This is a genomic window from Hydrogenophaga sp. 2FB, assembly GCF_005503365.1.
In the GTDB taxonomy this organism is placed as follows: domain Bacteria; phylum Pseudomonadota; class Gammaproteobacteria; order Burkholderiales; family Burkholderiaceae_C; genus Hydrogenophaga.
The window spans coordinates 80,001-126,222 of the sequence record NZ_SCML01000010.1 but is presented as its reverse complement, the minus strand read 5'-3'; the positions used below and the strand labels follow the sequence as shown (position 1 = coordinate 126,222).

Here is a 46,222-nt window from a genome sequence, read left to right as displayed (position 1 = left end):
GGGCCCCACCCTGGCCACCCAACTGCGCCACACCGCCAGTTGCGTGCTGGCGGTCGAGCAAGGCCGTTCGCTCAGCGAAGTGCTGCCCGCGCTGCCGCCTGCGCTGCGCCCCGGCGTGCAGGCGCTGACCTTTCACGTCCTGCGCCACCTGGGCACCGCGCGCGCCCTGGTGAAGCTGCTCGCCCAACGCAAGCCCTCACCACCCGTGCAGGCCTTGTTGAACAGTGCGGTGGCGCTGTTGCTGGAGCCCGCCAACGAACAGGCGCCGCGGTACCCCGCCCACACGGTGGTGAACCAGGCGGTGGAAGCGGCCCGGCAGGACCGCCAGACCGAGCGCCAGGCCTCCTTTGTCAATGCCTGCCTGCGGCGCTTCCTGCGCGAAAGCGCCGACCTGCTCCTTGAAATCGAGGCCGATCTGGTCGCGCGCTGGAACCACCCGCTGTGGTGGATCGAGCGGTTGCAGCGCGACCACCCCGATCATTGGCAAGCCATTCTGGATGCCAACAACCAGCCGGGCCCGATGGCCTTGCGCGTGAACCGGCGCCGCGTGGACCGCGCCGCCTACCAGGAAGCCTTGCAGGCGATTGGCCTGGCGTCCACGCCCATCGGCCGTGATGGCCTGGTGATGGAAGCGCCCCAGCCGGTCGAGCGCCTGCCCGGTTTTGCCGACGGCCATTGTTCTGTGCAGGACGGCGCCGCCCAGATGGCCGCCGAGCTGTTGCTCGAGGACCGCGCCTGGACCGCCACCGACCGCGTGCTCGACGCCTGCGCCGCCCCCGGCGGCAAGACCGCGCATCTGCTCGAGCGCGCCGACCTCAACCTGCTGGCCATTGATGTCGACCCAAGCCGCTGCGAGCGCATTGAAGACACCTTGCGGCGCCTGGGCCTGCGCGCCGACGTGCGCAGCGCCGATGCGGCAAAACCCGCTGCCTGGTGGGATGGCGAACCGTTCGACGCCATCCTGCTCGACGCCCCCTGCACCGCCTCGGGCATCGTGCGCCGCCACCCGGACGTGCGCTGGTTGCGCCGCGCCAGCGACGTGGATGCGCTCGTGGCCACCCAGCGCGCCTTGCTCGAAGCGCTGTGGCCGCTGCTCAAACCCGGCGGACGTTTGTTGTACGCCACCTGCTCGGTGTTCCGGGCCGAGGGGGCCGGACAGGTCCAGGCGTTCCTTGGGCGCCACAGTGATGCGCTCCATTGGCTGTCACCAGGGCATTTGCTGCCCGGTTTGGCCGCCCCGCCAGGGCAGTTCAACGACAATCGATCGGGTGGACACGACGGTTTTTTCTATGCCCGCATCGACAAGGCCCAACCTTGATCCGACGCCCCACGCCCACCGCAGGGCCCGCGCCATGACCTGGTGGCGCGCACTCTGCGTGGCGTTGATGTGGTCATTGCTGGCCTTCTGGCCCGCCCATGCGCAGGCGCCCCAGGTGCAACAGCTGACGCTGCTGCGCACGCCCGAAGCCCTGTTCCTCTCCGCCCGCATGGAGCTGCAACCCGCCACCGAGGTAGAAGACGCCTTGTACAAGGCCGTTCCCCTCTATTTCGTGTGGCATGCCGACATTTACCGCTCCCGCTGGTACTGGGCCGACAAACGCGTGGCCAGCGCCACGCGCACGCTGCGCCTGGCCTACCAGCCGCTCACCCGGCGCTGGCGCGTGAGCTTGTCCAACGACGCCGCGGCCGGCTCGGGTGGCGCCGGTCTGCAATATGCCCTGCACCAGAACTTCGATTCGTTGAACGAAGCCTTGGCCGGGGTGGGGCGGGTCGTGCGCTGGAAGCTGGCCGATGCGAACCGGCTCGAGCCCGGCGCCGACCACGAAGTCGAATTCTCCTTCCGCCTGGATCTCTCCCTGCTGCCGCGCCCGTTCCAGATCGGCATGGGCAACCAGCCCGAATGGACCGTCGAGTCCCGGCACACGCTGCCGGTGCCCCAACGCGCCGAGCCCGACAAAACCCCGGACCCCCCAGGCGTTCACGCCGCCGAGGTCACCGGGGAGGGTCCCGCGCGTGAGCCCACACGCTGATCGGTGACCATGGCTAGCGCACACGACCGATCCGGCCAGGACCCCATCGTGATCCCGGTCCACACCACCGCGCCCAAGTCGAAACCCGCCGCCGTGCGCTGGGCCATTGGCGCCGGCCTGGTGTTCATGACCGGCGTGGGCATGGTGCTGCTGTTCCTGCTCACGCTGGCCACCAACAACCGCGCGCTCTACGAACAGAACTTCACCTGGCTCGTGGTGATCAACGTGGCCGTGGCCGCCTTCCTGCTGCTCGTCATCCTGTGGCTGGCGATGCGCCTGACCCTGCGCCTCAAACGCGGCAAGTTCGGCAGCCGGCTGCTGATCAAGCTCGCCGCCATCATTGGCCTGGTCGGCATCCTGCCCGGTCTGCTGATCTACACCGTGTCCTACCAGTTCGTCTCGCGTTCGATCGAAAGCTGGTTCGATGTGCGCGTGGAGTCCGCGCTGGCCGCGGGCCTGAACCTCGGGCGCACCACGCTCGACACGCTCGCTGCCGATCTCAGCAGCAAGACCCGCATCGCCGCCGATGGCCTCTCGCGCCTGCCCAACTCGGCGGCCGTGCTGTCCCTGGAGCGCGTGCGCGAACAACTCGGTGTGACCGACCTCGTGCTCTGGAGTGGCAGCGGCCAGGCCCTCGGCAGCTCAGGCGCTTCCCGCTTCGACATCAACCCCGAGCGCCCCACCGCCGCGCAACTGCGCAATGTCCGCAGCGCGCGCGTGGTCGCGCAGATCGAAGGGCTGGAGGAAGACAGCGGCGGCGGCGAGATCGCGGCGCAGATCGCCGCCAGCCAGCCGCGCATCAAGGTGCTGGCCTTGGTCAGCCCGCCCAGCTTCGGATTCAACGCCGAGTCGCGTTACCTGCAGGTGGTAGGGCCGTTGCCCGAAGCGCTCGTGACCGACGCCCTCGCGGTGCAGGTGGCCAACCGCGAATACCAGGAGCGTGCGCTCACCCGCGAAGGCCTGCGCCGCATGTACATCGGCACGCTCACGCTCGCGTTGTTCCTGGCCGTGTTCGGCGCGGTGCTGCTCGCCGTGCTGCTGGGCAACCAGCTGGTGCGCCCGCTGCTGGTGCTGGCCGAGGGCATGCGCGAGGTGGCGGCGGGCAACCTGTCGCCCAAAACCGCGCTGACCTCGCGCGACGAACTCGCCAGCCTCACCCGCACCTTCGCGCACATGACGCAAGACCTGGCGGACGCGCGCGCCGCCGTGCAGCAGAGCATGGAGCAGGTCGACGCCGCGCGCGACAACCTGCAAACCATCCTCGACAACCTGACCGCCGGCGTCGTCGTGCTCAGCGAGGACGGCAGCGTGCAAAGCGTGAACCCCGGTGCCGCGCGCATTCTGCACACGCCGCTCGCGCTGCACCTGGGCAAGCCCCTCGCGCTGGTGCCCGGCCTCGAGGCCTTTGCCGCTGGCGTGCTGCAGCAGTTCGAGCGCTTCCTGTCGGACCAGGCGCAACACGAAGGCGGGTATTGGCAACAGTCGTTCGAACTCAACGCCGACGGCAACACCCCCTTCGAACAAGGCATCACCCTGATCGCGCGCGGCGCGCTGCTGCCCAACAACGAACGCCTGCTGGTGTTCGACGATGTGTCCGAAATGGTCTCGGCCCAGCGCGCCAAGGCCTGGGGTGAAGTGGCGCGCCGCCTTGCGCACGAAATCAAGAACCCGCTCACGCCCATCCAGCTCTCGGCCGAGCGCCTCGCGATGAAACTCGACGGCAAGGTCCAGCCACCCGAGCAAGCCATCCTCAACAAATCGGTGCGTACCATCGTGGACCAGGTCGACGCCATGAAGCGCCTGGTCAACGAGTTCCGGGACTACGCGCGCCTACCCGCTGCACGGCTCGCCCCGACAGACCTCAACGCCGTGGTGCGCGACATCGTCGGGCTCTACGACAACGCCACGGTGCCGGTGCAACTCGATCTCGCCGACAACCTGCCCAAGGCCCAGGCCGACGTGCAGCAGGTGCGCCAGACGTTGCACAACCTGGTGCAGAACGCGCAAGACGCCATGGCCGGCATACCCGGCGCGCAGGTGGTTCTGCGCACAAGGCGCTCCGACTCCGGCCAGTGGGTGCGCCTGTCCGTGCTTGACGAAGGCCCGGGTTTTGCGGAGCACATCCTCAAGCGCGCCTTCGAGCCATACGTCACTACCAAGGTCAAAGGCACGGGCCTCGGCTTGGCGGTGGTCAAGAAAATCATGGACGAACACGGCGGTCGGGTCGACCTGAGCAACCGCTTGACCGAAGGCAAAGTGATTGGCGCCCAAGTGTCGCTATCATTCGCAGTTGCTAATTGACAACACGTTCCGAGAGAGAAGCATTCCGCGCCATGGCAACTATTCTGGTCGTAGACGATGAACTGGGGATTCGGGACTTGCTCTCCGAGATCCTCAACGACGAAGGCCACACGGTCGAGCTCGCTGAAAACGCCGCGCAGGCACGCGCCGTGCGCGCCCAGTTGCGCCCCGACCTCGTGTTGCTCGACATCTGGATGCCCGACACCGACGGTGTGACCCTGCTCAAGGAGTGGGCCAGCGGCGGACTGCTGTCGATGCCTGTGATCATGATGAGCGGCCACGCCACGATCGACACGGCGGTGGAAGCCACGCGCATCGGTGCCGCTGCCTTCCTGGAAAAGCCCATCACCATGGCCAAGCTGCTCAAGGCGGTGGACCAGGGGCTCAACAAGACGCCCGCCAAGACCCATCAAACCGCGCCGACCTTGCTGCGCGTGGGGAGTGCGTTGTCGACCGAACTCACGGTTGAACACGCCATGACCGGCGGTGTGCTGCCCGAGCCGGTGATCGACCTGGGCCCGCAGAACCTGCAGTCGTTCAATCTCGAGGGCCCGCTGCGCGAAGCGCGCGACGAATTCGAGAAGGCGTACTTCGAATACCACCTTGCCAAGGAGTCGGGTTCCATGACCCGCGTGGCCGAAAAGACGGGCCTTGAGCGCACCCATCTGTACCGCAAACTCAAGCAACTCGGCGTGGATCTGGCGCGCAGCAAACGCAACGCAGTCTGAGCGACGGTGTCCCGAAAAGTGGGGCGTTGGAAGCTGCTACAATCTCGCTTCTCTCAAACGGCCCGGTAGCTCAGTTGGTAGAGCAGCGGATTGAAAATCCGCGTGTCGGTGGTTCGATTCCGCCCCAGGCCACCAAGTTTCGCAAAAGCCCATCCATCGCGATGGGCTTTTTCGTTTCCAGGCTTGCCATTCCACGCGAATGACGCGAAGCCCCAATCCTTTCTGGAGGTCCCATGGCTATTGAGAATATGGCGTTCTCGCTCGACACCGAGCGGTTGAAACCGTTCACCCAAGGTCTCGTGACCCGCACGATGGCTCACGTGGCCGAGGAGGCCCGGCTGGATGGCGAGAGCCTGAAGGATGCCGTGGAGCGGTACGAGATCGACTACGCCTGGCACGTGCTGGGGTGCGAGCGCACGCGGGAAGCGGCGCTGTTGCTGCTGGAAGCGCGGCTCGGGCGCCCGGTGGATGACGCGCAACGCGCGTGGGTGCGTGGCATGTTGGAAGCGGCGGCCGTCGATCAGCCCTCCGATGCGCTGATGAGCTTCGACAACGATGTGCCGGAGCAGTTGTGCAGCCTGTGGATCTCGGGGTTCGGCAACAAGCAGATGAGTTCGGTGGCGAACGCCGCCTGAGGACACCGGCGGGACGGGCCTCCCGCCTGCGTCCACCGCAATACCGCACCCCTCGCGTGCGACATTCATGCGCCGCTACCATCCCCGCGTTGACAACCAACCGGGCGATGTGTTTCTTTCATGCAAGGTGTGCCATTCAGGATGAACCCGCGCCATCGACATGATGGTGCCGGGCTGCGCGCGCCCGTTCATACCGATGGTCACCAGCCGCCCCGCCATGCCCACGGGCTCCTGGCCGCACATTCGTTTTGCGTTGACCTGAGCGTGACAGGTCAACGCAGCCGGCGCACCGGGTTCCGCGCCTAGCCGCGACGACCCGCACCCACCACCTTCTCCACGCACCTGCCGCCAGGCCTTGCGGTGGTCCGTTCGTCGACGCGGGCATCACCGAGGCCTTTTCACGCCCGCCCTGCGGGCATGTGTTCGCTCGTCTGGAGCCGCCCGTGGTTCTCACCCTTGCTTCCTCGCCTCCCTTGTCTTTCGCGGCGCCCGCGTGGCTGCGCCGCTGGATGGAGTTGCGCATCGATGTCGAGCGCCCCAGCCAGCCGATGGAGGACGCGTTCGGTTCGATCTACGACCGCCTCCACCAGGCGGGAGACCGCCTGCATGGCATTCCCACCATTCCGTTGAACGACCCGGACCTGGTCATGCGCTACCGCGAAGCGGACGGCGAGTTCTATGTGTATGTGGAAGATGTGCGCCACCGCCGACTGGCGGGCTACACGGTGTTCAACCGGCTCATCGAAGTGGGACGCAGGGCCGACCGTCACGTGCGCGCCCCCCATTCCAGCTTTGGCGAGGCTTACCAGCGGCGCGGCCTCGCCAGTGCCATCTACCGCTGGGCGCTGAGCGCGGGCCTGTGTTTCGTCAGCGGTGCGCGCCAGTCACCGGGCGCGCATGCGCTGTGGCACTCGCTGGCGCGCGAGCACGAACTGGGCTGCGTTCGGCTGTGTGACAAGACACTGACCTACCTGGGGCCCGAGGTGCCGCCCGATGTCATGGACGACTTGCACACGCGCATGCTGTTGCTCGGGAAAGGCTGGACGTTGGCGCAATTCGCCGAGGCGACGGGCATGCGCTGACGAAAGGCGTCACCGCCGACCTGGACGCCCCACACGTGGGGCACGCAGCGAGTACCCGTGATCGCATCGATGGTCCGGTGGCTCACCGCCAGCCCGGGGCTTTCTTCAGCACGAAGTTCATCACCGCGTCGTTGGACACACGGCCTTCGGCCGGGCGGCGAATACCGCGCAGCTCCTGGCCACACAGACCGGGTGTCACGTTGCCTTCCCAGACCGCGTCCATCGTCACGCCATCGGCCGATTCGTCCAGATTGAACTCGTCGCCATTGGAGACGTCGCCGGACACGAGGGCCTGGCGATCGTTGCCGGGCGCGCTGCGCTTCAGGTTGCCCCGCACGCTGCCCGGGTGTTCTGGATGCCGTTCGAACAGCACCGCGCCGCTGGACGCCGGTTGTGCCTCGTGGCCACCTTCCACCGGCCACAGTTTGAGTTGCCACAGACCGTAAAGCTGGGTGACGCTCATCTCGTCGGCCGGTGAACACCCCGGCGCAGGCGGTGTCTGCGCACTGGCGTGCGGCGCGCCCAGGCACAACGCGAGTGCGGCCAGTGACGGGACGAGGGCTTGAAGGGGCGTTTTCATGGCGCGGTTTTCTCTGCGGCGGCCTTTTGATCGGTGGCGCGCTGGGCAAACTCCGCGCGCAGCGCACGCAGTTTCTCGCGCGGATCTTCCTTCACGGTGTTCTGGTCCAGCGCCATCTCCTTGATGAAGCGGCTGGCAATGCCGGGCACGCTTTCGCGGCCCTTTTTGCGGCGCTTGAGCCAGCTCACCGCCAGCGTGCGCTGCGCGCGCGTGATGCCCACGTACATCAGGCGGCGCTCTTCCTGCAGGCGCTGCGCCATGTCCTCGGCTTGCGCATCGCTCTGGCCGGGCTCCTCGTCCATCTTGAACGGCAACAGGCCTTCGTTCACGCCGACCAGCATCACGTGCGGCCACTCCAGGCCCTTGGAGGCGTGCAGCGTGGACAGCGTCACCATGTTCTCGTCCTTCTCGCGTTCGCTCAAGGTCGAGATGAGGGCGATGGTTTGCACCACCTCGAGCAAGGTCTTGCGTTCGCTCATGGTCTGCACACCGTCCTCCTCTTCGAGCTTGCCGCCGCAGCGCCCGGCCACCCAGTCGCAGAAGTCCATCACGTTGGTCCAGCGCGCGGCCGCAACCTTCTCGTTGTCTTCGCTGTCGTACAGGTGCTTCTCGTAGGCGATGTCCTTCATCCAGTCGGTGAGGAACGTGCGCGCCGCCTCGTGGCCGACGGTGTGGCGTGCGCGGTATTCCAGGTCGTTCACCGCGCGGCCGAACTCGTGCAGCGTGGCCACGGCGCGCGCGGGCAGGGCGGTGCTCAGCGAGTTGGCGAACAAGGCCTCGAACAGGCTGATCTTGTATTGCGTGGCAAAAGCGCCGAGCGCCTGCAGCGTGGTGTGGCCGATGCCGCGTTTGGGCGTGGTGGCCGAGCGCAGGAAGGCGGGGTCGTCGTTGTTGTTGACCAGCAGGCGCAGCCAGGCGCAGAGGTCGCGGATCTCGGCCTTGTCGAAGAAGCTCTGACCGCCCGAGACCTTGTAGGGAATTTGCGCGCGGCGCAGCGATTGTTCGAACGGGCGCGCCATGTGGTTGGCGCGGTAGAGGATGGCGAAGTCGCGCCATTCCTTGTGCGTCGAACTCGCGCGCAGGCTCTGGATGCGCGCTACCGCGCGCTCGGCTTCGTGCTCTTCGTTGTCGGCGTCGACCACGCGCACCGGCTCGCCTTCGCCGAGGTCGCTCCACAGCGTCTTCGGAAACAGCTTGGGGTTGGGCCCGATCACGTTGTTGGCCGCCCGCAGGATCGCGCTGGTGGAGCGGTAGTTCTGCTCCAGCTTGATGACTTTGAGTTCGGGGAAGTCCTGCGGCAGCTTCTTCAGGTTGTCCAGCGTGGCGCCGCGCCAGCCGTAGATGGACTGGTCGTCGTCGCCCACGGCGGTGAAGCGCGCGCGCTCGCCCACCAGCAGCTTGAGCAGTTCGTACTGCGTGGCGTTGGTGTCCTGGTACTCGTCCACCAGCACATGGCCCATCTTCTTTTGCCAGCGCAGGCGCACGTCTTCGTGATCCTTCAACAGCTTGAGCGGCAGGCTGATGAGGTCGTCGAAGTCGACGCTCTGGTACGCGGTGAGGCGCTCTTCGTAGCGCGCCATGATGGTCGCCGTCACGCGCTCGTTCTCGTCTTTCGCTTGCGCCAGCGCCTGCGCCGAATTCAGGCCCGCGCTCTTCAAGGCGCTGATGGCCCATTGCCAGCCGCGCGCGGTGTTCGTGTCGGAGGTGCCGCCGCAATCCTTGAGCAGGCTGGTGATGTCGTCGGTGTCGAGGATGGAGAACTGCTTCTTCAGGCCCAGCACCTCGCCGTCGTCGCGCAGCAGGCGCACGCCGAGTGCGTGGAAGGTGCAGATCAGCACCTTCTTCGCGTCGCGCCCCACGAGCTGGGCCGCGCGCTCGCGCATTTCGGCGGCGGCCTTGTTGGTGAAGGTGATGGCCGCGATGCGATCGGCCGCGAGGCCGGCCTGGATGAGGCGGCCGATCTTGTGCGTGATCACACGCGTCTTGCCCGACCCCGCGCCCGCGAGCACCAGGCAGGGCCCGCCCAGGTGGTTCACGGCGTCGAGTTGGGCAATGTTCAGGCCGTGGGACATGGGGGCGGAAAGGCTTCGGGCGAAAGCGTTGAATCATACCGGCAGGGGGTCTTGGGCAGACCCGTGCGCCGCCTGACACAATCGCCCCCGTGCTCACCATCCTCCTGGTCACCTTCCCGTTTTTCGCGCTCGTGCTGGCCGGGTATGTGGCCGCGCGCCGGCGCATGCTGCCGCTGGACGCGATCCCGGGGCTCAACGGTTTTGTGCTGTTCTTCGCGCTGCCCTGCATGCTCTACCGCTTCGGCTCGACCACGCCGATCGCGCAACTGCTCGACTTCCGGGTGGCCGGCCTGTATCTGTTGTGTGGGCTGGTGGTGGTGGGCGCCACCATCGCCCTCACGCTGAACACGCGCATTCGCTGGAACGACGCATCCCTGGGCGCGCTGGTGGCCGCGTTTCCCAACTCGGGCTTCATGGGCGTGCCGCTCATCGTGGCCTTGCTCGGCGCGTCGGCGGCGGGCACGGTCATCCTCACCATGGTGGTGGACATGGTGGTCACGAGCTCGCTGTGCATCGCGCTCTCGCGGCTGGACGGCGCGCAGGGCAGCGGCCGCTCGGCCGTGTTCGATGCGGCGCGCAAGGCGCTGCGGGGCGTGCTCGCCAATCCCATGCCATGGGCCATCGTGCTGGGCGGCGTGGCCTCGGCCTGGGCGTTCCGCTTGCCCAAGCCGGTGGAGCAGACCGTGTGGCTGCTGGCCGATGCGGCCTCGCCGGTGGCGCTGTTCACCATCGGCGCGGTGCTGGCGCGCGCGCAGATGACGGCCAACCACCCGATGCCCCTGTCGGACTATGTGCCCGCCGCGCTGATGAAGCTGTTCGTGCACCCGTTGCTGGTGCTCGCGGTGGGCTGGCTCGCCCTGCGCGTGGGCATGCCGCTGTCGCCTGCCGCGCTGACCGTGATGGTGCTGGTGGCCGCGTTGCCCAGCGCGAGCAACGTCTCGCTGCTGGCCGAACGCTTTGGGGCGGACAACGGGCGCATTGCCCGCATCATCCTGCTGACCACCGCAGCCGCGTTCCTGACGTTCTCGGGCGCGGTGGCGCTGCTCACCTAGCGTTTCAAGGCCGCTGCTCCCGCAGCAGGATGGTGGTCGCGGGCAGGCCGCTATCGATATCAAGTTGATATGGCAGCGGGGGAATTCAGTATTGGACGCTCCTGTTCCGCCTTCCTAGAATTCCTCGCAAGCAGCTTGAAGAGCTTCTACCCAGAGCAAATCGCTATGGGTGGTGAGATCCCGGGCCTCACCTGAACGGCCATGGGGTCATCCAATTGCCCGCTTCGCCCTGTCCAGAGATTCGACCCGCGAATACATCAAAAAACCAGGAGACAACGATGAACAGACGAACAGGCATGAAATGTGCGGCGGCCACGGTATTGGCCATGGCCTCTTTCTTTGCGGCCGCAGACAACTACCCGAGCAAGCCGATACGCTTGCTCGTCCCTGCCGCCCCCGGCGGCGCTGCAGACTTCCTCGCGCGCATCGTGGGGCCCAAGCTGTCCGAGGCCATGGGGCAGAGCGTCGTCATCGACAACCGCGCGGGCGCCTCCGGCACGATCGCGGCCGACATGACGGCCAAGGCACCTGGCGACGGCTATACCGTGTTGATTGGCCAATCGACGAGCATGGCGGTGGCCCCGCACATGTACGAGAGGCTGCCGTACGACACGCTGAAAGACCTGAAGCCGGTGACGTTGGTGGCCGAGCTGCCCAACATCATCGTGATCAATCCGAAGCTGGCTGCCAAGGACATTCGCGAGCTGGTCGCGCTGGCGAAAGCGACGGGCACGGGCCTGAACTATGGGTCGGCCGGGCGGGGCGCCCCCAGCCACCTCGCTGGCGAACTGTTTGAACAGGCCACCGGCGCAAAGCTGGTGCATGTTCCCTACAAAGGGGCGGGGCCGGCCGCGAACGCATTGATCTCCGGCGAGATCGACATGATGTTCGCGCCCTTGGTGGCGGTGTTGCCGCAGATCAAGGCGGGCCGCATGCGCGCCATCGCCGTGACCTCGGTGGTGCGATCGCCCGCCATGCCGGAACTGCCCACTGTTGCCGAGTCCGGCTTCAAGGGCTACGCGATCAATTCCTGGTTCGGCCTGTTCGTGCCGGCCAGCACACCGGACGCCATCGTCGACACACTCTACAAAGAGACCGCAAAGCTGCTGAAGCAGCCGGCCATCATCGAGCGCCTCGCCAAAGAAGGTGCGGAGCCCTCCGGAAGCTCGCCAGCCGACTTCAGCAAGTTCGTCCGCGTCGAGTACGAGCGGTTCGGGAAGCTGGTCAAGGAACGCGACATCAAGTCGGAATGAGATCCGCGCAGACAACCAAGCCCACCGAGAAACAACCCCAGATGAAAATTTCAGACTTTGCCGCGGGACGCGCACGTTCAGACCAGCACATGGCGCACAACATGCGCCTGCTGGCTCACCACGAGATGAATGGATTTGGTGGCATGGGCGAAGGCATCGCCATGCAACTGACGAACGACGGACGTCGAATCCTGTGGATGGCCCATGAAGCGGCCCCCAAGGACTTCACCGCCGTCGATGTGACGGACCCGCGGAATCTGAAGGTGGTCGTGCAGACAGAGCTGCCGCATATGAAGATGCGCTCGAACTCGCTGGACGTGGCAGGCAACACCTTGGTCGTGGCCCGGCAGACGAAAGAAGTCAACATGCAGCCGGCCGGCATCGACATCTTCGACATCACGGTTCCCGAGAAGCCGGTGCTCGTCTCGCACTTCGACTGTTCCGGGCCGTATTCCCGAGGCGTCCATGCGGTGTGGTTTGTGGACGGCAAGACGGTGCACATGGCATCGGGTGCGCACGACTTCCAGCCCCACAACCCCAAGGACGATCAGATCTACAGAATCATCGACGTGTCCGACCCGAGCCACCCGAGCGAGAAGGGCCGCTGGTGGTATCCCGGAACGCGCGTGGGGGACACGCAACCTCAGCCACAGCGCCTGCCCGCCCAGTTCGACACCGGTTTTCGGGCGCACAACACCAACGTGTTTCCAGACAAACCCGATCGGGCCTACGTGGGCTACATCGATGGCGGGGCGATTGTTCTCGACATTTCCAACCCGGCCGACATTCAGATGGTGTCGCACTGGAACCACTCGCCACCCTTCAACGGCTTCACGCACACGGTGCTCCCGCTGTTCAGCCGAGGGCTTTGGGTGGTGAGCGATGAATGCGTGCAACCGGACGGCAACGATTGGCCCAAACTGGTCTGGATGGTCGATGCCCGCTCGGACGCCAACCCCGTGCCCATCGGGACGTTCCCTCAGCCACCCTATGACACCTTCGCGAAGCGAGGCGGGCGGTTCGGCGCACACAACCTGCACGAGAACATGCCCGTGCCGACATCGTTCAGGTCCGATCACTTGATCATCGGCACCTTCTTCAACGCGGGGGTGCGGGTGTACGACACGAGCAATCCGTACCAGGTGGAAGAGGTCGCGTACTTCGTTCCCGCGACCCCGGCCCTCGCGCCGTCTGGTGCCATCCAGTTGAACGACGTGTATGTGGACGATCGGAAATATGTGTACACGATGGACCGCACCGGCGGCGGACTCTACGTGCTCGAGATGACCGTCTAGCCATGGAGCGAGACACGGTTGCCAGCAAAATTCCGGTGACATTGATCACCGGCTTCCTGGGGGCCGGGAAGACCACGTTGATCAGCCACTTGCTGCGGCACCCGGACATGGATCGCGTGGCGGTCGTGATCAATGAACTCGGCGAGGTGGGCATTGACGACGATCTGGTTCGGATGTCGAGCGAGAACGTCAGCCTTCTGGAGAACGGCTGTCTTTGCTGCGCCGTGAGGACCGACCTTCAGGAAACGCTGCGGGAGCTTTTTGGTGACATGCGCGCCGGAAGAATCCCGGACTTTGACCGCGTTATCGTGGAGACGACGGGCATGGCGGACCCCGGGCCGGTCATACAAACGCTCGCGAACGACTCCATGCTCGGCGCCAGATACCGGCTTGATGGTGTGGTGACACTGGTCGACACGGTCAACGCGCCAGATCAACTCGAGGCGCACACGGAGGCCACGCAACAAGTGGCGCTGGCCGATCGCATCCTGCTGACAAAAACCGACCTTGCTGACGCGGCTTCGGTGCAGTTCGTGCGCAACCTCCTGCGGGAGATCAACCCACGCACGGACATCGTTGAATGCCACAACGGCATGGTGCACCCGCAAGAACTCAAAGGGCTGGGTCTCGACAGTGCGCGTGCAGGGCCGCAGACTCTGCACTTTTTGGGGGAGCTGGCGGACGGTGCGCCTCGCGCCGACGAGACCGACTACCTGGGAAGCCGTCTAACGGGGCGTCACACGCGCGGCGTGAAGTCGTTCGTGCTTCGATTCGACCGCGCGTTTTCCTGGAGCTCGTTCACGTCGGCGATGGAACTGCTGGTGGGGCTTCGCGGGAAGGACATGCTGCGGGTCAAGGGGATTGTGAACGTGGAGGGAGCCCCGGTCGTCGTGCAAGGGGTGGGACACGTTTTTCATCCTCCCGTCAGGTTGGACCGCTGGCCGAGCGCCGACACCCACTCGCGCATGGTCTTCATCACGCGCAACATCGAGAAAGCCCACGTCACCACTCTTTTCGAATCGGTGCGTCTGCTGAGCGCCGATGCGTCGGGCGTGCAGAGTCCCTAAGGTTTCTTCAACGCCTCCTGCTCCAGCAGCAGGTAGGTGTTGTACGCATTCATGCGGTTGGCGGGACCGAACATGGGGACGGCCGAGAAGACGGACCAATCGGTCTTGTCATAGGCTTCGTCGAACGGCACGAAATCGCTCACCGCGTCGCCCATGGTTTTGCGCAGGTGCTTGAGGTAGTCGCGCGTCATGCCGATGTCCTTCTTGGGCTGGGTGGATGCCGCGCCGTGGCCCGGCACCACCGCGCGCGCATCGAAGGTCAGCAAGCGGTCCAGCGACTCGATCCACTGCCGGCTGTTGGCCTGGCCCACGAAGGGCAGGCGGCCGTTGAAGAACAGGTCGCCGGCGAACAGCACTTTCTCGGATGACACGAACACGGCGATGTCTTCCGGCGTGTGTGACGGCCCGACCGGCACGAGCTCGAACACCACGCCGCCTACCTTGATCGAGGTCGGGCCGTCGATCCAGACATCGGCCGGCACGATGCGTGTGTCCGCGTCGATCCACGGCGCGAGGTCGGTGCGCGAGGCTTCCAGGCGCAGGCGCGCGGTGTCGGACTGGATGTATTCGCGCGACGCGCCGTGCGCAATGATCTGCGCGCCGAGCTGCTTGAAGTGCTGCAGGCCGTAGATGTGGTCCGCGTGGTAGTGCGTCAGGATCACGTGCGTCACCGGCTTGTCCGTCAGCTGGCGGATCGCCTGCGTGAGCCGCTCGGCCAGGCGCGGCGAGCCCAGCGCGTCGATCACCACCACACCGGCGGGCGTGATCACGAACCCCGCGTTGCTGATGAAGTTCTGGTTCTTCGGTGAACCCAGTTGCGTGAGGCCTTCCACGTAATGGCTGTGCGGACCCACGGCCTGCGCGCGCATGGCCGGGCCGGCATCCGGGGCTTGGGCCAGCGCGGTGGCGGCGAGGGCGATCAGGGGCGCGAACAGGCAGCGGCCAAGGGCGGATCGGGGCACAGGTGTCTCCAGTGAAAGTCGTGTTCGACCTTATATCGTAGTTTGCTTATATTTGCGCGGGCCTTGGGCAGGACTCAATATTTTTCGATAGCAACCGATGTAGTAGCGACGCCAATATATTGCTATCTTGGCAGGAGCATCCATGATCAAAGCACCGCTGCCCCACAACGAAGCGAAGCGCCTGCGGGCGCTGCGCGACCTCGTGATCCTCGACACGCCGCCCGAAGAGCGCTTCGACCGCATCTCGGCCTTCGCGGCCAAGGAGTTCAACGTGCCCATCGCGCTGGTGTCGCTGGTGGACCAGGACCGGCAGTGGTTCAAGTCGTCCTTCGGCATGGAAGACATGCACGAGACGCCGCGCGACATTTCCTTCTGCGGTCACGCCGTGGCCATGGCCAGGACGCTGGTGGTGCCCGACGCGCTGATGGACCCGCGATTTGCCGACAACCCGATGGTGGTGGGCCAGCCCTACATCCGTTTTTACGCTGGGGCTTTGCTGCGTCTGCCGTACGGCCAGGTCGTGGGCACGCTGTGCATCATGGACCGCCGCCCCCGCGAGTTCGACCGTCTCGACGAGGCGATCCTCAACGGCCTGCGCGATCTGGTGGTGGAAGAACTGTTCCGCCGTGAGGAGGCGGTTTCATGAGCGCCGCGCTGGCTTCGCGCCCGCAGGTGCTGCTGATCGAGCCCGACGGGCTGGTGCGCGGTTCCGTGTCCTCGATCTGCCGCGAGTTGCAACTGGTGCGTCTGCAGCAGACGACCAGCATCGTGCTGGGCGAACGCTGGATGAAGACCAACGCCGACCAGGGCTTGCTGATGTCGCTGGCCGAAGGCCCGGTGGCGCTGGACCTCCTGGCCCGCGTGCGCGAAGGCAAGTACCGCTGCGCACCCGACATTCCGGTCGCCGTGATGGCGGCGACCTGCGACGCCGCGCTGGCCAGGCGCCTGAAGGAACTGGACGTGCGCCGCCTGCTGCTGCAGCCGTTTCGCTTGCGCGACGTGGTGCACACGCTGGAACAGCTGTGGCCTGTGCAGGAAGAACTCGCGGCGTAAGCAAAGACAGCAACGTTTCCGGCTTTGCCGGTTCCAGGTGTTGCCCCCTCGAAGGGGAGGCGCGATGCGCCGCGGGGGTGTTTTCTAGATCACCAGCGGGTCCACATCCACCGCAAAGCGCACCAGCCCACGCGCCTCGGGCAGGCTGCGGCAGGCCAGCAGCACCGGTTGCCAGGCGTTGAGGAAGCGCTGCAGCGCGCCGCGCGAGACCGCTTCCACCAGCAGCTGCGCGCGCTCCACATTGGCCACGCGCTGGATCGTGAGCGGCACGGCGGGGTAGAGCGTGATCTCGTCGCGGTGTGGCAGGCCATCGGCGGCCTGCGCGGCGGCGTTCAGGTAGGCCTGCGCGGCCTGCTGGGTGCGTGCGTCGGCGCGCAACAAGGCCTGGTGACCGTAGGGCGGCATGCCCGCACCCTCGCGCTCCGCGAGCTGCTGCGCGGCGAAGGCGGGGAAGTCGTGTTGGCGCAGCGCGGCGAACAGCGGGTGCGTGGGCGTCCAGGTCTGCACCCAGAGTTCGCTCGCGCTGCCTTGTTCGGTGACGAAGGCGGCGTCGCGCCCGGCCCGGCCACCGGCCTGCATCAGCAGCGCGAACAGGCGCTCGGGCGCGCGGTAGTCGCTGGCGAACAGGCCCGAGTCGGCGTTGATGCCGGCCACCAGCGTGATGCGGCGGAAATCGTGGCCCTTGGCGATCATCTGCGTGCCGACCAGCACGTCCACCTCGCCGCTGTGCATGGTGGCGAGCTGCTGTTCCAGGCTGCCCTTGAGGCGGGTCGAGTCGGCGTCCATGCGCGCCACGCGCGCCGGCCCGCCGTCGGGGCGTTTCACGTCGACCAGCAGGCTGGCGAGGTGCTCTTCCAGTTGTTCGGTGCCGCGGCCCACGGGCGCGATGTCCAGGTTGCCGCACTCCGGGCAGGCGCGCGGCACGCGCTCGGTGAAGCCGCAGTGGTGGCAGCGCAGCGTGCGGTCGAGCTTGTGGAACACGCGAAAGGCGCTGCAATGCGGGCAGGCGCTCTTCCAGCCGCAGTCGTGGCACGCCAGCACCGGGGCGTAGCCGCGCCGGTTGAGCAACACCATGCACTGCTCTCCGCGCGCGATGCGCTCGGCCATGGCCGCGACCAGCGGCGGCGCGAGCACCGCGCCTTTGGGCTGGTGGTTCATGTCGACCAGGCGCAGGCGCGGCAAGGCGCCGCCGCCAATGCGCGCGGGCATCGACAGGCGCAGGTAGCGGCCCTGGTCCGCTGCGTGCCAGGTTTCCAGCGAGGGCGTGGCCGAACCCAATACGACGCGGCAGCGAGGTGCGCCCACGCCCTCGCCGTCCGGGAGAGGGTCGGGGAGAGCGCCCGCCCGGAGCAACGCCGCTTGCGCCACCAGCGCCTCCGTCTCCACCTTCGCCCGGTACACCGCCAGATCGCGTGCCGAATACCGCGCCCCTTCCTGGCTCTTGTAGCTCGGGTCGTGTTCCTCATCCACCACGATCAGCCGCAACCCCGGCAAACTCGCCAGCACCGCCATGCGCGTGCCCAGCACGATGCGCGCCTGGCCGGTGTGCGCCGCGAGCCAACCCGCCAGGCGCTGCGCGGGCGTCATGCCGCTGTGCAGGCACACCAGCGCGCCCGCGCCAAACAGCGGCTCGAAGCGCTCGCGAAAGCGCGCCTCCAGCTGCGGCGTGAGGTTGATCTCGGGCACCATCACCAGCACCTGCGCCTCGGTGTGCGCCTGCAGCACGTGCTGGGTGGCTTGCAGGTAGACCTCGGTCTTGCCGCTGCCGGTGGCGCCGTACAGCAGCACCGGGGTCTGTGCCGCTTCGAGCGCGCGCAAGGCCTCGTGCTGCTCGTCGCTCAGGTCGTGGCCCAAGGCCGTGGTGTCGACCGGCGCGGCTTTGGCGGCCTGCTGTTTCTGCTGCTTCTTCAGCCGGCGCGCCAGTTGCACCGCGTCCAGGTCGCGCAGCTGGGGCGGCAGCGCGGCCAGCGCCACCTCGCCCAGGCCGCGCTGGTAGTACTGCGCCGCGAAACGCACCAGTTGCCGCCAGCGCGCATTCAGGGGGGGCAGGCCGTCGAGCACGCCCGCCACTGTTTTGGTCTGCGCTTCGGTCAGGCCTTGGGGTGGTTCGGTGGGGCAGTCCCACACCACGCCCAAGACCTCTCGCGCACCCAGCGGCACCCGCACCAGTGTGCCCGACGCGAGCAACAACTCACTTCGGTAGGTGAGGGTCGCACCCACCCCGCTGTGGGCCGGGGTGGCCACGACGACGCTGGGCCAGAAAGCCATGTTTAGCGCCCAATCCTCAGCTGGACTGTCGGAAATCGCGCTAAGTCGTTGATTTGACGGGGCATCGGAACATATCCAGACTTTCTGTGGATAACTTTGTTGATAGTTTGCTCCGGCGGGGTCGGAAGCCTTGCAAATCAAGGGTTTGCTTAAACTGCCTGCTAAAAAAGCACAAACCAAAATCCATATGAATCAACAACTTACGGCGTTGATGGTGGAATCATCCGGCTTTGGTCTGAAGCGCACCCAATGGCGCACCGCAACACAAGATTTGTGCATAAGTAAGCCGTGTCAAGTGACTTTTTATGCGAATTTTGTGCTATGGCCCCTGCCGTCGACCGCGCCGAGGGCCGCATCTGCTGCAAAAAAAGGAGCGTTTCAGGCCGCCGCACGCAGCCGGCGGGAATGCGAATGCACCGCATCCACGAGCACCGACACGTGTTCGGGCGGCGTGAACTGGCTGATGCCGTGGCCCAGATTGAAGATGTGGGTCGGTCCCACGCCGGGGCCTTGGTGCGGCGCACCAAAACTCTCGAGCACGGCGGCCACCTCGGCCTCGATGCGCTCGGGCGGCGCGAACAGCACGTTGGGGTCGATGTTGCCCTGCAGCGCCTTGCCGTTCGGGCCTTCGCCCACCAGGGCGCGCGCGCGAGCAAGGTTCACCGTCCAGTCCAGGCCGAGCGCGTGGCAGTCCAGGGTCCTCATGTCGTCGAGCCACAGGCCGCCGCCCTTGGTGAAGACGATGCGCGGAATGGTCACGCCTTCGTGCTCGCGCTTGAGCTGCGCCAGCACGCGCCGGGTGTAGGCCAGGCTGAAGTCCTGGAACTTGCCGTCGGCGAGCACGCCGCCCCAGCTGTCGAACACCATCACGGCCTGCGCGCCGGCGTCGATCTGAGCGTTCAGGTAGGCGGCCACGGCGTCGGCGTTGATCGCCAGGATGCGGTGCATCAGGTCGGGCCGCGCGTACATCAGCGACTTCACGGCGCGGTAGTCGTCGCTGCCGCCGCCTTCGACCATGTAGCAGGCCAACGTCCAGGGGCTGCCCGAGAAGCCGATCAGCGGCACGCGGCCGTTGAGCGCCTTGCGGATCGAGGTGACTGCGTTGAACACGTAGCGCAGCTTCTCCATGTCGGGCACGGCGAGCTTCTCCACGTCGGACTCGGTGCGCACGGTCTTGGCGAATTTCGGACCTTCACCGATGGCGAACGACAGGCCCAGGCCCATGGCATCGGGCACGGTGAGGATGTCGCTGAACAGAATGGCCGCGTCCAGCGCATAGCGCTCCAGCGGCTGCAGCGTCACCTCGGTCGCGTAGTCGGTGTTGGTCGCCAGCCCCATGAAACTGCCGGCTTGCGCGCGCGTGGCCCGGTACTCGGGCAAGTAGCGGCCGGCCTGGCGCATGAGCCAGACGGGCGTGTGGTCGGTGGCTTGGCGCAGGCAGGCGCGCAGAAAAGTGTCGTTCTGCAGGGGGGCAAAGGGCATGTCGGTCTCGGGACGGGGGAGGGGGTATCGAGGGGATTATCCCGCGCCCCCGCGAGACGCTCAGGCCGAGCCGTTCTTGTACTTGATGCTGCAGCCGTAGGCGCGGCTGGTGGGTACGGAAATGGCTTTACCGGCGCGCAGTTCGGTCAGGCCCTGGCGCACGTAGTTGGTGGCTTTCGGAATGTCGTCCACCCGCGCCGACGCAATGCTGTCGATGCCACCGGCGTACACCAGCACGCCTTGCGCGTTCACGACGTACATGTGCGGCGTCACGCGCGCCGCGTAGGCCTCGCCGACCTTGCCGTCTTCGTCCATCAGTGTGGCCGTGGGGCTGGCGCCCCTGTCGGTCATCCAGCGGCCGAGCTGGGGCGGGGTCTGGTAGTCGGCGCTGTCGTCGCGCGTGGAGTTGATCGCCAGCCACACCACGCCCTGGCCGGTCGCTTCCTTCTGCAGGGCCTGCATGTTGCCCTGGTAGTGCTTGCGCACGAAGGGGCAGCCCGGGTTGTTCCACTCCAGCACCACGGTCTTGCCCTTGAAGTCCGAGAGCCTGACCGGTTTGCCCGTCGTGTCCGACAGCGTGAAGTCGGGCGCGGGCTGGCCCACGCCGACCGCGGCGAACGCGGGCGTGACCAGCATGGTGCCGAAGGGCGAGAAGACGGCAAGAGCGAGCAGGGGACGGCGTTGCATGGTGGAACTCCTGTGGGCAATGACTCGATGCGGACGCTGAACGGGTTACAAGCCCGCCAGCGCGTCACGAACCTCTTCGACACTCAGCACTTCGGACAGCAGGCGGATCGGCTGTCCGTTCTGGTAGATCGCGTACACCGGCACGCCGTTGCGGCCGAGTTGCGCCAGCGCGGCGGTCACGGCGGGGTCGCGGCGGGTCCAGTCGGCGCGCAGCAGCGCCACCTTCTTTTTGGCCAGGTCTTGCAGCACGGTGGCATCGGCCAGCGTGGTGCGCTTGTTGTACTGGCAGGTCACGCACCAGGCGGCGGTGAAGTCGACGAACACGGGCCGGCCCTGCGCCACGAGATCGGCCTGGACTTGCGGGCTCCAGACCTGCCAGATCAGACCGGGCACCGTGGTGGCCACCGCCTGGCCGGGCGTGTCGGTCTGCAGGCGGAGCACGTTCGGGCCGATGGCCCAGCCCAGCCAGAGCAGGCCGGCCAGCGAGGCCGTGGCGAGCACCCGCCGGCTCTTGCCTTGCAGGCCGAGCGACCACACGAGCAGCGCCAGCACCACCAGCAGCATGAGCAGCGCGGCCGTGCCGTCGATGCCGCTTTGTTGCCCCAGCACCCAAAGCAGCCAGACCACGGTGGCGAACATCGGGAAGGCCATGAAGCGGCGGAAGGTGTCCATCCACGCGCCGGGGCGCGGCAGGGCGCGCGCCACCGCCGGCACCCAGCTGGCCACGAGGTAAGGCAGCGCCATGCCCAGGCCGAGGGTGGCGAACACCGCCAGCGCTTCCGTGGACGGCAGGCCCACGGCCAGGCCGAGCGAGGCGCCCATGAACGGCGCGGTGCAGGGCGATGCGATGGCCGTGGCCAGCACGCCGGTCAGGAAGGCGTCGGCCGTGGGGCTCTTGGCCTGCAGGTTGGCCAGGCCGCTGGGCAGCACACGGCCGAACTCGAACAGGCCGGCGAGGTTCAGGCCGATCAGCGTGAACAGCACCGCCAACGCGGCCACCACGGCCGGGCTCTGCAGTTGAAAGCCCCAGCCCAGTTGCTCGCCGGCCGCGCGCAGCGCCAGCAGCAGCGCGCCCAAGGCGACGAAGGACAGCACCACGCCCGCGGCGTAGGCGAGGCCGTTGGCGCGCAGGCCGCGGCGGTCGTCGGCGTGTTTCGCGAAGGCGGTCACCTTGATCGCCAGCACCGGGAACACGCAGGGCATGAGATTGAGGATCAGGCCGCCGAGCAGCGCTCCGAGCAAGGCCGCGCCCAGTGTGAGCGGGGTGGCGCCGGTCTTGTCGCTCGCGGCACTGGCGGCGTTCTCGGCGAGCGCGGTCTGCAGTGCTTCGGGCACGGCCGCGGGCAGCGGCGCGGCAGCGGGCCAGTCGCCTTGCACCGGCGCCTCGATGCGCACGCCGGTGGTGCCTGCGCCCTGGCCCGGGGGGGCGGCCCGGGCCACCACCAGCGCGAACTGGGTCGGGCTGTCGGTGCGGTGCGGCGAGAGCGGCACCTCGGCGCTCCAGCGCTCGCCGGCCCAGGATTGTTTCCAGGCCGCGCCCGGCTCGATCACGCCGGGCAGCTCCGGGAAGAACTCCAGTGTCTGGTCGCGCCAGGTCTTGGGCAGCCCGGCCAGCGACACCTTCAACACACCCGGGGCGGGCTCGATGCGGCTGTCCAGCGCGGCCTGGGCGGTCGGCGCGGCTTTGAAGCTGGCGTCGAACGCCGCGCCGTGCAGGGCGGTGGAGCCCTGCACCGGGATGCGCAGCGCGAAGCGGCCTTCTTCCGGAATGCACTCCTTGCGGCAGACCAGCCAGCTGGCGTCGAGCTGGACATCGATGTGGCTGGCGGTGAAGCCCGGCGCCACCGTCAGCGGCACCGGCAGCACCACCGTGCCGTCGTAGCCGTAGTTGGCCAGGTTGCCGATCGGGAACTTGCGCGGCGTTGGCCAGCCGATGGGGCCGGCGGTCACGCCGGGCGGCAGCGTCCAGCGCAGTTCGGTGGGCAGGCCGGAGTCGCCTGAGTTCTTCCAGTAGGTGTGCCACTCGGGGGCGTGGGTGATCTGCAGCCCGACCCAGACCGGCTGGCCCGGGCCCGCGCCTTCGGGCGCATGGGCCAGCAGTTCGGCGCGCGCCTGGTCGCTTTGCACCACGGTGGCCGACACGGGCGCCCCCCCCAGCAAGCCCTGGGCTTGCAAGGAGAAGGGTGCCAAAGCCAGCAGCAAAGCGCCAAAGGCGTGGCGAACCGAGGGAACAGCGAAGAGAGGCATGGGGGAAATGGAGGGGAACATCGGGAGGGCGGCGACCCGCCCGGGACACGGTAAGAGCCGCGCGGGCCGGCCCAAGTTCCTGGGCCTGGGCGCTCAAATATATCGGTGAGGCCGGTTTGTCTGTGCGCGAGCGCGCGGAGCCCGCATTTCACCAGGGCTTCACAGGGCTTTCATGTTTAGGTACAACCGAGAATTCGATGGGTGGTTGACCAGCATGGAGGGTAGTGCATGGGATCGATCGTTGAAAAGGCCTTGCTGCCTTGGGCACAAAGGGTCAAGTCGCGGGTGAACCTGCCGGTTCGCCTGAGTTGGGGCGAGCGTGGGTCTTCCTCGCTGTCCCTGGGCGAGTTCGAGGCGCCGCAGGTGGAGATCCGGGTGCGCGACACCTCGGCCCTGCCGCTGCTGATCGACCCGGGGCTGGACACCCTGGGCCAGGCCTATGTGGAGGGCCTGATCGACGTGGACGGCTCGATGAAGGACATCCTGGCCGTGGCGCACCGCCTGGCCGAGACCGCCCAGCCCGAGGCTGGCGTGCTCGGGCGCCTGCGCCGCCGCTTTGGCCACACGCGCGAGAGCGACAGCAAGGCCATCCAGTACCACTACGACGTGTCGAACGAGTTCTACGCCCAGTGGCTGGACGAGCGCATGGTCTATTCCTGCGGCTACTTCGAGAACGGCGACGAGACGCTGGACGAGGCGCAGGTCAAGAAGATCGACCACATCCTGACCAAGATCCAGCTCCAGCCGGGCCAGCGCCTGCTCGATATCGGCTGCGGCTGGGGGGCGCTGGTGTTGCGCGCGGCGCAGAAGTTTGGCGCGCAATGCGTGGGCGTGACGCTGTCGAAGAACCAGCACGAGCTGGCGCGCGAGCGCGTGAAGGCCGCGGGGCTGGAAGACCGCATCGACATCCGCCTGCAGGACTACCGCGACGTGAAGGACGGGCCGTTCGACCGCATCACCAGCGTGGGCATGTTCGAACACGTCGGGCTGAACCACCTGACCGCGTATTTCGGGCACATCCGTTCGCTGCTCAAACCCGACGGCTGGGCCATGAACCACGGCATCACCAGCACCGATGCGAACGATGGCGAGACCCGCCACGGCGGCGGTGCCTTCATCGACAAATACGTGTTCCCGCAGGGCGAGCTGCCGCACATCGGCACCGTGCTGCGCACCATGCAGGAAGGCGGTCTGGAAGCGTTCGACGTCGAGAGCCTGCGCCGCCACTACATGCGCACGACGCAACTGTGGAGTGAGGCCTTCGAGGCGCGCACGGCGCAGATCAAGCCGCTGGTGGACGAGAAGAAGTGGCGCATCTGGCGCGTCTACCTGGCCGGCTGCGCCTGGGCCTTCGAGCATGACGAGGTGTCGATCTACCAGGTGATCTGCCGCGCGGCGGGCCAGCCTGCGCATCAGCTGCCGTGGTCGCGGCGCTGGATCTACAAGTAGGTGATACCCGACGCGCCGCTGCAACGCGGCGCGCTACGGCTACTCGGCGAACCCCAGCACCACCCGCCGGGTGGTGGCCGACTTCTTCTCGATCTTCGTGACGACCACACGGCCAATCTCGGCCGTGTTGGCCACGTGCGTGCCGCCGCAGGGTTGCAGGTCGATCAGCGTGGTCCCGTCGCCGATGCGGATGGTGCGCACCGTGCCGCTGCCGCGCGGCGGTGCCACGCTCATGCTTTTCACCAGCGCCGGATTCGCGTCGAGTTCGGCGTCGGTGATCGCGCCCACGGTCAGCGGGTGCGATGCGGCCACCAGACGCGCCAGGCCTTCCGTGAGGGCGTCCTTGTCGAGCGGGTCGGTCATGTGCAGGTCCATGCGCGCGTAGTCCGGCGTGATCGAGCAGCCGTTCACAGGCACGGGCACGAGGTGGCACAGCAGGTGGGTGGCGGTGTGAAAACGCATCAGCCGGTGGCGGCGCGCCCAGTCGATGTGCGCGGTGACCGGTGCCCCCGCCGCGAGGTGCGCCAGCCTTGCTTCCTGCCCGGGCGCGGGCACATGCACGATGGCCGCGGTCGGGCGGCCTTCGGCGTCCTTGCCCTTGCGCGTGTCGGCAATGGCGATGGTGCTGCCATCGGCCAGTTGCAGTGTGCCGGCATCGCCCGCCTGGCCGCCGCCCAGCGGGTAGAACACGGTGCGGTCGAGCACGATGCCGTGTTCGTCGATGGCGGTCACGGTGGCGCTGCAGGTTTGCCGGTAGGCGTCCTGGCGGAAGAGATCGTGGGTCATGGTGTCGATCTTACGGTCGAGGCTTAAGATGCGCGCATGCCCGCGCCCACCCGCTTCTGGTCCGAACTTTCCACCGCCGATTTCGCCGCGCTGAACCTCGCGCGCGCCATCGCCGTGCTGCCCGTGGCCGCGACCGAGCAGCATGGTCCGCACCTGCCGCTGTCGGTCGACACCGACATCGTCAACGGCGTGGTGCAGGCGGCGCTGCCGCACATCGCGGCCGACTTGCCCGCGCTCTTCCTGCCCACGCAGGCGGTGGGTTTCAGCCCCGAGCACACGCGCTTTGCCGGCACGCTCACGCTCAAGGTCGAAACGCTCGTGCGCGTGTGGACCGAACTGGCCGAGTGCGTGGCGGCCAGTGGTGTGAAGAAGCTGGTGCTGTTCAATGCGCACGGTGGCCAGGTGGGCGCGCTCGACCTGGTGGCGCGCGACCTGCGCGCGCGACTGGGCATGCTGGTCTACAGCGTGAACTGGTTCCACCTGCCGCTGCACGATCAGAACGGGCAGGACGTGAACGCGCTGTTCAGCGCCGAGGAACACCGCTTCGGCATCCACGCCGGCGAGATCGAAACCTCGCTGATGCTCGCCATCGCGCCCGAGCGCGTGCGCATGCAACAGGCCGAGTACTTCCGCTCCTCCTCGCAGGAGCGCGCGCGCGAATTTCCCATCCTGGGCAACGGCAAGAGCGCCAAGCTGGCGTGGCAGATGCAGGACTACAACGCCACGGGCGCGGTGGGCAATGCGGGGGCCGCCAGCGCCGCGAAGGGCCGCGCCGTGCTCGACGCGGCTGGCCGCGCGCTGGCGCAACTGCTGTCCGAGATCGATCGCCTGCCGCCCGACACCCTGAGCGACCGCACGGCCTACTCGCGCTGAGGCTCCAGGTTCACGCGTACGTCAACCAGTCCTTGAACTCGTGGCCGTCCAGGTGCGGCAGCGTGTTGTAGGTCAGCAGCGTGTGGCGCTTCGGGGTGAACTGAAACTCCGTCACCGCGCTGTTGCGGATGCGCAGGTTCAACTCGATCGTCGCCTCCGGGCTCAAGCCCAGCACATGGCCCACGGCGGTGGCGATCGGGCCGCCGCTGGAGACCAGCAGCACGTTCTGCCCATGGTGGTTCGCACGCACATGGTCCAGTGCATCCCTCACGCCGCGCACGAATTCGTTGTAGCTCGGCATGCCTTGCGGGCTGACCGTGCCGGCCATCCACTGCGTGAGGCCGTCGCGCAGCAGCCGGAAGTGCTGGCGGTAGAGCTCGGGCGCCTCGGCCGCCGAGCGGGGCTTGGGCAGCGGGTTCGGGTGGATGGAGCGGATCACCGCTTCGCTGTCGTACTCGTTGAGCCCCGGCCGCACCAGCGGCTGGTGCGACAGGCCCGCGCCGTCGGCAATGCCGGCCCAGGTTTGTGTGTGGCGGCGCAGCGCTCCGGTGATCGAGGCGTCAAACACGATGCCGCGCGCCGCCCAGTACCGGCCCAACTGCACGCTCTGGCGTTGGCCCATGTCGCTGAGGCAGTCGTAGTCGTCCGCGCCAAACGACGCTTGGCCGTGGCGCACAAGATAAAGCGTTCCCATGGGCGGCATTCTCTGGCCATGCCGGGGCCGCGCTTTGTCCCGACAGCGACTGCATCCGCCCGGGCAGTCACCGAGGTGTCTTTGCGCGCCCCCGGTCCGGGGAAATCCCGCCGCTTTGCCATGCTTTTTCCGCGCTACCGGCCGAAAGCGCTGTGCTTCAATGGCCGCCATGCTTGCCCACGATGTCGCCCATGCTGTTTGACACGCCCACCTTGCTGGCCATGCGCCTGGGCGTTGACGTGCTCATCGCGCTGGCCTTCCTGGGGCTGTCGCGGCGCTACCCCCACATCGGCGGGCCGGGCTGGTGGACGCTGGCGGCGCTGTTGTCGATCGCGGGCTCGTTCGGCCTGTGGCTGCGCAGCGACCCGCCGGACCTGTTCTTCGGCGGCCTGGGCAATGCCGCGCTGACCATCAGCCCCGTGTTTGCGTGGATGGGGCTGCGCAGCCACCTCCAGCTGCAGTGCAACGTGGAGCGGGTGGTGACGGCCGCGCTCGCCATTGTGGTGTTGCACCTGGCCTTCATCGGTGTCTGGGACCTGCCCCAGGTGCGCCAGGGCCTGATGGCGTTCACGGCGCTGTCCGTGATGGTGCTGGCGTTTCGCGACATGGTGCGGGCCGATCCGCAGCAGCGCGTGCCCGAGCTGCAGGCGCTCAAGCTGCTGACCGTGGCGGAATTTTTCGCCCTGCTGCTGTTTGCGGTGGCGGCACCCGTGATGGGCATGCCGCTGGCGCACGTCATGCCGGTGACGCTGTTTTTCTTCTTGCTCGCCGGGCTGCTGCGCGTGGTGCTGTTTGGCGCACTCGTGGCGTACCGGCTGCGCCTGGAGGCCGATCGGGCGCGCCAGGATCTGCTGGTGCGCGAGGCCGATTCGCGCGCGCTGATCGACAACCTCAGCGCCGGCGTGGTGGTGTACCGGCCCGACCACACGGTCAGCCGCGTCAACAGCGCGGCGCGCCGCTTCTTCGGTCTGAGCCCGGAAGAGGCCGGCTTCGCGCTGCCCGACGGGCTGGGCACGCAGATGCTGCGCGAAGATGGCCAGGCCATGCGCCGCCACGACCTGCCATTCGAGCGCGTGCTGGCCACGGGCATGCCGGTGAAGAACGTGGTGATCGGTGTGCCGGTGTTCGCGGGCGACGACGATGGAGACGTGCACTGGGCCTTGTGCAATGGCTACGCCGAGAACGACGCCCAGGGCGGGCTGCGCCATGTGGTACTCAGCTTCATCGACATCACCTCGCTCAAGACCGCGCAGAGCAAACAGAAAGCCTTGCAGGCGCAGCTGGCGCAGTCGCAGAAGATGGAAGCGCTGGGCACGCTGGCCGGTGGCGTGGCGCACGACTTCAACAACATCCTGGCCGCGATCCTGGGCAACGCCGACCTCGCGCGGCAGGACATGGCCCCCAAGGCGCCGGCGCGCGAGAGCCTGCACGAGATCAGCACCGCCGCGCGCCGTGGGCGTGAGCTGGTGCGGCAGATTCTGGCTTTCAGCCGCCAGCAGCCGGCGGAGCGCGTGCGCGTCGACGTGAGCGCCATCGTGGTCGAGACCTGGAGCCTGATGCGCTCGGCCGTGCCGTCGCAGGTGCAGCTGCTGCACGAGTGCCATCCGGACACCCCGGCCATCCTGGCCGACCCCACGCAGCTGGGCCAGGTGCTGATCAACCTGGGGACCAACGCGGTGCATGCCCTGGGCGGGCGCGAAGGCCGCGTGGAGTGCCTGCTTGACGGCTTGCCCGGCAACGACTCGCGCCTGCCGGTCGAGGTGGCCAAGGCCTGCGCCGAGGCGGGCGTGGGCGCGGTGCGCCTGGAGGTGACCGACACCGGTTGCGGCATGCCCGAGGAGGTGCGCAGCCGCATCTTCGACCCCTTCTTCACCACCAAGGCCGTGGGTCAGGGCACCGGCCTGGGGCTGCCCGTGGTGCTGGGCATCGTGCAGGTGCACGGCGGCGCGATCGAGGTGCGCAGCCAACCGGGGCAGGGCACGACCTTCACCCTGTACTTCCCGGCGGCCGCCGGCGGCGCGCTTGCGCCGGTCTCCGATCCCGTCACAATGGCTGTTCGTGCGCCACAAGACGCCATGGCGCACACATCGGAGAACCCATCCATGGCCGACGCCCCGCCCGCGGATCAACGCCACATCCTGTACCTGGACGACGACGACACGCTCGTGTTCCTCGTGCGCCGCCTGCTGGAGCGAAAGGGTTACCGCGTGACGGCGTTCACCGACCAGCGCGAGGCGGTGAAAGCGGTGAGCGAGGCGCCGCACAGCTTTCACCTCGTGCTCACCGACTTCAACATGCCCGGCATGTCGGGCCTGGACGTGGCGCGCGCCGTGCTCGCGCTCAACCCGCAGTTGCCGGTGGCCGTGGCCTCGGGCTACATCACCGACGAACTGCAGGTCGAGGCCAAGGCCGCGGGCGTGCGCGAGGTGGTGTTCAAGACCGACGCGGTCGAAGCGTTCTGCGACGTGGTGGCGCGCCTGGTCAAGAAGGACTGAAGCTCACTCCTCCACGAAGGCTTCTTCGCGCTTGGCCTTGATGGAGGGCAGGAGCACGACGATCAGCAGCGCCGCGGCGATGGCCAAGAGGCTGGCCGACAGCGGCCGCGTGACCAGCACGCTCCAGTCGCCGCGCGAGATCAGCAGCGCGCGGCGCAGATACTCTTCCATCATCGGCCCCAGGATCAGGCCCAGCAGAAGCGGCGCGGGCTCGCACTTGAGTTTGTGGAACAGGTAGCCGATGACGCCGAAGATCGCGACCATCCAGATCTCGAAGGTGTTGTTGTTCTCCGAGTACACGCCCACGGCGCAGAACAGCACGATGGCCGGGAACAGCCACTTGTAGGGGATCGTCAGCAGCTTGATCCACATCCCGATCAGCGGCAGGTTCAAAATGATCAGCATCGCGTTGCCGATCCACATGGAGGCGATCAGGCCCCAGAACAGTTCCGGGTTGCTGGTCATGACCTGCGGGCCGGGCTGGATGTTGTGGATCGTCATCGCGCCCACCATCAGTGCCATCACCGCGTTGGGCGGAATGCCCAGCGTGAGCAGCGGAATGAACGAGGTCTGCGCGCCCGCGTTGTTGGCCGACTCGGGGCCCGCCACGCCGCGGATGTTGCCCTGGCCGAACGGCACTTCGCCTTGCTTGAGCTTGATCTTCTTCTCGATCGTGTACGAGGCGAAGGCCGACATCAGCGCACCGCCACCGGGCAGGATGCCCAGCGCCGAACCCAGCGCCGTGCCGCGCAGGACGGCCGGCAGCATGTGCTTGAAGTCTTCCTTGGTGGGCATCAGGCCCTTGACCTTGGCGGTGAACACTTCGCGCTGGTCCGACGGCGTGGCCAGATTGGCGATGATTTCGCCGTAGCCGAACACACCCATCGCGATCGCGATGAAGCTGATGCCGTCGGTGAGTTCCGGGATGTTGAAGCTGAAGCGCGCCACACCCGAGTTCACGTCGGTGCCGACCAGGCCGAAGGCCAGGCCGACCAGGATCATGGTGACCGCCTTGAGCAGCGAGCCCGAGGCCAGCACCACCGCGCCGATGAGGCCCAGCACCATGAGCGAGAAGTACTCGGCCGGTCCGAAGCTCAGCGCCACTTCGGTCAGGGGCGGCGCGAAGGCGGCGAGGATCAGCGTGCCGGCGCAGCCGGCGAAGAACGAGCCCAGCCCGGCCGCGGCCAGGGCGGGCCCGGCCCTTCCCTTGCGCGCCATCTGGTAGCCGTCGATCACGGTGACCACCGAGGACGCTTCGCCCGGCAGGTTGACCAGGATGGCGGTGGTGGAGCCGCCGTACTGCGCGCCGTAGTAGATGCCGGCCAGCATGATCAGCGCGGCCACGGGGGGCAGCCCGTACGTGGCGGGCAGCAGCATGGCGATGGTGGCGACCGGGCCGATGCCGGGCAGCACGCCGATCAAGGTGCCCAGCAGGCAGCCGACGAAGGCGTAGACGAGGTTCTGCGCCGTGAAGGCGACGCCGAAACCGATCGAGAGGTTGGTGATCAGGTCCATGGGTTTTTTCTGGTCGTTGTCTGGAATGTCAGCCGATGAAGGCGGGCCAGATCGGGAAGTTCAGCTTGAGCGCGAGTTCGAAGGCGACGTAGCTGCCGATCGCCAGGATGGTGGCGAGCACGAACACTTCCTTGAACTTGAACTGGTCGCCCGCCAGGCTGGCGACGAAGGTGAGCGCATAGATCGCGACGATCAGGCCCATGTGGGGGATGCCCCAGCTGGGCAGTCCCACCAGCAGCGCGCCAAAGACCAGGTTGGCGCCGATGATGAAGATCAGCGGGCGCCACGCGATGCGGCCGATCGGGTCGCCGTCCACCGTGTCGACCATCAAGGCCTTGAGGGTGATGGCCACGCCCATGATGGCGATCAGCACGCCCACCACGAGCGGGAAATAGCCCGGGCCCATGCGGGCGCCCGTGCCCACGTTGTAGGTCATGGCGCCCCATGCGAAGGCCACGCCGAACGCACTGAACAGCACGCCCGAGTAGAAGTCTCTCTGACTCTTGATTCTCACCGTCATCTCCTGAAACTGTGTTGTTCGCCGGGCGCAGGACATGGCTCGGCGAAGCCAGGGATCGTAGGGAGAGGGGGCGTGCGCGTGTGTGACCAAAACATTGCCGTTTGGCAATGTGGCCAGGGGCCGATCGCGTCAGCGGTGGGGTTGCGGCAGCTCGATGATGGCGCGCAGGCCGGGCGCCGCATTCTCGAAACGCAGGTGGCCGCCGTGCAGGGCGGCCACGGCCTGCACGCTGGCCAGGCCGAGGCCATGGCCGGGCGTGTCGTCGCGGTTCAAGCGGTGAAAGCGCGTGCCCAGGCGCGCCAGATCGTGCTCGGGCACGCCGGGTCCGTTGTCCTGCACGGTGAGCCGTACGCCTTCGGGCGTCTCTTGCGTGCCGACGTGGACCACCGCGCCGGGGCCGGCGTACTTGAGCGCGTTGTCGAGCAGGTTCGCGATGGCGCCGGCCAGCAGATCGCGGTCCCCGGGCAGGCGCACGGTGTCGTCCGGCTCGCGCAACAGCACGGCGCCTTGTTCTTCGGCGACGGCCTCGTAGAGTTCCAGCACGTCGGTGGCGATCACGTCGAGCGACACCGGCGTGAAGCTGCGCCGCCGCGCGCCCGCTTCGGCCTCGGCGATTCGCAGCAGTTTCTCGAACACCAGCGTCAGCTCCTCGATCTCGCGGATGGCCCCGGCGATGGCCTCGCGCCGCAGCGCCGGGTCGGTGTCGGCATCTTCGGCGTTGCGCAGGCGCACGAGGATGCGCGTGAGCGGCGTGCGCAGGTTGTGGGCGATGGTGTTCGAGACGTGGCGCACGCCATCCATCAGCGACTCGATGCGGTCGAGCATGGCGTTGATCTCGCGGTTGAGCAGCGCGAACTCGTCGTCTTCGCCCGACTCCGCCACGCGTTCCTGCAACTCGCCGCCGGTGGCGATGCGGGTGGCCGTGAGGCGCACCGCGCCCACGCTGCGCTCGAGCTCCTGGCGGAACACGAAGGTGCCGCCGATCAGCAGCAGCACCGCGACGATGCCGGCCGCCGCGCTTGCGCTGGCCACGAGCGATTCGATCATGGCCTGGTCGCGCAGATCCTGCCCGACCACCAGCACACCGCCATCGGGCAGCGCCTGCGTGACCAGGTAGGCCTCCACGCCGCGGCCGTCACGCCACACGCGCCGTTGCGTCGCGCCGTGGCTGGCGACGGTGTCGGGCGCCTGGTCGAGGTTGCCGGCGAGCGGACGGCCTTCGCGGTCGAGCAACAGGTAGATTTCGCTGTCGGAGTTGTGGCCATCGGCCAGCGCGCGCGTGATGGCCGCACCCGCTGCGTCGGTGCCGCTCTCGTTCGCGGTGGCCAGTAACTGCTGCGCGGTCAGTGCCACCTGCCGCGCCATGCGCTGCTGCAGCACGCCCACCGTCTGCAGGTAGACGATGCCCAGCGCGGCCAGCATGGTGATCGCGACCAGAAAACCGTAGTAGAACGCGAGCCGGAAACCGACCGAGCGCCAGAGCCGGCGCAGCGTGTGCATCATGCGGCGCCGTTGTCGTCCAACGCGATGCGGTAGCCGATGCCGCGAACGGTATGGATCAATGGAGGGCCGCCGCCCGCGTCGAGCTTGCCGCGCAGCCGGCTGACCTGCACGTCGATCACGTTGGTCTGCGGGTCGAACTGGTAGTCCCACACGGCTTCGAGCAGCATGGTGCGCGTGAGCACCTGGCCGGGGTGGCTCATGAGGTAGGCGAGCAGGCGGAACTCGCGCGGCTGCAGCGCGATCGGCCGGCCGCCGCGTTCGACGTGGCGGCTTGCGAGGTCGAGCCTGAGGTCGGCGACCTCCAGCGTGCGGATTTCAGGGCCGGGGCGCGAGCGCCGCACCAGCGCCTCGGCCCGCGCGGCGAGCTCGGAGAAGGCGAAGGGCTTGGTCAGGTAGTCGTCGCCGCCGGCCTTGAGGCCGCGCACGCGTTCGTCGAGCGCGCTCAAGGCGCTGAGCACCAGCACGGGGGTCTTCTTGCCCAGGCCACGCAGGGTCGAGAGGATGGACAGGCCGTCGACCTCGTTGGGCAGCATGCGGTCGAGGATGATCAGGTCCCACTGCTCGCTGACGGCGCGGCCGAGTGCCTCCATGCCGTCGCGGCAGATCACGACCACGTGGCCGAGCGCGCGAAAACCGCTGGCGATGTAGCGCGCGTTGTCGGCGTCGTCTTCCACCACCAGGCAGCGCCACATCACGGTGGCTTCCATCAGGCGGGGGTCCTTTTTTGCAGATCGGTCATGCGCCGCATTATCAATGCGTGTCGTGCACGCACGCGGCGCGCACCACCGCGGGTCACCCCCCGGCCAGCACGGCAGCCACGACGCTGCTGTCGACGTTGCCGCCGCTGAGCGTCGTGCCCACCACCGCACCTTTGTGCGCATCGCGCTCCTGCCACGCGGCCGCGAAACTCGCCGCACCCGCGCCTTCGGCGACGTTGTGCGTGTCGGCGAACAGCATGCGCATGGCCTGCGCCACTTCGTCGTCGCTCACCTGCACGATGCGGTCCAGATTCGCCGCCATGACATCGAGCGCTTCGGCGTCGGCCACACGACAGGCCATGCCGTCGGCCAGCACCGTGGTGACCGGTGCCGCCACCACACGGCCCGCGGCCAGCGAATCGGCATACGTGGTGGCATGCGCGCTGACCACGCCGACGATGCGCACACGGTGGCGCAGCGCGAGCTTGGCCGCGATCGCCGAGCAGGCGCCCGAGCCCTGGCCGATCGGCACGTAGACCACATCCAGCGTCGGTACCGCGCGAAAGTATTCCCACCAGCAGGTGCTCACGCCACGCACCAGGTCGGCGTGGTAGCTCGGCACCATGTGCGCGCCGCGCGCCTCGGCGAGTTGCATGGCGTGCTCGCGGCTTTCCTGAAAATCGCTGCCGTGTTCGATCAGCGTGACACCGAGCGTGCGCATGGCCGCGTTTTTCTCCACCGAGTTGCCGCGCGGCACGACGATGGTGCAGGCCACGCCATGCGCGCGCGCGGCCAGGCCGATGCTCTGGCCATGGTTGCCGCGCGTGGCGCTGATCACTTCGCGCGGCAACTCGCCGCGTTGCCGCAGCTGGTCGAAATAGGTCAGGCCGCCGCGCACCTTGAAGGCGCCCACGGGCGTGTGGTTCTCGTGCTTGACCCAGCAGTCGGTGCCCAGGCGCGCGCTCAGCGTGGCCCAGCGGTACTGCGGCGTGGGCGCGAATGCGCGGTAGACCACCTGGGCCGCGGCTTCGATGTCGTGCAGGGTGGGCAGGGCGTGGTTCATGGCGGCGAGAGCAGCGTCACGCGGCCCTGTGTCGGGGTGTCGAGTTCGGCGGTGAGCCCGGCGGGGCCATCGCACACGCTCGGCCCGTCGTCCAGTTCCAGCGCCTGCAGGGCCGCGCGCAGGCCGGCCGCGCCGGCATGGTGCAGCCGCAGGCGGCGCAGCGACACGCCGCTGTCGGGCATGTGCGCGGTGGGGTGGGTGCCGACCCACTGGATCAGCGTGGGCATCGCGCCGTTGTACAGGCGCTGGCCATCGTCGCGCACGCTGATGTGCCATTGCAGCAGGCCCTGCGGCGTCTGGCGCGAGGCGCTCACCACCGGCCCGCGCTGGATGCCGATGGCCTGCAGTGCCGCCACCGCGTTGCCGATGTGCGGCACGCTCGCCACCCAGTGCACCAGTTGCGGCCCGTGTTGCGCGAGCCGCGCGTGCATGGCCGGGTCGTCCAGGTCGAACCAGCGGCGCTGGTGGGCCGCGCGCGTGGGCGTGGCCTTGGGGTCGATGGCGATGATTTCGAGGTAGGCTGCGGGCGAGCCGCTGCCGCCGAGCTTGAGCAGGCGGTTGTGTGTGCCGAACAGCGGGTGCTGACCGCCCGGGCCGGGCGTCACACCCAGCGTGGCCTCGCACCACGCCACGCCGTCGTCCAGCGTGCGCGCGGCGACCACCAGGTGGTCGATGCGGGGGCGGGTGTCAGCCATAGGGTGTGCCGTCCTTGTGGGCAAAGCGCCACTGGCCATCGGTGCTGACCGCCTGCAGGTCGTCGTCGGGGTAGGTCGCTGCGTCGCCCGCCGTGCGGTCGCCGACTTCGAGGTACACCACCTCTTCGTCAGTGTCGTTGACCAGGCGGTGGGCGTTGCCATCGCCGGCCGGGAAGCCCGCGCAATCGCCCGGCGCAAGCGGGGTCAAGCCCTCGTCGGTGTGCAGCGTCGGGTGGCCTTGCAGGATGTAGATGAACTCGTCCTGCTGGCTGTGCGCGTGGCGCAGGGCGGACACCGCGCCGGGCGCCAGGCGCGTGAGGTTGACGCCGAAGTTGCTCAGGCCGAACAGGTCGCCCAGCGGGTGCTTGTGCCGCCCCGCCATGCGCGACGCAAAAGGCTCCGGGTAGTTGGAGGGCTTGGTGCGCGGCGGCGTCTGGGCCGCGGCGAGGGCCACGGGTTTCACAGCGCCACCTGCCCGTCGATGCAGGTGACCGATGCGCCACCGATCCAGATCGTGCCGTCGGCATCGCGCTCGACGTGCACACGCCCGGCGCGCGCCATGGCCGTGCCCTGCGCGGCCACATAGTTCGTTGGCGCCAGGCCCGCGCCCATGAGCCACTGCGCCACGGCGGCGTTGAGGCTGCCGGTGACCGGGTCTTCGGCCAGCGTCTGGTTGCCGGGGAAGAAGGCGCGCACTTCAAACGCGGTGTCCGCGCCGGCCGGGTGCGGGCCGACCAGGCCGATGTCCAGCCCCGCCAGCACCTGCGCATCGGGCCGCACCGCGAGCACCTGCTCGGCCGAGCGCAGCATCACACCGCGCCAGGTCGGGCCGTTGTCGCACCAGGCGTGCGCCACGATGTCCTCGCGCGCCAGGCCGAGGCCGCGTGCGATCAGTGCGACGTCGGCTTCGTCGAGCGGGCCACTGCGGCGCAGCGGCGGGGCGGCGAACGCCAGCAGATGGCCCCCACGCTCCACCGCTTCGCGGGTCGCTGCCCCCCGAGGGGGCTGATCCGGCTTGGGGCGGCCCGGCGCCGGATCGTCGCCCATGCGCCGGATGCGCACCAGGCCCACGCCGCATTCCTGCACCACGTGCTGTTCGGCGCGCGCCTGTCCGCCCGCTTGCAGCCAGGCGTGGCAACTGCCCAGGGTGGGGTGTCCGGCGAAAGGCAGTTCGCGGCCCGGGCAGAAGATGCGCACGCGGTAGTCGGCGCCGGCCGCGCGGCCTTCGTCGGTGGGCGGCAGCAGGAAGGTGCATTCCGAGAGGTTGGTCCAGTCGGTGAAGCGTTGCATGGCCGCGGTGTCCAGGCCGCTGCCGTCGAGCACCACACCCAGCGGGTTGCCGAAGTAGGGCGTGTCGGTGAAGACATCGACTTGCTTGAAGGGACGTTGGGCCATGGGTCTGCTCCGGGGTTCAGGACAAAGGCTGGTCGAGCACGCCACGGCTCGCGGGCAGCGCGAGCCAACCCGCGTACCAGCGCTCGAGGTGCGGCCACGCCGGGCGCGGCTGCGGCAGGCCCCACCAGCGGTGCACTTCGCAGGCGATGGGAATGTCGGCCATGCCGAGTGTGTCGCCAGCCATGAAAGGCTGGCGCGAGAGGTGGTCGTCGAGCAGGGCGAAGAGCGGCTCGGTGGCGGCCACCGATTGCGCGATCACGGCGGCATTGCGCTGCTCGGCGGGCGTGCGAAACCACTGCTTGAAGCCGGGACTGCCGGCGGGGTTGAGCGTGGTCTGCTGCCAGTCCATCCAGCGTTCGGCGTCGAAGCGTTGCTGCAGATCTTCAGGGTAAAGGCGGTCCACCTTTGCACACAGGTAGCGCACGATGGCGTTCGATTCCCAGAGCGTGAAGTCACCGTCCCGCAGCAAGGGCACCAGGCCATTGGGGTTCCGCGCGCGGTAGTCGGGCGTGTCCACCACGCCGTAGGCCAGGCCCGCGTCGGTGCGCGGCAGGTCGATGCCCAGCACCTGCGCGCACAGCACGACCTTGCGCACGTTGATCGAACTCAGACGGCCCCACAAGTGCAGCACGCTCAGTTCCCTTGTTGTTCGCGGATGGCCAGGGCCAGCGCAGCGATGCCGATGCGGATCTGCTCCACGCTGGCGGTGACGAAGCTCAGGCGCATAGTGCGTTCATCGGGCGCATCGGCAAAAAACGCGGCGCCCGGCACGAAGGCCACACCCTTGTCCACCGCGCGCGGCAGCAGCTCGACCGCGTTCATGCCCTCGGGCAGGCGCAGCCAGAGGAACATGCCGCCATCGGGCGAATTCCACTGCACGTCCAGACCGGCCATGTCCTGCGCCAGGCAGGCGAGCATGGCCGCGCACTGGCTCTTGTACAGCGCGCGAATGGTCGGCACGTGGCGGTCCAGGAAGCCGTCCTTGATCACCTCGGCCACCATGCGCTGGTTGAAGCCGGGGCTGTGCAGGTCGGCGGCCTGCTTGGCCTGCAGCAGCTTGGGGTAGACCGACGGGGGCGCGACGATGAAGCCCAGCCGCAAGCCCGGCGCGAGCACCTTGGAGAACGAGCCCAGGTAGATGCAGCCTTCGGGGTTGCGCGCGCTCAGCGGCAGCGGCGGCGGCTGGTCGAACCACAGGTCGCCGTAGGGGTTGTCTTCCACGATCGGCAGACCCAGCGCGGCCGCGCTGGCCACCAGCGCGGCGCGGCGGGCTTCGCTCATGCTGCGGCCGGTCGGGTTCTGGAAGTTGGGCAGCACATAGAGGAAACGCGCGCGGTCCGCGCCGCTGCCCACGCGGCGCTCGAGATCGGCCACGTCGATGCCCTCGTCGTCGCTGGCCACGGCTTCGATATGCGGTTCCATCGGCGTGAAGGCCTGCAAGGCACCCAGGTAGGTGGGCGTTTCCACGAGCACGCGGCTGTCGGTGTCGATCAGCACCTTGGCCACGAGGTCCAGCCCTTGCTGGCTGCCGGTGGTGATGAGCACCTGTGCCGGGTCCACCGCCCAGGGAAGTTGCGCGGCAACCGCTTCGCGCAGCGGCGCATAACCTTCGCTGGCGGCGTACTGCAGCGCGGCCTGGCCGTCTTCGCGAAGCACCTTGGCGCAGGCGTCGGCGAAGGCAGTCACGGGGAAGGTCTTGGGCGAGGGCAGGCCGCCGGCAAAACTGATGATGCCGGGCTTCTCGGTGACCTTGAGGATCTCGCGGATCACCGAGGGGTTCATGCGCTCGGCGCGGCGGGCCAGGGTCCAGGGGGTGGAGGTCGGGTTGGGCAGGTCGTTGGGTTTCATGAAAATCTCTGTTCAATGTGTTTCGACGCGGTGGGCGGCGGCATGCACGGGCATTTTCTTGCCTATGAAGACGGTGGCGATCACCGCAACGGCAAATCCCAGTGTGACAGCGTCGAGCCGTTCACCCAACAGGGGAACCGCGAACATCATGCCCAGAAAGGGCTGCACCAGCTGCACCTGGCTCACGCGCACCGTGCCGCCCAGCGCCAGGCCGCGGTACCAGGCAAAGAAGCCGATCCACATCGAGAACACCGCGGTGTAGGCGAAGCCCCACCAGGCCGAGGCCTGCAGCGCCGCCTGCGGGCGCGTGACGAAGGCCAGCGGCAGCGTGATCGGCAGGGCGATCACCAGCGCCCAGCAGATCACGTGTTCGGCGCGCATGCGCTGCGACATCCGGGCGCCGTACGCGTAGCCGATGGCGGCGCACAACATCGCGGCAAGCAGCAGCGCGTCGGCCGGGTGCAGCGTGAGGCCCGCGCGGCCCGAGCGCAGCACCGCGAAGCCCACCACCATGGCGCTGCCCAGGGCCGCGCACAGCCAGAAGCCAGTGGACGGCCGCTGGCGGTGCAGCAACGCGGCCACCGCGGCGGTGGCCAGCGGCAGCACGCCCACGATCACGCTGGCGTGCACGGCCTCCACGTAGCGCATGGCCACCGAGGTGAACAGCGGAAAACCGAACACCACGCCGGCGGACGTGATGGCCAAGGGCAGCAGGTCTTCGCGGCGCGGCCAAGGTGCGTGCGTGGCGAGCAGGAACACCACGGAGAGCGCGGCCGCGACCACCGCGCGGCCCAGTGCGACGAACACGCCCGACATCTGCGGCGCGTCGACCGTGCCCACGGCCAGCCGCGTCATGGGCAGCGTGAGCGCAAAGAGGGTCACGCCGAGCAGGCCGAGCAACAGGCCTTTGTTGGCGGGGCGGTCCAGCCAGCGGGGCGTTGGCAGCGTGTGTGCGGTGTTCATACGGTCAGCATCCACAGAGCGGTGGCCACGAGCACGATGGCCAGCACGCGGTTGAACCAGCGCAGGCGCGCGCCTTGCGAGAGCCACTGCCGCAGCAGCGAGCCGGTCAGCGCATAGGCGAAGTTGCTGGTGAAGGCGAAGAGCACCATCACGGCGCAGACGATGGCCAGGCGCTCGCCGGGGTTCGGCGCGGGCTGGCCAGCGGCGTTGACCACCCAGCCCGCGCTCAGCGTGAGCGCCAGCATCCAGGCCTTGATGTTGAGGAATTGCAAACCCACGCCCTGCGCGAAGCTGACGTCGAGCCGCGCGGGGTCCACCTCGGACAACCGCGCCGCGCTCACCAGCTTCCAGGCCAGCCACAGCATGTAGGCCACGCCCAGCAGCTTTACGCCCCAGCGCAGCACCGGCACGTCCAGCACCAGCGCGCCCAGGCCGAGCCCGCAGACGAGCATGAGCAGCGTCCAGCCGGTGGGCACCGCGAAGCAAAAGCGCAGGGCGCGTCGCAGACCCAGGTTCGCCGCCAGGGCCGTGGCCAGTGTGTTGTTCGGCCCGGGCGAGAAACTCATCGCGGTGCAGAACAGCAGCAGTGCGGTCAGCTCGGTGGCGCTCATGGTGGCTGTGTGGGTGGCTTGTCAATGCGGGATATTCAATGTAGTCTCCTGCGCCAATACACAGCCAATACAGTTGGCCAGCGCAGTTGTGAAACTGTATTGCTTGCCGTGACAGTACAGACCGGCCTGGAAGGGCGCCCGCCATGTTGATGAAGACCCCCACGCAGTCCCTGACCGAGCAGCTCGCGGCGCGGTTTGCCGACCGCATCCGCAGCCGCCTGCTGGCGCCGGGCGCGCGCCTGCCGTCCGTGCGCCAGTGCGCCGAGCAGCACAGCGTGAGCCCGTCGACCGTGGTGGCGGCGTACGACCAGTTGCTTGCCCAAGGCCTGGTGCACGCGCGCAAGAACCGCGGCTTTTTCGTGCGCGAAATGGCGACCCGGGGCGATGGCGTGGCGTCCGCCGATGGCCCCAAGCCGGTCTCACGCGCTGGCGCCGCGCCGGTGAACGCCGCGGCGCTGATGCGGGGCATGTTCCACAAGGTCAACAACAAGCCGCACCCCGGTATGGGGGTGTTCCCGCCCGACTGGCTCGAATCCACCTTCATGCCGGCCGCGGTGCGCAAGGTCACCAACACGCGCGCGCTGCAGGACTTTTCGCTCCAGTACGGCGAGCCGCTGGGCGATCCGGGTTTGCGCCGTGTGCTGGCGCAGCGGCTTGCCGCGCTCAACGTGCACACCGACCCCGACCACATCATCACCACCATCGGCGCCACCCACGCGCTGGACATCGTGAGCCGCACTTTGTTGCGCGCGGGCGATCCGGTGATGGTGGAGGAGCCCGGTTGGGCAGTGGAGTTCGCACGGCTGGCCGCGCTGGGCATGCGCATCCTGCCGGTGCCGCGCCGTGCCGACGGCCCCGACCTGGAGGTGATGGCGAGGTACTGCGAGGTGCACAAACCCAAGCTGTACGTGAGTGTGAGCGTGTTCCACAACCCCACCGGCTACTGCCTCTCGCCCGGCAGCGCGCACCGCCTGCTGCAACTGGCCAACCAGCACAACTTCCACATCGTCGAGGATGACACCTACAGCCACATCGCGCCCGAACACGCCACGCGCCTGACCGCGCTCGATGGCCTGCAGCGCACCATCTACGTCAGCGGGTTCGCCAAGATCCTGGCGCCCAACTGGCGCATCGGTTACCTGGCCGCACCGCCGTCGCTGGTGGAGCCGCTGCTCGAAACCAAGCTGCTGAGCACACTGACCACGCCCGCGCTGCTGGAGAAGGCGCTAACGCTGTGCATCGAGCAAGGGCAACTGCGCCGCCACGCCGAGCGCATCCGCACGCGCCTGGACGTGGCGCGCGCGCGCAGCGTGAAGCTGGCGCTGGCGGCGGGCTGCACCTTTGCGGCCGAGCCGGTCGGGCTGTTTGGCTGGGTGGACACCGGCGTGGACACCGACGCACTGGCCCAGCGCATGCTGGACGAGGGTTACCTCATTGCCCCCGGTGCGCTGTTCCATGCCGCGCGCGTGCCCAGCACGCTGATGCGCATCAACTTCACGACCACGCAGGACGCTGCGTTCTGGCGCTTGTTCGCGCGCTTGAAGGCGCAGGCCTGAAAGGCCCGGACTTAGCGGCGCGAGTCGAACAGGTCGCGTGCCTGTGCGTCCAGCACCTCGGCCAGGACCAGATCGATCAGGCGGGCCTCGGCCTGCAGGAGGGGCAGTGCACGAGAGAACAGGTTCCAGTCGCCCGCCCGCGCGGCCAACTCCAGGCCCTTGGCCAGGCGCGCGCCACGTTCGGCCGTCATGCTGCCCAGCGAACCCTTGAGGCCGTGCGCATGGGCCACGGCCGCTGCACTGTCGCGCTCGACGAGTGCGCGGCGCATGTGAAGCTGGCGTGACGCGAGGTCGGCGCGCATCGCCTGCGCGAGCTGCCCCAGCGTCTCTTCATCGCCATCGAGCCGGCGCAGCAGCTTCTCGATGTCCATGGGATCCTGGCGCGCCACGGGCTGATCGGGGCTCGCCGCGACCGCGGCCGCAGGTGCGGGTGGCGGCGCAGCGGTAACGACGGGCGTCGGCGCGCTGTTGTCGTTCTCGTGCAGCACACGGTCCATTTCGTGGATGAGCGCCTGCGGACTCACCGGCTTGGCGGTGTAGCCATCCATGCCCGCCGCGAGGCAGGCCGCGCGGTCGCCCGGCATGGCATTGGCCGTGACCGCCACGATCGGTGTGCGCGGCAATTTGCGCCGGGTTTCGATGCTGCGGATCTCCTGCGTCGCCTGCAGGCCGCTCATGCCAGGCATCTGCACGTCCATCAAGACCAGGTCGATGCCGCCCTGTTCCCATTGCGCCACCGCATGCACACCGCCGCGCGCCACGCGCACCGTGCAGCCCAGGCGCAGCAGCAACTGCCGCATCATCAGTTCGTTGACCGGGTGGTCCTCGGCCAGCAGCACCACCAGGCCCACGTAGCGCGATCCCGCCTGTGCGACCTCCATCAGCTCGGCCGACGCGCTCTGAGGGCCGTTGTCCAGCGTGGGCACTTCGCGCAGAGGCAGGGTGAGCGTGAAGGTGCTGCCCAGGCCGGGCTCGCTTTGCAGCGCAATGCCTCCGCCCATCAGGTCCGCGAGCCGCGCGCAGATGGCCAGGCCAATGCCGCTGCCGCCGTGCGCGCGCGTGGTGGAGGCGTCTGCCTGCGTGAACGCTTCGAAGATGGCGGCCTGCTGGTGGCGCGCGATGCCCTCGCCCGTGTCCCGCACCTGCACCTCCAGTTGGTACAGCCCATCACCCTGCGGGTGCGCCGCGCTGGCCTTGACGTCGACCCGGCCACCTGCGGGGGTGAACTTAACGGCATTGGAGAGCAACTGGTTCATCACCTGGCGCAAACGCGCCGCGTCGCCCATCACCCACTGCGGCAACGCCGGCGAAAGATCGACGCGCACATCCAGCGGCTTGGCGCGCGCCAGCTCGGCATGGTCCGACACGACCTGCTCCAGCACCTGGTGCAGGTCGAAGCGCAGGTTCTCGATGTCGAGCTTGCCGGCCTCGATGCGCGAGAGATCGAGGATGTCGTTGAGCAGTTGCGCCAGCGCGTGGGCCGACGTGTCCATGAGGGCGATCCACTGGGCCTGCTCGGCGTTGAGCGGCGAGTCGGTCAGCATGCGCGTCAGGCCCATGAGCGCGTTCAACGGCGTGCGCACCTCGTGGCTGACATTGGCCAGGAATTCGCTTTTGGCGCGGCTGGCCTGCGCCGCCAGTTCGCGGGCGCGCGAACTGTCTTGCTCGATGCGCTTGCGCTCGCGGATATCGACCACCGTGCCCATGAACCGCAGCGGCCGGCCTTGCTGATCGTGCTCGGCGACCATGCCGTGGGTCTCCACCCAGATCCAGCCCTCGGCCGCACGCACCCGGTGCTGCACCACGGAGCGCTGGCTGCGCCCCTCCATCAGCGCCAGCATCTCCGCGCGCAGGGATTCCATGTCTTCCGGGTGGACGCGTTCGTGCAGGGCCGACACCGCCCAATAACCATCCGCGGACATGTCGCCCAGCAGCTCACCCCAGCGTGCCGTCAGAAAAACCTCAGATGCGGGGGGCTGCCAGTCCCACAGCGCCAGTCCAGCCGCATCCACGGCCAGATGCAAGCGATCGCGGGCTTCGTCCAGCGCCTCTTCGGCCAGCGAGCGGCTGTTGGATTCGCGGTGCGCCGCCTCGCGCAAACGATCGATCTCCCGGTTCTGGTGCTCCACCTCGCCCGCCAGCTTCTGCGTGCGCTCGCGCTCCAGCTGGAGTTCGTCGAGCGTTCGTTGCAGGTCAAAAGCAAGACGATCGGGCGTCATGGGTGTGTGTGAAGAGAGGAGAGGAGGGGTCGCGGGGCGCGTCAGGACATGCGGTCAGGCTCCACCAAGCGCTTCCCAGCGTTCCAGAGCCAGCAGCCATTCTTCTTCCACTTCGGCATGTCTGGCGCCAAGTTGAGCGGCGCGTGCGGGATCGCTCTGAAAAAGATAGCCATCTTCGAGCTCCTTGTCGATTTTTGCCTGTTCGCTTTCCAGGGCTGCCATCCGTTGGGGCAGCGCATCGAATTCGCGTTGCTCCTTGTAGCTGAGTTTCTTCTTGTTGGCGCTCTGCTGGGAGGCAATGCCGGAAGACGGGGAGGCGGTTGGCTTGGCTGCAGGGGCGGGTGTGGCCATGTCGCGCTCGCGTTGAAGGGCCGTTGCCCGCGCCGACTGTGTGAGCCAGTCCTGCACGTCGCCCACGTACTCGCGCCAGCGCCCTTCGCCTTCGAACACCAGGGTGCTGGTCACCACGTTGTCCAGAAAGCGCCGATCGTGGCTCACCAGGAACACCGTGCCTTCATATTGCTGGAGCAGATCTTCCAGCAGCTCCAGGGTGTCGATGTCCAGATCGTTGGTCGGTTCGTCCAGCACCAGCACGTTGGCCGGGCGCGCAAACAGACGCGCCAGCAGCAGGCGGTTGCGCTCGCCACCCGAGAGCGTGCGCACGGGCGCATTGGCCCGGGCGGGGGAAAACAGGAAGTCGCTGAGATAGCTCTTCACATGCGTGCGCTTGTTGCCGATCTCGATCCATTCGCTGCCCGGGCTGATGAAATCCTCCAGCGTTGCATCCAGATTGAGCTGGTCGCGCATCTGGTCGAAATAGGCGACGCTGATCTTGCTGCCCTGGCGCACAGTGCCGCTAGTGGGCACCAACTCTCCCAGAATGATCTTGAGCAATGTGGTCTTGCCAGCGCCGTTGGGGCCGATCAGTCCGATCTTGTCGCCGCGAAGAATGGTTGCCGAAAAATCGCGAACCACCGTGCGCAAACCACCGTCTGCCGTGGTGAACGACTGCGTTACTTTCTCCAGTTCCGCCACGATCTTGCCGCTGGACTGGCCGCTGGCCACATCCAGCTTCACGCTGCCCAGCGCATCGCGCCGGCTGGCCCGTTGCTCGCGCAGGCGTTCCAGGCGCGTGATACGCCCCTGGGCGCGGGTGCGCCGCGCCTCCACACCCTTGCGGATCCACACTTCTTCCTGCGCCAGCAACTTGTCTGCCCGCGCATTGATCACCGCCTCCTGTGTCGCCTGCTCTTCTTTCAACACCAGGTATTGCGCGAAGTTGCCCGGATAGCTCAGCAGCCGCCCGCGGTCCAGCTCCACCATGCGCGTTGCGACGCGGTCCAGAAAAGCGCGGTCATGGCTGATGGCGATCACGCTGCCCCTGTACTCCAGCAACAGATCTTCCAGCCAGGTGATGCTGTCGAGGTCCAGGTGGTTGGTGGGCTCGTCGAGCAGCAGCACATCCGGGCGGCTCACCAGCGCCTGGGCCAGCGCCACGCGCTTCTTGTTGCCGCCCGAAAGCGTGCCCACCTGCAGTTGGCCATCCAGGTGAAGGCGGTGCAGGGTCTCGTCCACACGCTGCTCCCAGTTCCAGGCGTCCAAGGCCTCGATGCGCCCCTGCAGGAGATCCAGGTCCAGCCCGTCCGCGCCACTCAGATAGAGGTCACGCGCGGCCCGCGCATCTGCGAGTCCGACACTGGCCGCCTCAAACACGGTGGACTCCAGATCCAGCATAGGTTCTTGCGGCACATAGGCGATGCGAACGCCCGTCTGTACCTGCAGCGTGCCGTCATCCGGCTTCTCCAGCGACGCAAGAATCTTCAGTAGCGACGACTTGCCCGTCCCGTTGCGCCCGATAAGCCCGACGCGCTCCTGCGCCTCCAGCGCGAAATCCGTATGGTCAAGCAACGCCACATGACCAAAGGCCAGTTGTGCGTCCTGCAGAGTGATGAGAGCCATGAAAAACCCGAGTCAATAGTGCCCTGATTATCCCTGGGGCAACGGGCCCCTATATATAGAGGGCAGACAGCGCGGCTCTCGGCGTGGCTGGCGGCCGCGGCGCTGGTTGCTGCAAGAGAAGTTTTTTCGAGGACTTTGACGAGAGCTCAAAAACTGTCGTATACTGCAAGGCTTCGCTGCTCACAAACAAGTCGCAAGACAAGAAGGTGGGTAGCGAGGGGAAATGCCAGATTGAGGCGCTTCAAAAAGAAAACAAAATTTGATTCTTTTTGACAGACGGCCAAAAACTGTGTCATAATACGAGGCTCAGCTGATCGCAGCTAAGCAAGCAGACGAAGACGACGAAGGTTGTTGAGTTTGCTGGATCATTAAAAATATACAGCCGATAAGCGTGGGCGTTTGAAGGCGATTGCCAATTGGATTCGAAAGAATCCGAGTCGCAAGACTTTAAACGCTCATGAGAATAGAAGTGAAGTTCACTTCAATTCCGTTTTTATGAGTAATTTCAAGATCGAACTAAAGAGTTTGATCCTGGCTCAGATTGAACGCTGGCGGCATGCTTTACACATGCAAGTCGAACGGTAAC

39 protein-coding genes, 1 tRNA gene and 1 rRNA gene (1 of these 41 running past the window's edge) are annotated in these 46,222 nt (G+C 67.5%); 18 read left to right on the top strand and 23 right to left on the bottom strand.

What is annotated here, in order from left to right; genetic code table 11:
- The 7 genes from rsmB to FFS09_RS08520 form a co-directional block, all read left to right on the top strand.
- The coding region (gene rsmB / locus FFS09_RS08550; RefSeq protein ID WP_502703724.1) for a 16S rRNA (cytosine(967)-C(5))-methyltransferase RsmB at positions 1–1,318 on the top strand (1,318 nt) is incomplete at its 5' end.
- Between the two features lie 34 nt (positions 1,319–1,352).
- The gene (locus tag FFS09_RS08545) at positions 1,353–2,030 is read left to right on the top strand and encodes a DUF4390 domain-containing protein (protein ID WP_252374287.1); all 678 of its coding nucleotides are present in this window, start codon (positions 1,353–1,355) and stop codon (positions 2,028–2,030) included.
- 9 nt (positions 2,031–2,039) lie between these two features.
- Complete coding sequence (locus FFS09_RS08540; protein ID WP_137918431.1) at positions 2,040–4,331, top strand: sensor histidine kinase; 2,292 nt, start codon at positions 2,040–2,042, stop codon at positions 4,329–4,331.
- A gap of 32 nt (positions 4,332–4,363) precedes the next feature.
- Positions 4,364–5,059 carry a response regulator gene (locus FFS09_RS08535; protein WP_137918430.1) on the top strand — a complete coding sequence of 232 codons (696 nt, stop codon included), beginning with the start codon at positions 4,364–4,366 and terminating at the stop codon, positions 5,057–5,059.
- 59 nt (positions 5,060–5,118) lie between these two features.
- Positions 5,119–5,194: transfer RNA gene (locus tag FFS09_RS08530), tRNA-Phe, on the top strand.
- 98 nt (positions 5,195–5,292) lie between these two features.
- Positions 5,293–5,694 (top strand): hypothetical protein, encoded by a 402-nt coding sequence (locus FFS09_RS08525; protein ID WP_137918429.1) that lies wholly within the window; start codon positions 5,293–5,295, stop codon positions 5,692–5,694.
- Positions 5,695–6,203: 509 nt separating this feature from the next.
- A complete protein-coding gene (locus FFS09_RS08520) occupies positions 6,204–6,776 on the top strand; it encodes an N-acetyltransferase (protein WP_137918443.1) in 573 nt (190 codons plus the stop codon).
- Positions 6,777–6,858: 82 nt separating this feature from the next.
- Here FFS09_RS08520 and FFS09_RS08515 read toward each other — a convergent pair whose 3' ends face one another.
- Positions 6,859–7,356, bottom strand: a complete 498-nt coding sequence (locus tag FFS09_RS08515) for a hypothetical protein (RefSeq protein ID WP_137918428.1) — start codon at positions 7,354–7,356, stop codon at positions 6,859–6,861.
- Positions 7,353–9,428, bottom strand: a complete 2,076-nt coding sequence (locus FFS09_RS08510; protein ID WP_137918427.1) for an ATP-dependent helicase — start codon at positions 9,426–9,428, stop codon at positions 7,353–7,355. Before FFS09_RS08510 ends, FFS09_RS08515 begins: the two co-directional genes overlap by 4 nt.
- Before the next feature lie 89 nt (positions 9,429–9,517).
- On the opposite strand from FFS09_RS08510, the gene FFS09_RS08505 reads away from it, so the two are divergent.
- The 4 genes from FFS09_RS08505 (at position 9,518) to FFS09_RS08490 (ending at position 14,095) form a co-directional block, all read left to right on the top strand.
- Positions 9,518–10,480 carry an AEC family transporter gene (locus FFS09_RS08505; protein WP_137918426.1) on the top strand — a complete coding sequence of 321 codons (963 nt, stop codon included), beginning with the start codon at positions 9,518–9,520 and terminating at the stop codon, positions 10,478–10,480.
- Positions 10,481–10,758: 278 nt separating this feature from the next.
- A complete protein-coding gene (locus FFS09_RS08500) occupies positions 10,759–11,733 on the top strand; it encodes a Bug family tripartite tricarboxylate transporter substrate binding protein (RefSeq protein WP_137918425.1) in 975 nt (324 codons plus the stop codon).
- 41 nt (positions 11,734–11,774) lie between these two features.
- Complete coding sequence (locus tag FFS09_RS08495; RefSeq protein WP_212745074.1) at positions 11,775–13,028, top strand: LVIVD repeat-containing protein; 1,254 nt, start codon at positions 11,775–11,777, stop codon at positions 13,026–13,028.
- A gap of 2 nt (positions 13,029–13,030) precedes the next feature.
- Positions 13,031–14,095: a CobW family GTP-binding protein gene (locus FFS09_RS08490; protein WP_137918424.1), complete on the top strand. Its 1,065-nt coding sequence runs from the start codon at positions 13,031–13,033 to the stop codon at positions 14,093–14,095.
- Here the strand turns inward: FFS09_RS08490 and FFS09_RS08485 are convergent.
- Entirely contained in the window at positions 14,092–15,057 is a 966-nt protein-coding gene (locus FFS09_RS08485) for an MBL fold metallo-hydrolase (RefSeq protein WP_354595874.1), read from the bottom strand. The two genes, FFS09_RS08490 and FFS09_RS08485, sit on opposite strands and share 4 nt — an antisense overlap.
- Before the next feature lie 142 nt (positions 15,058–15,199).
- On the opposite strand from FFS09_RS08485, the gene FFS09_RS08480 reads away from it, so the two are divergent.
- Positions 15,200–15,703 (top strand): GAF domain-containing protein, encoded by a 504-nt coding sequence (locus FFS09_RS08480; RefSeq protein WP_137918423.1) that lies wholly within the window; start codon positions 15,200–15,202, stop codon positions 15,701–15,703.
- A complete protein-coding gene (locus FFS09_RS08475) occupies positions 15,700–16,110 on the top strand; it encodes a hypothetical protein (protein ID WP_137918422.1) in 411 nt (136 codons plus the stop codon). The genes FFS09_RS08480 and FFS09_RS08475 overlap by 4 nt, the downstream gene beginning before the upstream one ends.
- Before the next feature lie 84 nt (positions 16,111–16,194).
- Here FFS09_RS08475 and priA read toward each other — a convergent pair whose 3' ends face one another.
- The 4 genes from priA to FFS09_RS08455 form a co-directional block, all read right to left on the bottom strand.
- A complete protein-coding gene (gene priA, locus FFS09_RS08470; protein ID WP_137918421.1) occupies positions 16,195–18,378 on the bottom strand; it encodes a replication restart helicase PriA in 2,184 nt (727 codons plus the stop codon).
- A gap of 378 nt (positions 18,379–18,756) precedes the next feature.
- The gene (gene hemE / locus FFS09_RS08465; RefSeq protein ID WP_137918420.1) at positions 18,757–19,860 is read right to left on the bottom strand and encodes a uroporphyrinogen decarboxylase; all 1,104 of its coding nucleotides are present in this window, start codon (positions 19,858–19,860) and stop codon (positions 18,757–18,759) included.
- Positions 19,861–19,920: 60 nt separating this feature from the next.
- A complete protein-coding gene (locus FFS09_RS08460) occupies positions 19,921–20,547 on the bottom strand; it encodes a thioredoxin family protein (RefSeq protein ID WP_137918419.1) in 627 nt (208 codons plus the stop codon).
- A gap of 45 nt (positions 20,548–20,592) precedes the next feature.
- A complete protein-coding gene (locus FFS09_RS08455; protein ID WP_137918418.1) occupies positions 20,593–22,794 on the bottom strand; it encodes a protein-disulfide reductase DsbD family protein in 2,202 nt (733 codons plus the stop codon).
- A 228-nt stretch (positions 22,795–23,022) separates the two neighbouring features.
- Between FFS09_RS08455 and FFS09_RS08450 the strand changes: the two genes are divergently transcribed.
- Positions 23,023–24,243 (top strand): class I SAM-dependent methyltransferase, encoded by a 1,221-nt coding sequence (locus FFS09_RS08450; RefSeq protein WP_137918417.1) that lies wholly within the window; start codon positions 23,023–23,025, stop codon positions 24,241–24,243.
- A gap of 39 nt (positions 24,244–24,282) precedes the next feature.
- Here FFS09_RS08450 and FFS09_RS08445 read toward each other — a convergent pair whose 3' ends face one another.
- Positions 24,283–25,029, bottom strand: a complete 747-nt coding sequence (locus FFS09_RS08445; RefSeq protein WP_137918416.1) for an alanyl-tRNA editing protein — start codon at positions 25,027–25,029, stop codon at positions 24,283–24,285.
- A 36-nt stretch (positions 25,030–25,065) separates the two neighbouring features.
- Between FFS09_RS08445 and FFS09_RS08440 the strand changes: the two genes are divergently transcribed.
- Positions 25,066–25,902, top strand: coding sequence for a creatininase family protein (locus FFS09_RS08440; protein WP_137918415.1), 837 nt, complete (start codon positions 25,066–25,068; stop codon positions 25,900–25,902).
- Positions 25,903–25,912: 10 nt separating this feature from the next.
- Here the strand turns inward: FFS09_RS08440 and FFS09_RS08435 are convergent, their stop codons facing one another.
- A complete protein-coding gene (locus tag FFS09_RS08435) occupies positions 25,913–26,596 on the bottom strand; it encodes a histidine phosphatase family protein (protein WP_137918414.1) in 684 nt (227 codons plus the stop codon).
- 191 nt (positions 26,597–26,787) lie between these two features.
- On the opposite strand from FFS09_RS08435, the gene FFS09_RS08430 reads away from it, so the two are divergent.
- Complete coding sequence (locus tag FFS09_RS08430; RefSeq protein WP_171019923.1) at positions 26,788–29,091, top strand: hybrid sensor histidine kinase/response regulator; 2,304 nt, start codon at positions 26,788–26,790, stop codon at positions 29,089–29,091.
- Positions 29,092–29,094: 3 nt separating this feature from the next.
- Here FFS09_RS08430 and FFS09_RS08425 read toward each other — a convergent pair whose 3' ends face one another.
- The 12 genes from FFS09_RS08425 to FFS09_RS08370 form a co-directional block, all read right to left on the bottom strand.
- Positions 29,095–30,606, bottom strand: coding sequence for a tripartite tricarboxylate transporter permease (locus tag FFS09_RS08425; RefSeq protein WP_137918412.1), 1,512 nt, complete (start codon positions 30,604–30,606; stop codon positions 29,095–29,097).
- Positions 30,607–30,634: 28 nt separating this feature from the next.
- Positions 30,635–31,120 carry a tripartite tricarboxylate transporter TctB family protein gene (locus FFS09_RS08420; protein ID WP_137918411.1) on the bottom strand — a complete coding sequence of 162 codons (486 nt, stop codon included), beginning with the start codon at positions 31,118–31,120 and terminating at the stop codon, positions 30,635–30,637.
- A gap of 135 nt (positions 31,121–31,255) precedes the next feature.
- Positions 31,256–32,629 carry a sensor histidine kinase gene (locus FFS09_RS08415; protein ID WP_137918410.1) on the bottom strand — a complete coding sequence of 458 codons (1,374 nt, stop codon included), beginning with the start codon at positions 32,627–32,629 and terminating at the stop codon, positions 31,256–31,258.
- Positions 32,626–33,321, bottom strand: a complete 696-nt coding sequence (locus tag FFS09_RS08410; protein WP_137918440.1) for a response regulator transcription factor — start codon at positions 33,319–33,321, stop codon at positions 32,626–32,628. Before FFS09_RS08410 ends, FFS09_RS08415 begins: the two co-directional genes overlap by 4 nt.
- 100 nt (positions 33,322–33,421) lie before the next feature.
- The gene (locus FFS09_RS08405; RefSeq protein ID WP_137918409.1) at positions 33,422–34,390 is read right to left on the bottom strand and encodes a threonine dehydratase; all 969 of its coding nucleotides are present in this window, start codon (positions 34,388–34,390) and stop codon (positions 33,422–33,424) included.
- The gene (locus tag FFS09_RS08400; RefSeq protein WP_137918408.1) at positions 34,387–35,085 is read right to left on the bottom strand and encodes a VOC family protein; all 699 of its coding nucleotides are present in this window, start codon (positions 35,083–35,085) and stop codon (positions 34,387–34,389) included. The genes FFS09_RS08405 and FFS09_RS08400 overlap by 4 nt, the downstream gene beginning before the upstream one ends.
- On the bottom strand, positions 35,078–35,548 hold the full coding sequence (locus FFS09_RS08395) for a cupin domain-containing protein (RefSeq protein ID WP_252374286.1): 471 nt from the start codon (positions 35,546–35,548) through the stop codon (positions 35,078–35,080). The genes FFS09_RS08400 and FFS09_RS08395 overlap by 8 nt, the downstream gene beginning before the upstream one ends.
- The gene (locus FFS09_RS08390; protein ID WP_137918407.1) at positions 35,545–36,480 is read right to left on the bottom strand and encodes a PhzF family phenazine biosynthesis protein; all 936 of its coding nucleotides are present in this window, start codon (positions 36,478–36,480) and stop codon (positions 35,545–35,547) included. Before FFS09_RS08390 ends, FFS09_RS08395 begins: the two co-directional genes overlap by 4 nt.
- A 16-nt stretch (positions 36,481–36,496) precedes the next feature.
- Entirely contained in the window at positions 36,497–37,111 is a 615-nt protein-coding gene (locus FFS09_RS08385) for a glutathione S-transferase family protein (protein WP_137918406.1), read from the bottom strand.
- A 2-nt stretch (positions 37,112–37,113) separates the two neighbouring features.
- A complete protein-coding gene (locus FFS09_RS08380) occupies positions 37,114–38,328 on the bottom strand; it encodes an aminotransferase-like domain-containing protein (protein WP_137918405.1) in 1,215 nt (404 codons plus the stop codon).
- Positions 38,329–38,340: 12 nt separating this feature from the next.
- Positions 38,341–39,291, bottom strand: coding sequence for a DMT family transporter (locus FFS09_RS08375; RefSeq protein ID WP_137918404.1), 951 nt, complete (start codon positions 39,289–39,291; stop codon positions 38,341–38,343).
- Positions 39,288–39,902: a LysE family translocator gene (locus FFS09_RS08370; RefSeq protein ID WP_137918403.1), complete on the bottom strand. Its 615-nt coding sequence runs from the start codon at positions 39,900–39,902 to the stop codon at positions 39,288–39,290. The genes FFS09_RS08375 and FFS09_RS08370 overlap by 4 nt, the downstream gene beginning before the upstream one ends.
- 143 nt (positions 39,903–40,045) lie before the next feature.
- Here FFS09_RS08370 and FFS09_RS08365 point away from each other — a divergent pair, with 143 nt between their 5' ends.
- Positions 40,046–41,458 (top strand): aminotransferase-like domain-containing protein, encoded by a 1,413-nt coding sequence (locus FFS09_RS08365; protein WP_137918402.1) that lies wholly within the window; start codon positions 40,046–40,048, stop codon positions 41,456–41,458.
- Positions 41,459–41,469: 11 nt separating this feature from the next.
- On the opposite strand, the gene FFS09_RS08360 is transcribed toward FFS09_RS08365, so the two are convergent.
- Both FFS09_RS08360 and abc-f read right to left on the bottom strand, forming a co-directional pair.
- Positions 41,470–43,677: an ATP-binding protein gene (locus tag FFS09_RS08360; RefSeq protein ID WP_137918401.1), complete on the bottom strand. Its 2,208-nt coding sequence runs from the start codon at positions 43,675–43,677 to the stop codon at positions 41,470–41,472.
- Between the two features lie 54 nt (positions 43,678–43,731).
- Entirely contained in the window at positions 43,732–45,636 is a 1,905-nt protein-coding gene (gene abc-f, locus FFS09_RS08355) for a ribosomal protection-like ABC-F family protein (RefSeq protein ID WP_137918400.1), read from the bottom strand.
- 513 nt (positions 45,637–46,149) lie between these two features.
- Between abc-f and FFS09_RS08350 the strand changes: the two genes are divergently transcribed.
- Positions 46,150–46,222: ribosomal RNA gene (locus tag FFS09_RS08350) — 16S ribosomal RNA — on the top strand (it continues 1,456 nt past the right edge of the window).

Coding starts and splice junctions, on each gene's coding strand:
- FFS09_RS08545 (WP_252374287.1), top strand. CDS start 1,353: ATGACCTGGTGGCGCGCACTCTGCGTGGCGTTGATGTGGTCATTGCTG.
- FFS09_RS08540 (WP_137918431.1), top strand. CDS start 2,040: ATGGCTAGCGCACACGACCGATCCGGCCAGGACCCCATCGTGATCCCG.
- FFS09_RS08535 (WP_137918430.1), top strand. CDS start 4,364: ATGGCAACTATTCTGGTCGTAGACGATGAACTGGGGATTCGGGACTTG.
- FFS09_RS08525 (WP_137918429.1), top strand. CDS start 5,293: ATGGCTATTGAGAATATGGCGTTCTCGCTCGACACCGAGCGGTTGAAA.
- FFS09_RS08520 (WP_137918443.1), top strand. CDS start 6,204: ATGGAGTTGCGCATCGATGTCGAGCGCCCCAGCCAGCCGATGGAGGAC.
- FFS09_RS08515 (WP_137918428.1), bottom strand. CDS start 7,356: ATGAAAACGCCCCTTCAAGCCCTCGTCCCGTCACTGGCCGCACTCGCG.
- FFS09_RS08510 (WP_137918427.1), bottom strand. CDS start 9,428: ATGTCCCACGGCCTGAACATTGCCCAACTCGACGCCGTGAACCACCTG.
- FFS09_RS08500 (WP_137918425.1), top strand. CDS start 10,759: ATGAACAGACGAACAGGCATGAAATGTGCGGCGGCCACGGTATTGGCC.
- FFS09_RS08495 (WP_212745074.1), top strand. CDS start 11,775: ATGAAAATTTCAGACTTTGCCGCGGGACGCGCACGTTCAGACCAGCAC.
- FFS09_RS08490 (WP_137918424.1), top strand. CDS start 13,031: ATGGAGCGAGACACGGTTGCCAGCAAAATTCCGGTGACATTGATCACC.
- FFS09_RS08480 (WP_137918423.1), top strand. CDS start 15,200: ATGATCAAAGCACCGCTGCCCCACAACGAAGCGAAGCGCCTGCGGGCG.
- FFS09_RS08475 (WP_137918422.1), top strand. CDS start 15,700: ATGAGCGCCGCGCTGGCTTCGCGCCCGCAGGTGCTGCTGATCGAGCCC.
- priA (WP_137918421.1), bottom strand. CDS start 18,378: ATGGCTTTCTGGCCCAGCGTCGTCGTGGCCACCCCGGCCCACAGCGGG.
- hemE (WP_137918420.1), bottom strand. CDS start 19,860: ATGCCCTTTGCCCCCCTGCAGAACGACACTTTTCTGCGCGCCTGCCTG.
- FFS09_RS08460 (WP_137918419.1), bottom strand. CDS start 20,547: ATGCAACGCCGTCCCCTGCTCGCTCTTGCCGTCTTCTCGCCCTTCGGC.
- FFS09_RS08455 (WP_137918418.1), bottom strand. CDS start 22,794: ATGCCTCTCTTCGCTGTTCCCTCGGTTCGCCACGCCTTTGGCGCTTTG.
- FFS09_RS08450 (WP_137918417.1), top strand. CDS start 23,023: ATGGGATCGATCGTTGAAAAGGCCTTGCTGCCTTGGGCACAAAGGGTC.
- FFS09_RS08445 (WP_137918416.1), bottom strand. CDS start 25,029: ATGACCCACGATCTCTTCCGCCAGGACGCCTACCGGCAAACCTGCAGC.
- FFS09_RS08440 (WP_137918415.1), top strand. CDS start 25,066: ATGCCCGCGCCCACCCGCTTCTGGTCCGAACTTTCCACCGCCGATTTC.
- FFS09_RS08435 (WP_137918414.1), bottom strand. CDS start 26,596: ATGGGAACGCTTTATCTTGTGCGCCACGGCCAAGCGTCGTTTGGCGCG.
- FFS09_RS08430 (WP_171019923.1), top strand. CDS start 26,788: ATGCTGTTTGACACGCCCACCTTGCTGGCCATGCGCCTGGGCGTTGAC.
- FFS09_RS08425 (WP_137918412.1), bottom strand. CDS start 30,606: ATGGACCTGATCACCAACCTCTCGATCGGTTTCGGCGTCGCCTTCACG.
- FFS09_RS08415 (WP_137918410.1), bottom strand. CDS start 32,629: ATGATGCACACGCTGCGCCGGCTCTGGCGCTCGGTCGGTTTCCGGCTC.
- FFS09_RS08410 (WP_137918440.1), bottom strand. CDS start 33,321: ATGTGGCGCTGCCTGGTGGTGGAAGACGACGCCGACAACGCGCGCTAC.
- FFS09_RS08405 (WP_137918409.1), bottom strand. CDS start 34,390: ATGAACCACGCCCTGCCCACCCTGCACGACATCGAAGCCGCGGCCCAG.
- FFS09_RS08400 (WP_137918408.1), bottom strand. CDS start 35,085: ATGGCTGACACCCGCCCCCGCATCGACCACCTGGTGGTCGCCGCGCGC.
- FFS09_RS08390 (WP_137918407.1), bottom strand. CDS start 36,480: ATGGCCCAACGTCCCTTCAAGCAAGTCGATGTCTTCACCGACACGCCC.
- FFS09_RS08380 (WP_137918405.1), bottom strand. CDS start 38,328: ATGAAACCCAACGACCTGCCCAACCCGACCTCCACCCCCTGGACCCTG.
- FFS09_RS08375 (WP_137918404.1), bottom strand. CDS start 39,291: ATGAACACCGCACACACGCTGCCAACGCCCCGCTGGCTGGACCGCCCC.
- FFS09_RS08370 (WP_137918403.1), bottom strand. CDS start 39,902: ATGAGCGCCACCGAGCTGACCGCACTGCTGCTGTTCTGCACCGCGATG.
- FFS09_RS08365 (WP_137918402.1), top strand. CDS start 40,046: ATGTTGATGAAGACCCCCACGCAGTCCCTGACCGAGCAGCTCGCGGCG.
- FFS09_RS08360 (WP_137918401.1), bottom strand. CDS start 43,677: ATGACGCCCGATCGTCTTGCTTTTGACCTGCAACGAACGCTCGACGAA.
- abc-f (WP_137918400.1), bottom strand. CDS start 45,636: ATGGCTCTCATCACTCTGCAGGACGCACAACTGGCCTTTGGTCATGTG.